The 55,866-nt window shown below is 70.4% G+C and carries 52 protein-coding genes and 1 pseudogene (2 of these 53 only partly in view); 34 read left to right on the forward strand and 19 right to left on the reverse strand.

Annotated features, from left to right (window positions below):
* The 3 genes from ACFY0U_RS35510 to ACFY0U_RS35520 form a co-directional block, all read left to right on the forward strand.
* Positions 1-1,397, forward strand: the 3' portion of a protein-coding gene (locus ACFY0U_RS35510; RefSeq protein ID WP_388642814.1) for a nitrate- and nitrite sensing domain-containing protein. The gene continues 802 nt to the left of window position 1, outside the view; only the last 1,397 of its 2,199 coding nucleotides appear in the window; its start codon lies off the left edge, out of view; its stop codon occupies positions 1,395-1,397.
* Between the two features lie 265 nt (positions 1,398-1,662).
* On the forward strand, positions 1,663-6,873 hold the full coding sequence (locus tag ACFY0U_RS35515; RefSeq protein WP_388642816.1) for a family 43 glycosylhydrolase: 5,211 nt from the start codon (positions 1,663-1,665) through the stop codon (positions 6,871-6,873).
* A 69-nt stretch (positions 6,874-6,942) separates the two neighbouring features.
* Positions 6,943-7,581: a hypothetical protein gene (locus ACFY0U_RS35520; protein ID WP_388642819.1), complete on the forward strand. Its 639-nt coding sequence runs from the start codon at positions 6,943-6,945 to the stop codon at positions 7,579-7,581.
* 48 nt (positions 7,582-7,629) lie between these two features.
* Here the strand turns inward: ACFY0U_RS35520 and ACFY0U_RS35525 are convergent, their stop codons facing one another.
* The 3 genes from ACFY0U_RS35525 to ACFY0U_RS35535 all read right to left on the reverse strand — a co-directional run bounded on the left by ACFY0U_RS35525 (position 7,630) and on the right by ACFY0U_RS35535 (position 9,673).
* Positions 7,630-8,319: a haloacid dehalogenase type II gene (locus tag ACFY0U_RS35525; protein WP_388642822.1), complete on the reverse strand. Its 690-nt coding sequence runs from the start codon at positions 8,317-8,319 to the stop codon at positions 7,630-7,632.
* Between the two features lie 84 nt (positions 8,320-8,403).
* Positions 8,404-9,168 (reverse strand): 2-phosphosulfolactate phosphatase, encoded by a 765-nt coding sequence (locus tag ACFY0U_RS35530; RefSeq protein ID WP_388642825.1) that lies wholly within the window; start codon positions 9,166-9,168, stop codon positions 8,404-8,406.
* Between the two features lie 28 nt (positions 9,169-9,196).
* A complete protein-coding gene (locus ACFY0U_RS35535) occupies positions 9,197-9,673 on the reverse strand; it encodes an iron chaperone (protein ID WP_388642827.1) in 477 nt (158 codons plus the stop codon).
* A gap of 239 nt (positions 9,674-9,912) precedes the next feature.
* On the opposite strand from ACFY0U_RS35535, the gene ACFY0U_RS35540 reads away from it, so the two are divergent.
* The 9 genes from ACFY0U_RS35540 (at position 9,913) to ACFY0U_RS35580 (ending at position 16,382) form a co-directional block, all read left to right on the forward strand.
* The gene (locus tag ACFY0U_RS35540; RefSeq protein ID WP_388642829.1) at positions 9,913-10,656 is read left to right on the forward strand and encodes an SDR family NAD(P)-dependent oxidoreductase; all 744 of its coding nucleotides are present in this window, start codon (positions 9,913-9,915) and stop codon (positions 10,654-10,656) included.
* A 53-nt stretch (positions 10,657-10,709) separates the two neighbouring features.
* Positions 10,710-11,135 carry a VOC family protein gene (locus ACFY0U_RS35545; protein WP_388642831.1) on the forward strand — a complete coding sequence of 142 codons (426 nt, stop codon included), beginning with the start codon at positions 10,710-10,712 and terminating at the stop codon, positions 11,133-11,135.
* Positions 11,136-11,393: 258 nt separating this feature from the next.
* Positions 11,394-12,872, forward strand: a complete 1,479-nt coding sequence (locus ACFY0U_RS35550) for an oxidoreductase (RefSeq protein WP_388642834.1) — start codon at positions 11,394-11,396, stop codon at positions 12,870-12,872.
* Between the two features lie 94 nt (positions 12,873-12,966).
* A complete protein-coding gene (locus ACFY0U_RS35555; protein WP_388642837.1) occupies positions 12,967-13,425 on the forward strand; it encodes an SRPBCC domain-containing protein in 459 nt (152 codons plus the stop codon).
* Positions 13,422-13,772 carry an ArsR/SmtB family transcription factor gene (locus ACFY0U_RS35560; RefSeq protein WP_388642838.1) on the forward strand — a complete coding sequence of 117 codons (351 nt, stop codon included), beginning with the start codon at positions 13,422-13,424 and terminating at the stop codon, positions 13,770-13,772. The genes ACFY0U_RS35555 and ACFY0U_RS35560 overlap by 4 nt, the downstream gene beginning before the upstream one ends.
* Entirely contained in the window at positions 13,769-14,218 is a 450-nt protein-coding gene (locus ACFY0U_RS35565; RefSeq protein ID WP_388642841.1) for an SRPBCC domain-containing protein, read from the forward strand. The genes ACFY0U_RS35560 and ACFY0U_RS35565 overlap by 4 nt, the downstream gene beginning before the upstream one ends.
* A 133-nt stretch (positions 14,219-14,351) precedes the next feature.
* Positions 14,352-15,155 (forward strand): maleylpyruvate isomerase family mycothiol-dependent enzyme, encoded by an 804-nt coding sequence (locus tag ACFY0U_RS35570; protein WP_388642843.1) that lies wholly within the window; start codon positions 14,352-14,354, stop codon positions 15,153-15,155.
* A gap of 67 nt (positions 15,156-15,222) precedes the next feature.
* Positions 15,223-15,912, forward strand: coding sequence for a DUF6882 domain-containing protein (locus ACFY0U_RS35575; protein ID WP_388642845.1), 690 nt, complete (start codon positions 15,223-15,225; stop codon positions 15,910-15,912).
* 104 nt (positions 15,913-16,016) lie between these two features.
* The gene (locus tag ACFY0U_RS35580; RefSeq protein WP_388642846.1) at positions 16,017-16,382 is read left to right on the forward strand and encodes a hypothetical protein; all 366 of its coding nucleotides are present in this window, start codon (positions 16,017-16,019) and stop codon (positions 16,380-16,382) included.
* 133 nt (positions 16,383-16,515) lie between these two features.
* Here ACFY0U_RS35580 and ACFY0U_RS35585 read toward each other — a convergent pair whose 3' ends face one another.
* The 3 genes from ACFY0U_RS35585 to ACFY0U_RS35595 form a co-directional block, all read right to left on the reverse strand.
* Positions 16,516-16,713 (reverse strand): hypothetical protein, encoded by a 198-nt coding sequence (locus ACFY0U_RS35585; RefSeq protein ID WP_388642847.1) that lies wholly within the window; start codon positions 16,711-16,713, stop codon positions 16,516-16,518.
* A 43-nt stretch (positions 16,714-16,756) separates the two neighbouring features.
* A complete protein-coding gene (locus tag ACFY0U_RS35590; protein ID WP_388642850.1) occupies positions 16,757-17,554 on the reverse strand; it encodes an SAM-dependent methyltransferase in 798 nt (265 codons plus the stop codon).
* 103 nt (positions 17,555-17,657) lie between these two features.
* Complete coding sequence (locus tag ACFY0U_RS35595) at positions 17,658-18,689, reverse strand: saccharopine dehydrogenase family protein (protein ID WP_388642851.1); 1,032 nt, start codon at positions 18,687-18,689, stop codon at positions 17,658-17,660.
* A 102-nt stretch (positions 18,690-18,791) separates the two neighbouring features.
* On the opposite strand from ACFY0U_RS35595, the gene ACFY0U_RS35600 reads away from it, so the two are divergent.
* The gene (locus ACFY0U_RS35600) at positions 18,792-19,787 is read left to right on the forward strand and encodes a helix-turn-helix domain-containing protein (protein WP_388642852.1); all 996 of its coding nucleotides are present in this window, start codon (positions 18,792-18,794) and stop codon (positions 19,785-19,787) included.
* Here ACFY0U_RS35600 and ACFY0U_RS35605 read toward each other — a convergent pair.
* Positions 19,779-21,494, reverse strand: a complete 1,716-nt coding sequence (locus tag ACFY0U_RS35605) for an IlvD/Edd family dehydratase (RefSeq protein WP_388642854.1) — start codon at positions 21,492-21,494, stop codon at positions 19,779-19,781. The two genes, ACFY0U_RS35600 and ACFY0U_RS35605, sit on opposite strands and share 9 nt — an antisense overlap.
* Positions 21,495-21,541: 47 nt before the next feature.
* On the opposite strand from ACFY0U_RS35605, the gene ACFY0U_RS35610 reads away from it, so the two are divergent.
* The 3 genes from ACFY0U_RS35610 to ACFY0U_RS35620 are packed head-to-tail and all read left to right on the forward strand — an operon-like array spanning position 21,542 to position 24,276.
* Entirely contained in the window at positions 21,542-22,357 is an 816-nt protein-coding gene (locus ACFY0U_RS35610) for an IclR family transcriptional regulator (protein ID WP_388642855.1), read from the forward strand.
* Positions 22,358-22,385: 28 nt separating this feature from the next.
* Positions 22,386-23,246: a fumarylacetoacetate hydrolase family protein gene (locus ACFY0U_RS35615; protein ID WP_388642858.1), complete on the forward strand. Its 861-nt coding sequence runs from the start codon at positions 22,386-22,388 to the stop codon at positions 23,244-23,246.
* Between the two features lie 10 nt (positions 23,247-23,256).
* Positions 23,257-24,276 (forward strand): zinc-binding dehydrogenase, encoded by a 1,020-nt coding sequence (locus ACFY0U_RS35620; protein WP_388642861.1) that lies wholly within the window; start codon positions 23,257-23,259, stop codon positions 24,274-24,276.
* A 187-nt stretch (positions 24,277-24,463) separates the two neighbouring features.
* On the opposite strand, the gene ACFY0U_RS35625 is transcribed toward ACFY0U_RS35620, so the two are convergent.
* Entirely contained in the window at positions 24,464-24,727 is a 264-nt protein-coding gene (locus tag ACFY0U_RS35625) for a GlsB/YeaQ/YmgE family stress response membrane protein (protein ID WP_388642863.1), read from the reverse strand.
* Between the two features lie 236 nt (positions 24,728-24,963).
* Here ACFY0U_RS35625 and ACFY0U_RS35630 point away from each other — a divergent pair, with 236 nt between their 5' ends.
* Positions 24,964-25,695, forward strand: coding sequence for a hypothetical protein (locus ACFY0U_RS35630; protein ID WP_388642865.1), 732 nt, complete (start codon positions 24,964-24,966; stop codon positions 25,693-25,695).
* Positions 25,696-25,829: 134 nt separating this feature from the next.
* Positions 25,830-26,192: pseudogene (locus tag ACFY0U_RS35635) on the forward strand (cytochrome P450); the annotation flags it as partial.
* Here the strand turns inward: ACFY0U_RS35635 and ACFY0U_RS35640 are convergent.
* Both ACFY0U_RS35640 and ACFY0U_RS35645 read right to left on the reverse strand, forming a co-directional pair.
* Positions 26,158-27,000 carry a methyltransferase domain-containing protein gene (locus ACFY0U_RS35640; protein ID WP_388642867.1) on the reverse strand — a complete coding sequence of 281 codons (843 nt, stop codon included), beginning with the start codon at positions 26,998-27,000 and terminating at the stop codon, positions 26,158-26,160. The pseudogene ACFY0U_RS35635 and the gene ACFY0U_RS35640 overlap by 35 nt on opposite strands.
* Positions 27,001-27,029: 29 nt before the next feature.
* Positions 27,030-28,061, reverse strand: coding sequence for a LacI family DNA-binding transcriptional regulator (locus ACFY0U_RS35645; RefSeq protein WP_388642869.1), 1,032 nt, complete (start codon positions 28,059-28,061; stop codon positions 27,030-27,032).
* 268 nt (positions 28,062-28,329) lie between these two features.
* On the opposite strand from ACFY0U_RS35645, the gene ACFY0U_RS35650 reads away from it, so the two are divergent.
* The 11 genes from ACFY0U_RS35650 (at position 28,330) to ACFY0U_RS35700 (ending at position 40,588) form a co-directional block, all read left to right on the forward strand.
* Positions 28,330-29,349: a sugar ABC transporter substrate-binding protein gene (locus ACFY0U_RS35650; protein WP_388642871.1), complete on the forward strand. Its 1,020-nt coding sequence runs from the start codon at positions 28,330-28,332 to the stop codon at positions 29,347-29,349.
* Positions 29,349-30,425, forward strand: a complete 1,077-nt coding sequence (locus ACFY0U_RS35655) for an ABC transporter permease (protein ID WP_388642873.1) — start codon at positions 29,349-29,351, stop codon at positions 30,423-30,425. Before ACFY0U_RS35650 ends, ACFY0U_RS35655 begins: the two co-directional genes overlap by 1 nt.
* An 8-nt stretch (positions 30,426-30,433) precedes the next feature.
* Positions 30,434-31,309: an ATP-binding cassette domain-containing protein gene (locus tag ACFY0U_RS35660; RefSeq protein ID WP_388642874.1), complete on the forward strand. Its 876-nt coding sequence runs from the start codon at positions 30,434-30,436 to the stop codon at positions 31,307-31,309.
* A complete protein-coding gene (locus ACFY0U_RS35665; protein WP_388642876.1) occupies positions 31,306-32,163 on the forward strand; it encodes a sugar phosphate isomerase/epimerase family protein in 858 nt (285 codons plus the stop codon). The genes ACFY0U_RS35660 and ACFY0U_RS35665 overlap by 4 nt, the downstream gene beginning before the upstream one ends.
* An 80-nt stretch (positions 32,164-32,243) precedes the next feature.
* Positions 32,244-33,203, forward strand: a complete 960-nt coding sequence (iolC, locus tag ACFY0U_RS35670) for a 5-dehydro-2-deoxygluconokinase (RefSeq protein WP_388643210.1) — start codon at positions 32,244-32,246, stop codon at positions 33,201-33,203.
* A gap of 4 nt (positions 33,204-33,207) precedes the next feature.
* Positions 33,208-34,080: an aldolase gene (locus tag ACFY0U_RS35675; protein ID WP_388642878.1), complete on the forward strand. Its 873-nt coding sequence runs from the start codon at positions 33,208-33,210 to the stop codon at positions 34,078-34,080.
* The gene (iolB, locus tag ACFY0U_RS35680; protein ID WP_388642880.1) at positions 34,077-34,949 is read left to right on the forward strand and encodes a 5-deoxy-glucuronate isomerase; all 873 of its coding nucleotides are present in this window, start codon (positions 34,077-34,079) and stop codon (positions 34,947-34,949) included. Before ACFY0U_RS35675 ends, iolB begins: the two co-directional genes overlap by 4 nt.
* Positions 34,946-36,829, forward strand: coding sequence for a 3D-(3,5/4)-trihydroxycyclohexane-1,2-dione acylhydrolase (decyclizing) (gene iolD / locus ACFY0U_RS35685; protein ID WP_388642882.1), 1,884 nt, complete (start codon positions 34,946-34,948; stop codon positions 36,827-36,829). Before iolB ends, iolD begins: the two co-directional genes overlap by 4 nt.
* Positions 36,830-36,842: 13 nt before the next feature.
* Positions 36,843-38,339 (forward strand): CoA-acylating methylmalonate-semialdehyde dehydrogenase, encoded by a 1,497-nt coding sequence (locus ACFY0U_RS35690; RefSeq protein WP_388642883.1) that lies wholly within the window; start codon positions 36,843-36,845, stop codon positions 38,337-38,339.
* 22 nt (positions 38,340-38,361) lie between these two features.
* On the forward strand, positions 38,362-39,558 hold the full coding sequence (locus tag ACFY0U_RS35695; protein WP_388642884.1) for a Gfo/Idh/MocA family protein: 1,197 nt from the start codon (positions 38,362-38,364) through the stop codon (positions 39,556-39,558).
* Between the two features lie 31 nt (positions 39,559-39,589).
* Positions 39,590-40,588, forward strand: a complete 999-nt coding sequence (locus tag ACFY0U_RS35700; protein ID WP_388642886.1) for a sugar phosphate isomerase/epimerase family protein — start codon at positions 39,590-39,592, stop codon at positions 40,586-40,588.
* A gap of 54 nt (positions 40,589-40,642) precedes the next feature.
* On the opposite strand, the gene ACFY0U_RS35705 is transcribed toward ACFY0U_RS35700, so the two are convergent.
* Positions 40,643-41,233, reverse strand: a complete 591-nt coding sequence (locus tag ACFY0U_RS35705; RefSeq protein ID WP_388642889.1) for a TetR/AcrR family transcriptional regulator — start codon at positions 41,231-41,233, stop codon at positions 40,643-40,645.
* A 138-nt stretch (positions 41,234-41,371) separates the two neighbouring features.
* Between ACFY0U_RS35705 and ACFY0U_RS35710 the strand changes: the two genes are divergently transcribed.
* A complete protein-coding gene (locus tag ACFY0U_RS35710; RefSeq protein WP_388642891.1) occupies positions 41,372-42,283 on the forward strand; it encodes an NAD(P)-dependent oxidoreductase in 912 nt (303 codons plus the stop codon).
* A 55-nt stretch (positions 42,284-42,338) separates the two neighbouring features.
* Positions 42,339-42,593 (forward strand): EF-hand domain-containing protein, encoded by a 255-nt coding sequence (locus ACFY0U_RS35715; protein ID WP_388642893.1) that lies wholly within the window; start codon positions 42,339-42,341, stop codon positions 42,591-42,593.
* Positions 42,594-42,600: 7 nt separating this feature from the next.
* Here the strand turns inward: ACFY0U_RS35715 and ACFY0U_RS35720 are convergent, their stop codons facing one another.
* From ACFY0U_RS35720 to ACFY0U_RS35740, 5 genes are all read right to left on the reverse strand, one after another.
* Positions 42,601-43,278 carry a response regulator gene (locus tag ACFY0U_RS35720; protein WP_388642896.1) on the reverse strand — a complete coding sequence of 226 codons (678 nt, stop codon included), beginning with the start codon at positions 43,276-43,278 and terminating at the stop codon, positions 42,601-42,603.
* A complete protein-coding gene (locus ACFY0U_RS35725; protein ID WP_388642898.1) occupies positions 43,275-44,513 on the reverse strand; it encodes a sensor histidine kinase in 1,239 nt (412 codons plus the stop codon). The genes ACFY0U_RS35720 and ACFY0U_RS35725 overlap by 4 nt, the downstream gene beginning before the upstream one ends.
* Positions 44,514-44,607: 94 nt before the next feature.
* The gene (locus tag ACFY0U_RS35730) at positions 44,608-46,812 is read right to left on the reverse strand and encodes an MMPL family transporter (RefSeq protein ID WP_388642901.1); all 2,205 of its coding nucleotides are present in this window, start codon (positions 46,810-46,812) and stop codon (positions 44,608-44,610) included.
* 266 nt (positions 46,813-47,078) lie between these two features.
* Positions 47,079-47,273, reverse strand: coding sequence for a TetR family transcriptional regulator (locus ACFY0U_RS35735; protein WP_388643212.1), 195 nt, complete (start codon positions 47,271-47,273; stop codon positions 47,079-47,081).
* 256 nt (positions 47,274-47,529) lie between these two features.
* Complete coding sequence (locus tag ACFY0U_RS35740; RefSeq protein WP_388642904.1) at positions 47,530-48,444, reverse strand: LysR family transcriptional regulator; 915 nt, start codon at positions 48,442-48,444, stop codon at positions 47,530-47,532.
* Positions 48,445-48,598: 154 nt separating this feature from the next.
* On the opposite strand from ACFY0U_RS35740, the gene ACFY0U_RS35745 reads away from it, so the two are divergent.
* On the forward strand, positions 48,599-50,899 hold the full coding sequence (locus ACFY0U_RS35745; RefSeq protein ID WP_388642906.1) for an FdhF/YdeP family oxidoreductase: 2,301 nt from the start codon (positions 48,599-48,601) through the stop codon (positions 50,897-50,899).
* A 49-nt stretch (positions 50,900-50,948) separates the two neighbouring features.
* A complete protein-coding gene (locus tag ACFY0U_RS35750; RefSeq protein WP_388642909.1) occupies positions 50,949-51,929 on the forward strand; it encodes an NADPH:quinone reductase in 981 nt (326 codons plus the stop codon).
* A 12-nt stretch (positions 51,930-51,941) separates the two neighbouring features.
* On the opposite strand, the gene ACFY0U_RS35755 is transcribed toward ACFY0U_RS35750, so the two are convergent.
* The 3 genes from ACFY0U_RS35755 to ACFY0U_RS35765 form a co-directional block, all read right to left on the reverse strand.
* Positions 51,942-52,601: a YceI family protein gene (locus tag ACFY0U_RS35755; RefSeq protein ID WP_388642911.1), complete on the reverse strand. Its 660-nt coding sequence runs from the start codon at positions 52,599-52,601 to the stop codon at positions 51,942-51,944.
* 91 nt (positions 52,602-52,692) lie between these two features.
* The gene (locus ACFY0U_RS35760) at positions 52,693-54,291 is read right to left on the reverse strand and encodes a cation acetate symporter (protein ID WP_388642912.1); all 1,599 of its coding nucleotides are present in this window, start codon (positions 54,289-54,291) and stop codon (positions 52,693-52,695) included.
* Positions 54,285-54,629 carry a DUF485 domain-containing protein gene (locus ACFY0U_RS35765; protein WP_388642914.1) on the reverse strand — a complete coding sequence of 115 codons (345 nt, stop codon included), beginning with the start codon at positions 54,627-54,629 and terminating at the stop codon, positions 54,285-54,287. Before ACFY0U_RS35765 ends, ACFY0U_RS35760 begins: the two co-directional genes overlap by 7 nt.
* Before the next feature lie 523 nt (positions 54,630-55,152).
* Here ACFY0U_RS35765 and ACFY0U_RS35770 point away from each other — a divergent pair.
* Positions 55,153-55,866 carry the 5' portion of a carbonic anhydrase gene (locus tag ACFY0U_RS35770; RefSeq protein ID WP_388642917.1) on the forward strand. The gene runs 12 nt beyond the window's last position, so 714 of the gene's 726 nt are visible here — the first part of the coding sequence; the start codon lies at positions 55,153-55,155; its stop codon lies off the right edge, out of view.

Consider the following 55,866-nt stretch of genomic DNA (forward strand, 5'->3'; position numbering starts at 1 on the left):
ACGTCGCCCCGCCGGCCATGACCACGATGATCAGTGAGATCGCGTCGGGGAAGTCGGCCGAGGAGCTCGCGGAGCAGGGCATCACCACCGACTCCTTCTTCGCCGCCTCCACGCTCTCCTTCGACGCGTACCGCCAGGTCGAGGTCTATCTCAGCGACACCGCGCTGGCCAACGCGAAGGACATCGCCGACAGTGCGCGCCGGGACGCCATCGTCCTGTCGGCCGTGGTCCTCGGCGCCGTGCTCGCCGCTTTCCTGATCGCCTCCGGGGTGGCCCGCTCGATGAGCCGCCGGATGAGCGTCCTGCGCGGCTCGGCGCTCCAGATCGCCGAGCAGCGGCTGCCGGCCCTGCTCTCCCAGCTCAACCGCTCCACTCCCGGCCGCGTCGACACCAAGGTGGCGCCGATCCCGATCACGTCGACCGACGAGATCGGCGAGGTCGCCCGCGCCTTCGACCAGGTGCACCGTGAGGCGGTCCGGCTGGCCGCCGAGCAGGCGGCGCTGCGCGGCAACATCAACGCGATCTTCACCAACCTGTCGCGCCGCAGCCAGTCGCTCGTCGAGGGTCAACTGGCCCTGATCACCGATCTGGAGAACAACGAGGCCGACCCGGACCAGCTGGAGAACCTCTTCCGCCTGGACCACCTGGCCACCCGGATGCGCCGCAACGGCGAGAACCTCCTGGTGCTCGCGGGCGAGGAGTCCCACCACCACGGTATGCCCCAGCTCGCGCTGATCGACGTGGTGCGCGCCGCCGCCTCGGAGGTGGAGCAGTACGAGCGCGTCGAGCTCACCGGGATCCCCGAGGCCGAGATCCACGGCCGTGCCGTCAGCGACCTCGTGCATCTGCTGGCCGAACTCCTGGAGAACGCCACCGCGTTCTCCTCACCGCAGACGAAGGTGTACGTCACCGCGGGCCGGCTTCCCGACGGGCGGGTCATGGTGGAGATCCATGACAGCGGCATCGGTCTGACGGCCGAGGACTTCGCCGCCATCAATCACAAGCTCGCCCATCCGCCGACGGTCGACGCCAACATCTCCCGGCAGATGGGCCTGTTCGTGGTGGGCCGGCTCGCCGACCGGCACGGTATCCGCGTTCAGCTGCGACCTTTCCGCCAGCAGACGGGCACGACGTCGCTGATCATGCTGCCGCACACGATCACCTGCACGACGGCGCCCGAGGTACCCGTCGAGGCGACCACCGGCTTCCCCCATCCCCTGGAAAGCGCACCGCACTTCGCGGCCCCCACCGGGGGCATCGTGGAGTCCTTCTCCCAGAGCGGCCAGGGGGCCCACGCGGTTCGGGACCAGTCGGGGACGGATGCGATGAGCCGCTACCTCCACCGCGAGGAGCGGCGCCGTCTGATGGGACACGGCGAGCACGAGGACGCCCTGTAGGGAGTCGGCGGGCCGGGAGTGCGACGCCGCCTGTCCAACAGGGCGCCGCGCTCCGGCCGATGGAGACACCACAGCACTGTTCGACCTGTCGGACATTGTTCGAAACCTCTTGACGCTGCACCACACCCCGTTTGACACTCTCGCAACACGACGTCACACAGCCGAAACGCCAGGGTGTCCACGGCCGGGACCACTCCCGTCAACGGCTCGCTCCGCCATGCCTTTTCCCTCCCCCGTCAGCCATGCCTCAGCAGGGAAACCCCACATGACGCACTTCGCACGTCCGCGCACCCGCGCGAGACGCCGGGCGGGCCGCCTCGCCGGCCTGACCGTCGCCTCGCTGTTCCTGGGCCTCACCGCACCCCTCGTCCCCGCGCAGGCCGCGGACACCGCGGACGTCACCGACGGGCTCGCCCTCTGGTACAAGCTCGACGCCTCCTCCGGCACCACCGTCACCGACGCCTCCGGCAACGGCCGCGACGGCACGGTCAACGGCACCGCCGGCTGGACGGGCACCGGCCAGGGCCTCGCCTTCAACGGTTCGGACACCTACATCAAGGTCCCGAACGACGTCATGAAGGGCATGGACTCCATCAGCGTCTCCATGGACGTGCTGATGGACGAGTCGCAGGTGGGCCCGTACTTCATCTACGGCTTCGGCAACACCACCAGCGGCGCCGGCAACGGCTACCTCTTCGCCACCGGCAACTCGCTGCGCACCGCCATCGCGTCCGGCAACTGGTCGACCGAGCAGAACACCCGGCCCACCGACTCGCACAACCTGACCCGCTCGGTGTGGAAGCAGCTCACCTACACCCAGACCGGCAACACGGCCGTGCTGTACGAGGACGGCATCGAGGTCGGCCGCAACACCTCGGTCTCCATCACCCCGGGGTCGATCGGCTCGGGCACCACGACCGCCAACTACATAGGCAAGTCGGTCTACACGAGCGACAAGCTCTTCAAGGGCAAGATCCGTGACTTCCGGGTCTACGTCCGGGCGCTGGCCGGCTCCGAGGTCGAGCAGCTCTCGCTCCCCGTCGCCGAGGAGGGCGTGGCTGCCGACAAGGCCGCCCTCAGCCTGGGCGACACCAGCGCGGTGACCGCCGATCTGACCCTGCCGAAGACCGGCACGGCCGGCGGCTCCTCCATCACCTGGGCGAGCGACAACACCGACGTGGTCTCCGACTCCGGCGCGGTGACCCGCCCCGCCGCCGGTGAGCCGGACGGCCACGCCACGCTGACGGCGACCCTGAAGAAGGGCACCGTCAGCGCCACCAAGACCTTCGAGGTCACGGTCCTGCCCGACTTCGACGACACGACCGCCGTCAAGCAGGCCGCCGAAGCGCTGACCGTGCACAACCTCGACGACGTGCGCGGCAACCTCACACTCCCGGCCGACGGCGACTTCGGCACCAAGGTCTCCTGGTCCTCCGCGAACGCCGACGTCGTCTCCGCCGAGGGCGTGGTCCACCGCCCCGCGCACGGCGACGGCGCCACGACCGCCGAGCTGACCGCCACCGTCACCAAGGGCGAAGCGAAGACGACCCGCACCTTCACCGCGAAGGTCCCGGAGCTGCCGAGGCAGGAAGCCCTCAAGGGCTACATGTTCAGCTACTTCACCGGCGAGGGCACCTCGGACGGCGAGCAGCTCTACGCCGCGCTCAGCAAGGGCAACGACCCGCTGAAGTGGCGGGAGTTGAACGACGGCAAGCCCGTACTGACCTCCACGCTCGGCGAGAAGGGCCTGCGCGACCCGTTCATCATCCGCTCCCCCGAGGGCGACAAGTTCTACCAGATCGCCACCGACCTCAGGATCTACGGCAACGGCGACTGGGACGCCTCCCAGCGCACCGGCAGCAAGTCCATCATGGTCTGGGAGTCCACCGACCTGGTGAACTGGACCGACCAGCGCCTGGTGAAGGTCTCCCCGGACTCCGCCGGCAACACCTGGGCCCCCGAGGCGTACTACGACGAGAAGCTCGGCGAGTACGTCGTCTTCTGGGCCTCCAAGCTGTACGACAACGAGGCGCACTCCGGCGACACGTACAACCGCATGATGTACGCGACGACCCGTGACTTCTACACCTTCAGCGAGCCCAAGGTCTGGGTCGACCGCGGCTACTCGGTCATCGACTCGACCGTCATCCAGCACGACGGCGAGTACTACCGCCTCTCCAAGGACGAGCGGAACAACACCTCCTCCACGCCCAACAGCAAGTTCATCTTCGAGGAGAAGAGCGACACGCTCCGCAACCTCTCCTGGACCGCCGTCGCCGAGGGCATCGGCAAGGGCGAGATGAGCGCGGCCGAGGGCCCGTTGGTGTTCAAGTCGAACACCGAGGAGAAGTGGTACGCGTTCCTCGACGAGTTCGGCGGACGCGGCTACATCCCCTTCGAGACGACCGACCTGGCCTCCGGTGTCTGGACCCCGTCCACCGGCTACGACCTGCCGTCCAGGCCCCGGCACGGCACGGTGCTGCCGGTCACCCAGGCCGAGTACGACCGGCTGCTGAAGACCTACCAGCCGGACCAGATCATCACGAGCGCCGAGGACGTCAAGGTCGAGACACGCATCGGACAGGCCCCGGTCCTGCCCGCCACCGTCATCGCCGAGTCCGCGGACGGTGTGAAGCGGCCCGTCGCCGTCACCTGGGAGGACGTGGCCGCATCGCAGTACGCGCAGGCCGGCGTCTTCACCGTGAAGGGCGACCTGGCGGGCGACTCCGCGATCGACGTCAGCGCCGAGGTCACGGTCTCCACCGAGGGTACGGACGTCCCTGCCGACCTTCTCCTGCACTACGACTTCGACGAGACCGGCGGCAGCATCGCCCGTGACTCCAGCGGCCACGGCTACCACGGCACCTACGTCCGTACGCCCGACTTCGGGACCGGCGTCGAGGGCGGCTCGTTCAAGATGTCCGGCGGCAGCAGCAGTTCCAGCTCGCCGTACGTCAAGATCCCGGGCGGCGTCCTGAAGGACACCAGCAGCGTCACCGTCTCCACATACGTGAAGTGGAAGGGCGGCGACAACTTCCAGTGGCTGTTCGGACTCGGTCCGGACAGCAACAAGTACCTGTTCGCCACCCCGTCCAACGGCGGCGGCAAGCTGTTCTCCGCCATCACCAAGGCCACCTGGTCCGGTGAGAAGCAGATGATCGGCGGTTCCCGGCTCACCGCCGGCGAATGGCAGCACCTCACGGTCACCCTGGACGGTGCGACCGAGACGGCGATCCTCTACGTGGACGGCGCCGAGACGGCCCGGGTCAACGGGGTCACCATCAAGCCGTCCGACCTGTACGACTCGGCGAAGGACTACTCCGGCTACATCGGCAAGTCCCTCTACTCCCCCGACCCGTACTTCGGCGGCGAGGTCGACGACTTCCGGATCTACAACCGGGCCCTGACGCCCGCCGAGGTCCTGGAGCTCAGCGGCAACACCACCGGGATCGCGGGGGCGACCCACCCGGCTCTGAAGACCGACGCGATCATCACCGACAAGGACAGCAAGATCGTCCTCCCGCTCACCCCGGGCAGTGATGTCACCGCCCTGGCACCGGAGTTCACCCTCGCCCACGGCGCGAGCATCAGCCCCGCCTCCGGCACCCTGCGCGACTTCACCAAGCCGGTGACCTACGAGGTCACGGGCTCGGACGGAAAGAAGCGCACCTGGACGGTGTCGGCCGTGGAGATGAAGAGCCCGGTGCTGCCGGGCCTGAACGCGGACCCGAACGTCGTCAGGTTCGGCGACACCTTCTACATCTACCCGACCACGGACGGCTTCGAGGGCTGGAGCGGTACCCAGTTCAAGGCGTACTCCTCCAAGGACCTGGTCCACTGGACCGACCACGGCGTCATCCTGGACCTCGGTCCGGACGTCTCCTGGGCGGACAGCAGGGCCTGGGCGCCGGCGATGGAGGAGCGGAACGGCAAGTACTACTTCTACTTCTGCGCCGACGCGAACATCGGCGTCGCGGTGTCGGACTCGCCGACCGGCCCCTTCAAGGACGCCCTGGGCAAGCCGCTGCTGAAGGCCGGTGACTACACGGGCCAGATGATCGACCCGGCGGTCTTCACCGACGACGACGGCACGTCGTACCTGTACTGGGGCAACGGCCGCGCCTATGTGGTCCCGCTCAACGACGACATGGTCTCCTTCGACGCCTCGAAGGTCACCAACATCACGCCGAGCAACTACAACGAGGGCTCCTTCGTCATCAAGCGCAAGGGCACCTACTACTTCATGTGGTCGGAGAACGACACACGTGACGAGAACTACCAGGTCGCCTACGCCACCGGCGCCTCGCCCACCGGTCCCTGGACCAAGCGGGGCGTGATCCTGGAGAAGGACCTCTCGCTCGGCATCAAGGGCCCCGGCCACCACTCGGTGGTCCACGTCCCGAACTCCGACGACTGGTACATCGTCTACCACCGCTTCGCCGTCCCCGGCGGCGACGGCACGCACCGCGAAACCACCATCGACAAGCTGGAGTTCGACGCCGACGGTCTGATCAAGAAGGTCGTCCCCACCCTGGAGAGCATCGACCCGGTCACCATCGCCCGGGCCGGCGCGGACGCCTCCGGCAAGGAAGGCGCCACGATCCAGCTCAACGGCACGGTCTCCGGCGCGGGCACCGCGAACTGGACGGCCGAGGCGGGGGCGCCCTGCACCTTCGCCGACCCCGGGGCCGCGAGCACCACGCTCACCTGCACCGACGACGGCACGTTCACGGTGACGCTGACCGGTGGCCGCAGCAGCGACACGGCGACCGTCGAGGTCGCCAACGCGGCACCGGCCCTCACCTCCGCCACGGGACCCAAGTCCCCGGTGTCGGTGGGCAAGCGGGCGGTCGTCACGGCCGAGTTCACCGACCCGGGCACCCGTGACACCCACACCTGCACGGTCGACTGGAAGGACGGCACCGAGCCGACGGCCGGCACGGTCACCGCGTCCGGCTGCCGGGCGGAACACACCTACCGCAAGGCCGGTATCCGCAAGCCGGTGGTCACCGTCACCGACGACGAAGGCGCCTCGGACAGCCGGACGCTCCCCGAGCTGATCGTCTACGACCGTGACGCCGGACCCGCGTTCGGCACCGGCGTCTTCACCTCGCCGGCCGGGGCCTACCCCGCCAAGCCGACGCTGACCGGCAAGGCCGCCTTCTTCTTCACCGCCTTCTACACGAACCCGCTCTCCGTCCCTCTCGGCCAGCTGTCCCTGGACTTCGGCCCGGCCAAGCTCAAGTTCCGTTCCACCGGCTCCGACTGGCTCGTGGTCACCGGCACCCAGGCCGTCTACCAGGGCTCCGGAACGGTCAACGGCGTCGGCGGATACGCCTTCCGGGTCACCGCCACCGATACCCCGGACAGCTTCCACGTCAGGATCTGGAAGACGTCCGGTGGTGATGTCGTCTACGACAACGTCACCGGCTCGAAGATCACCGGTTTGGTCACCATCGGCGACCGTCGGGAGTGAGCCCCGGCCGGGCATGCCGGCCATGCCGTCCCCCCACTCGACGGCCAACCCCCCACAGGAGGACCCCATATGAGCCCACGTCAGAACAAGGAGTACAGCCCTCGACCGTCCATAGCCCGGCGCACCACCCTGGCCGTCACCGCGCTCGCCGCGGCCCTGCTCGCGGGGCCCGGCGTCGCGCAGGCCACGCCGAAGGCGGCGCCCGTTCCCCAGGAGCAGGTGGCGGCGGCCACCATCACCTGGACCCTGGAACGGGCGAGCAGTCCCACGGCGGACCAGCAGACGGCGTACAACCTCATCACGGCGGCCATGAACGCGGCCGTGGCGCGCTACAACAACCTCAGCAACCTGGGGAAAAGCATCACCGTGCGCTACGACCCGAGCGTGCCCACCGCCGACGGCAACATCAACGGCACCATCCGCTTCGGCAACCGCAGCTACATGACCGAGAGGACCGCCCTGCACGAGATCGCCCACACCATCGGGGTGGGGACGAGCTCGGGCTGGTCCGCTCTCGGCGGCAGCGGCACCTGGACCGGTGCGCAAGCCACGGCGCTGGTCAGGCAGTTCGACGGCTCGAGCGCCAAACTGTCCACGGGTGGCGGCCACTTCTGGCCCTACGGCCTGAACTACGAGAACGAGATGTCCGGTACGGCGGCCGACCGCCACGTACAGATCGTCGCCGCCATGGTGCGTGACGGACTGTAATCCCACGACCGGGAATGCCTGGGGTGTTGAACTCCCCCAGGCATTCCCCTACATACGGCCGATGTGGTCGGCGAGATCGCTCAAGTCGACGGCGTGCAAGTCGAATCGGTCCGAGGGTTTGGGCGCGTCACCGACCGGGCGGGCCACATAGGCGGTGCGCAGGCCGAGGCTCTGTGCTCCGCGCAGGTCCCAGGCGTGGGCGGCCACCATCAGGAGTCGCTCCGGCGGCCGGCCCGAGACGGTGACAGCGAGTCGGTAGACGGCCGGGTCCGGCTTGTAGGTCCGGGCGTCCTCGGCGGACAGGGCCTGATGCCAGCGCAGTCCGGCGTGGGCGTTGATCTCCAGGAGCGCCGTCCGGCTCGCGTTGGAGAGTCCGATCAGCGGGAACCGTTCGGCGAGCCGGGCGAGCCCCGCCACGGTGTCGGGCCACGGCGGGAGCCGGCGACCTGACCGGGACAGCGCCGTCACCGCCGCCTGGTCGTCGACTCCGGCGGCGTCGGCGACCAGGCGGGCGGCTTCCAGGTCCAGTACGTCGGTGGGGACGTAGGGCCGGACGCCGTCGAGGACGCGGCGCTGTTCGCTCTCGATGTGCCGCTGCCACAGCGACAGAAGCTCCTCGATCCCGGAATCGTCGAACTTCGGGGCGAGTTCACGGATACCGGCACGCAGACCGGCGGGCTCGTCGACGAGGGTGCCGAGCACGTCGAACACGACGGCGTCGATCTCCGGCTCTGCCATACGGGAGGTCTCCTGGACGCAGCTGGGACGGGAGAGCAGCTGTGGGGGCAACGCGACGAGCGACCGCCCTGATTCCCGATCCGGCTAGGCGCGCTTCCCGGGCGCGCTGAAGGCTCCGTCGGTCAGGACGGGCACGATCGTGGTGGCGTCCAGTTCGACGGCGATGGTCACGTCGTCGGAGAAGCCGCCGCGGGACAGTTCCAGGCCTGAGGAGCAGGCCGTCACGGCGGCGGCCACGTCGGGAGTCCCCGTGAAGCAGGACCTCGCGGCAGCCGCCTCTGGCGAGAGCGCATCGGCGCCCTGCGCTGCCAGGGCGGTGATGACGGCGCCGGCTCCCAGCAGGTCCTCCAGCGCGGGCCGCAGGGATCCGTCCGGCCACCGCTCCCCCGCGCCGATCACCGCGACCGGGCGTTCCCTCGTGCCGTAGCCGTGCCGAGCCAGCCATCGTCCGACGGCTGACGCGTTGCGAAGAGAGCCGGCGACGACCGTCGCACCGTCCGCCGCCGCCGCGATGGCCGATCCGTTGGGTGACGGCAGCACGAGACGGGGAGTGAACGGGGCTTTCCGAAGTGCCGCCGGGGACAGTGACCACGGTGACTCCGCAGTGGCGGCTCGCCGGCCCACGGCCGGCGCGGCCGCCTTCTCACGGGCGAAGGCGGCCGCAGTCTCATCACGCCAGGCGTAGGGAAAGACCTCGGTCCCCGCCTCGACGGCCACGCTCACCGATGTCGTGAACGACAGCACGTCCACCACCACGAGACAGGCGGCCTCTCGCCCCAACCGCCGGGCACCGGACGGACCCCACTCGAATCGCACGCCGTACGCCTGCTGGAGGAACCAGTCGCTCATACCGGCCGAGTCTGGCAGGGTCAGCGCCTCAGCTCACGGCCTTCTCTATGAGGGCGGCGATCCGCTCCTCGGTGTCGCCGGTCAGGTCCGTCAGCGCGTAGGCGGTCGGGAACAGGGGGCCGTCGTCGAGGTTCGCCAGGTCGCTGAAGCCGAGCGTGGCGTAGCGCGTCTTGAACTTCTGCGCGCTCTGGAAGAAGCAGACGACCTTGCCGCCCCTTGCGTAGGCCGGCATGCCGTACCAGAGCTTCGGCGCGAGTTCCGGCGCGCTCTGCTTGACGACGGCGTGGAGCCGCTCGGCCAGGACGCGGTCCGCCTCCGGCATCTCGGCGATCTTCGCCAGTACGTCGGTCTCCGGGTCCGCCTTGGCCGACCCACGGCCCCGCCGCGCGGACGCCTTCAGCTCCTGGGCGCGCTCCTTCATCGCGCCCCGCTCCTCCTCCGTGAAGCCGTCGTACTTCTCGCCTGCCGTGCCGCCGCTCTTGTCCGACGTCTGCGAGCTCTTCATGGCAGATTCCTCTCGTACGAGCCTTGGTGGGATGACACCAGGTTAGGAATCCTCCGGCGCAGCGGCTTCTCCGAAACTGATCGGATGGAGCCCAGGGGACCAACTCCGAAGTGACAGGAAAGCAGCGTCGGCGGCTGTTGTCAGCCTCGTGGCCGAAGTTGCTACGGGTGGGGGTACAGAGGTCGCTGCGGCACGCTCGTCGGCGCCGGGCCCGGGGAGGCATGGCAAGATCCGCAGGCATGAGCAGCATCGAACAAGCGGATCGCCCCGTCGCCCTGGTCACCGGGTCCACCTCGGGCATCGGGGAGGCCGTCGCGCGCAGGCTGGCGGCGGACGGGATGCGTGTCGTCGTGCACTCGCGGCGCAGCGCGGAAGCGGGCAAGGCGCTGGCGGCGGAGCTCGGCGGCGCGTACGTGCAGGCCGACCTGGAGGTCGAGGACGAGGCGCGCGCCCTGGTGGAGGAGGCGCTGGGCCACTACGGCCGGCTGGACGTCCTGGTCAACAACGCGGGCATCAGCCGGCCCATCCCCCACCACGACCTCGCGGCGGCGACACCGGCGGACTGGCGGCAGCTGCTGGAGGTCAACCTGATCGCGCCCTGGGTGCTCTGCACGGCCGCCCTTCCCGCGCTGCGCCGGTCCCCTGTCGGCGGTTGCGTCGTCAACATCACGAGCCATGCCGGGGTGCGCCCCAAGGGCTCGTCGGTGCCGTACGCGGCGAGCAAGGCCGCGCTCAACCACGTCACCCGGCTCCTCGCGGCCGCCCTCGCACCCGACGTACGGGTCAACGCCATCGCCCCGGGCCTGGTCGACACCCCCATGACCAAGGACTGGACGCACGCCCACGAGGTGTGGCGCGACCGCGCCCCCATGGGCCGCCCCGCCCAGCCCTCCGACGTCGCCGGCCTCGTGGCCTCGGTCCTCGCCAGCACCTATCTCACCGGTGAGGTCATCGTCCTGGACGGCGGGCTCAACCTGACCTGAGAGGTGGCCGCGCGTCCCCTGCGCCCGGCCGAGGCCGGCGGCACAGTGGACGTATGGACACAGACGACAGGAACACGCTGGCCCGGGGCCGGGTGGCGGCCCGGCTGCCCGCCCGGGACCTGGAGCGGGCCCGACGTTTCTACGCCGAGAAGCTCGGACTGGAGCCCGTCGACGAACGGCCCGGTGGGCTGCTGTACCGGTGCTCGGGCACGGACTTCGCCCTCTTCATCTCCACGGGAGCCTCGGCCGGGACCTTCACTCAGATGGGCTGGGAGGTCGACGACATCGACGCCGTGGTGGCGGAGCTCAAGCGGCGCGGTGTGGTCTTCGAGGACGTCGACCTGCCCGGGCTCCGCACCAAGGACTCCATCGCGGACATCGACGGCAACTATCCCAGCAAGGGCGCCCGGGGCGAGCGCGCCGCCTGGTTCCGGGACAGCGAGGGGAACCTCCTGGGCGTCGGGGAGCCTGTCGTCTGAGGAACGGCAAGGCCGACGGCACGGCGCGGGTCCAGCTTCTCCAGGGCGGGCAACTCCACCACCCAGTGGGGCAGTTGGACCAGGTTGCGGGAGTTCGGCCAACTCGTTGTCGTGCAGATAGAGGCTGCCGTCGTCTCGGTTCGGCACCTGGAGCTCGGTCCGGTCCCACACCGACTCGGGTACTTCGCCCAACTGTTGACGACGACGGTTCGGGGTCAGTGTCGATCAGCGGCGGTTCCTGCCCGTTAGTCTTCCGGCGTGTATGCGTACGAGGAACTCACGTCGGCGGAGCGGCAGTTGTGGGACGCGTATCCCACGGGTCGTTCGGTGGACTTCCGTACGGGTGAGGCGGAGGACGAACCCGGCGGCGGGGGCGACTGGGGTGACGAGCGGATCGTGCGGGCCGGTGTCGTGGCGGCGCTGCTCCTCGGCGCGAATCCGGCCCGGCCGGGGGCCGTGCCGGCGCTGCGGATCGCGGGCGCGCGGATCAGCGGTGCGCTGGAGCTCGGCGGGGCCGAGATCGGGCATGTCATGCGGTTCGAGGGGTGCTGGTTCGAGCAGGGCGCCGGACTGTACGGCGCCACCACCCGGACGATCGAGATCAAGGGCAGCAGACTGCCGGGGCTCGACCTCAGCATGGCCAGGGTGGAGGGCAGGGTCGCCCTGCGCCACACGGTCGTCAGCGGTGCCGTGAAGCTGTTGAACGCGCGCCTGACCGGTGAGCTGGCGCTCAGCCACGCGGTGCTCTCGCAACCCGGCGGCTGGGCCCTGTTCGCCGGCGGGCTCGTCATGGAGGGCGGGCTGTTCTGCCGTGCCACCACCGTGCACGGCGGCGTCCGGCTCGTGGGCGCCCAGCTGCTCGGTGGCCTGCACATGGAGCGGGCGCGGCTGCACAACCCCGGGGGCGTGGCGCTCCTCGCCGACCACGCGGTGGTGAGCAGCATGGCGCTGTCCGAGGGGTTCACCGCCGAGGGGACGGTCAGTCTGCGGGGCACGCAGATCACCGACCAGGTGACCTTCGACGCCGCCGTGCTGCGGGCCGACGGCACGGCGCTCGACTGCGCCCGGATGCAGGCGGGCGTCGTCGTCTTCACCCCGGCCGGGCCGCCGTCCGGGGTGGTGGATCTGGAGGACGCCCGGGCCGTCGCCTTCCACGACCGGGAGGACGTCTGGCCGAAGAGCGTGCGGCTCCAGGGCTTCACCTACGGCTCCCTGCACGAGAGCAGCGAACTCCAGGGATCGTCCGTGGAGCGCCGTGTGGCATGGGTGCGACGGCATCCGGGGTACGCCGCCCAGCCGTACGAGCAGCTGGCGGCCTGGTACCGGCAGATCGGCCATGACGACGACGCCCGGCGCGTCCTGCTGGCCAAGCAGCGCGATCGCAGGAAGACCCTGTCCCCGCCCGCCCGGCTGTGGGGTCACCTCCTGGAGGCCACCGTCGGCTACGGCTACCGTCCGTGGCGTGCGGGAGTGTGGCTCGCGGCGCTCGTCCTGCTCGGCACCACGGTCTTCGCCACCCACACGCCCACGGCGACCGACCCCGGCCAGGTGCCCCCGTTCAACCCCTTCGTCTACACACTCGACCTGCTGATCCCCATCGGCGGTCTCGGCCAGCGCACGTCCTGGTACTGGGACGGCGGAACGGCCGCCTGGCTGTCGTACGCCCTCATCGCGGCGGGCTGGATCCTCACGACGGCGGTCCTCGCCGGCATCACCCGGACCCTGAACCGGAGCTGACCACTCCCTTCCCCGATCGGCAACCGATGGTTGCACAATGGCTCCTTTGGTCGTACGGTGATACGCAACCGATGGTTGCAAAAGGGAGCCGGGGATGGAGTACGGAAGCATCGAGCGCGATCTCCACGTCGACGCGTCACCCGAAGTGGTCTTCGAGGTCGTCAGCCGACCGGAACACATGCGGGAGTGGTGGCCGGACGACGCGCGTTTCGAGACCGCGGAAGGGGCGCCCGGAGAGCTCTTCTGGCGTGACAAGGCGACGGGCGAGACCAAGACCGTCGCGTTCACCGTGGTCGAGGTCGACCCTCCCAAACGGTTCGCGTTCCGGTGGTGCTACACCGACGCCGAACGCGGTGGGGACTCGCTGCTGGTCACCTTCGATCTCGTCCCGACGCGGACGGGGACCCTGGTGCGGATGACGGAGACCGGGTTCCGCGAGATGGGCTGGGAGATCGCCGTACTGGAGGAGCAGTACCGCGATCACGTCAACGGCTGGGAGCACTACCTCCCACGGCTGGGCGCGTACGCCGCGCGGCTGGCGTCGGCCCGATGAGCACGCCGGTCGACGACGACCTGTGGTCGGCGATCGGCGACCCGACCCGGCGCACCATGATCGACCTGCTCCTCGCGTCCGGACCGGGGACCGCCACCTCGCTCAGCACGAGCCTCCCCGTCACCCGACAGGCCGTGTCGAAGCACCTCGCCGTCCTCGACCGGGTCGGGCTGGTCCACGCCGAGCCGGCCGGACGGGAACGGCGCTACCGCGTCGACGAGGCCCAACTCGCCCGCGCGGTCGCGCAACTGGCCGCGGTCGGCGCCACCTGGGACGCCCGACTCCGCCGTATCAAACACATCGCGGAAGCGATCGAACGCAACCGCACCACCACGGAAGGAGCATGACCATGGTCGACATCCTGCATCGAATCGGCGCCGTCGCGCCGCTGGACGACGTCTACCGGGCGATCGCGACACCCGAGGGCCTCGCCGGCTGGTGGACCACCGACACCACCGGCAAGAGCGAGGTCGGCGGCCGACTGGCGTTCCGCTTCGGCGACGTCGGCGGCTTCGACATGGAGATCCTGGAACTCGACCCCGCCGGCCATGTGCGGTGGCGCGTCACGGACGGCCCCGCGGAATGGATCGGCACCGAGATCGACTGGGCCCTCAGCCGGAACGACGGGTACACGATCGTCCTGTTCAAGCACGAGGGCTGGCGCGAGCCGGTCGAGTTCATGCACCACTGCAGTACGAAGTGGGCGCTGTTCCTGATGAGCCTCAAGGAGTACGTGGAGACGGGCCACGGCAGGCCCGCACCTGACGATGTCCGCATCAGCGACTGGCATTAGAAGGCGCTAGGCGCCGTAGAAGCGTCCTTGGTCGCACAGGGCGTCCGGCGATCCGACTGCACGGGCGGTGCGGGGAGCCGGCCGGTCGCGAATCCGCGTTGAGGCGGGGCCCGGTCCGGCTTACCGTGGCTCGGTGAGTGATGTGAAGCATGACGTCTACTGCACCGAAATCGGCTCCCGTGCCGACGAGTTGCGCGCGGCCGTGCGGTCCGCCGAGGCGGGGCCGGCCGCGACGCCCGTTCCCAGCTGTCCCGGGTGGAACCTCACCCAGCTCGCCCGGCATGTCGGGGGAACCCATCGGTGGGCGGCGCAGATCGTCCGGAGCCGGGCCACCGGTCCCGTCGCCCACGACCTGGTGGACGACGTCTTCTCGCCCGGTCCCGAGTCCGCCGCCGACCTGGACGCCTGGCTCGCCGAGGGGGCCGCGGAACTGACCGGTGCGCTGCGCGAGGCCGGTCCCGACGCCCCGGTGTGGACGGTCGCGCCGAGCGGTGTCGCCGGTTTCTGGGCCCGGCGGATGACCCATGAGACGACGCTGCACGCCGCCGACGCCGCCTTCGTCACGGGCGCCGCCTTCGCCGTACGAGAGGAACTGGCGCGGGACGCCCTGGACGAGTGGATGGGGTTCGGCGCACTGCCCCGGGTACTGGAGGCCGCGGGGCCCGACGCCCCGCCGCTCACCGGACCCGGCCGCACACTGCACCTGCACGCCACCGACGCGCCCGACGCCGAGTGGCTGGTGGACCTCACGGGCGTACCGGTCACCTGGCGCCACGCCCACGAGAAGGCCGCGGTCGCGGTACGTGCCCCGCTCACCGACCTCGTGCTGCTGCTCTACGGCCGTCGCACCCCGGCCGACGCGTCGGTCGAGGTGTTCGGGGACGCGGACCTGTTGTCGCTGTGGCTGGAGCGGTCCGGGTTCTGGCTCCGTAAGTAGGCCGGGAAGCCAGGCGCCATGACGCCCCTGTTCGAGGTGTGATCCGGCGGCCTCATAGGGTCGGGGCATGGTGAGCGAATTCAGCGAGGCGTTCCTGATCGAGGCCGAACGGCATGCCGCGTGGGGCGCGGCCCAGCTCGACGCGCTGGGCACGTTTCTGCCCGAGGGGCCGTGGACCGCCGATCTGCCGTCCTGCGTGTACCAGCAGGGGGATCTGGAGCTGCGGGTGGCGGTGCTGGGGACGTATGACATGGACCAGCAGTCCTGGATGTGGGGCTGGGCCAATCCGGGGCTGCGGGGCACCGAGGTGGTGGCGCTGACCGGTGCGGTCCGACGGTACGGGCGGGTGCACGGGATCGCCGAACTGGCGGAGGAGATCGTGCCGTTGGCCGGGTTCGCCGATCCGCGGCGGGCCGCCGAGATGCTCGCCTTCACGGGCATGGGGGTGGCCGAGTCGCCCGGGTACATCGGCGTGCCGGCGGGCCCGGCCACGCAGGTCTACTTCCTGCCGGACGACGCCCGGGTCCCCCGCGCCCGCCTGGACCCGGTCACGCTGCCTCGGATCCTCCTCACCGGGGCGGGGGTGATCGGATACTCGGCCCGCCATGTCGTCGGCGGCTACTTCGATCACCACGACGTGCCCTACAGCTCCGAGGACGACCGGATCGTCGCGGACCTGGGCGGGGGCAACGCGGTCGAGGTGGGCTTCGACACGGCGGGGCGGATCTCGGGGGTGCAGGTGAAGGCTCTGCCTTGAGCGATCGGGACCGCTGTGGTCCTGGGGCGGCGGTCACCGCCCATGGCCGTCCTCGTGGCACCCATCGGATGCGAACCCGCGGTGGCGGCGGGCAGGATGGCCTCATGACGAAACCATCCGGAACGTCGACCCACCCCGCCGGCTCGAACTCCGTGTTGTCCCTGTGGTCGCAGGACTCTGTGCTGTCGATCGGCTCCGTGGGATCGGTGTTGTCCATCGGGTCGGTCGGCTCGGCCCTGTCCGTCGGATCGATCGGGAGCGCGCTGTCCGTGGGCTCGATCGGGTCGGCGCTGTCACTGGTCTCGTTCGGATCATGGCTGAGCACGGGCTCGTGCCTGTCCGCGCAGTCGAAGTGGTCGGTACTGTCCTGGCGTTCCTCACGCGCCTTCCAGTCCGCCGGCGTGCTGGGGGTGGTGGGCGTGGCCGCTCTGTTGGCCGCTCAGCGGTCGCGGCCAGGGGAACGGGCGTGACGTAGGAGTCCACCGCCGGGGACCGGTCAGTCGGCGGGCTGCCAGGCGCGGGGCCAGTTGCCGGAGGGTGGTGGCGGACCGGCCACCCCCAGTTCGCTCCGGGCGCGGGTGTAGAACTCGTCGCGTCGGCGGCTCACCCGCTGGGAGTCCCGGGTCCATCCCTGTGCGTCCTGCCGCTGCTCGCGCACATGCAGCGGGTGATCCAGATCTGTTCCTTGAGCGCGTTGCTGTACCGCGCGTACACGTCGAACTTCTTCTCCTGCCAGCGCTCGGTCTGCGCACGACGCCACCGGGCCCGTTCGGTCAGGGCCGTGACCGCGTATGAAGCCACGGCGCTCCCCCTCTGTCGGCTGACGCGGAACCCGGTGCGGCGATCAGTCGCGCTTGCGCGCCACGCCGCCGTAGAAGCCGATCAGTTCGGACCCGGGCGGCGGCGGAGCGTCCGGGCGCCAGAACGGAGCCTGGGCGAGGCCGGGTTCGATGAGGTCGAAGCCGTCGAAGTAGCGCTCGACCTCGGCGCGGGAGCGGAGGTTCAGGCTGGCGGTGGCCTTGTTGTAGACGGCCTGGGCCGCGGTGCGGTCGGCGAAGTCGCCGGTGGCGTGGGAGAGGACGAGGTAGCTGCCGGAGGGAAGGGCGTCGCGCAGGGTGGCGACGATCTCCTCGGGCCGGTCCGCGTCGGTCAGGAAGTGGACGATCGCGACGAGGAGCAGGGCGACCGGCTCGTCGAAGTCGATGACCTTGCGGATGTCGGGGTGGTCCACGACGGCACGCGGGTCCCGGAGGTCGCCGAGCACGATGCTGGTGGTGCCGCCGCTGCTGAGCAGGGCGTCGCCGTGTGTCTTGACGATCGGGTCGTTGTCGACGTACGCGACCCGTACGTCCGGTGCCACCTCATGGGCGATCTCATGGACGTTCGGCGAGGTGGGCAGACCGGTGCCGATGTCGAGGATCTGGCGCACGCCGCCCTCGGCAACGACATGGCGGACCGCGCGCCGCAGGAATCCGCGGTTGGCGCGCAGACCGATCCGTACCTCGGGTGCGGCGGCGGCGAGTTGGTCGCCGGCTCGCTGGTCGACCTCGTAGTTGTCCTTGCCGCCCAGCAGATAGTCGTAGATCCGGGCAGGGTGCGGTCTGCTGGTGTCGATCTCCTCGCCACGCACGCCGTCGCCCATCACCTGCGCTCCTCTCGACGCCCGCCACGGCCCGCTCGCCGCCCGCGGCGGGGACAGCTTCGCACATCAACTTCCGTGCCTGTGGCCCTGGTTCCGGTCGCCGCTACGCGTGCAGCTCGACGGAGATGTGCGGCGCGAGCGCGCGGAGGAAGTCGGGCGCGTCGAAGATCTCGCCGGCGGAGGCGACCCCGACCGTCCTGGTCCGCCCGGTGAGGATGCGGTGGACCGCCTCGACCGCGAGCGGCGCGGTGACGGCGTAGATGTCCCGGCCCCTGGCCACGGCGCGCCGTTCGGTGCCGCCGGAGCGGACGACGGCGTCGACGAGGAAGGTCTGGTCGGAGCGTCCGTCGTCGTCGGTCGCGGTGGGTGCCGGTGTGTCGGAGGCGGCGAGGTCCTTGGCCGCCTCGCTCGCCATGTGGGTGCTCACCTCGGGGATGGCCAGATGGCTGGGGATGGTGACGACGTCGGCCATGGTGAACTCCCCCATGACGTCCCGGATGCCCATCGGCTCGGGGAAGTGCCACTTCAGAACTGTCGGCTGGTCGTCGTGGTACTCCAGCCGCCCCTTCGTGTAGCGCACGCGCTGCCCGCCCCGCCGGCCGTGGGAGACGGCGCCCGCGGCCCGGGTCCCGGCGGTGGGGTGCCAGCTGCTCAGCCCGTAGGCGATGTGGGCCTCGTCGGCGGTCGTCCAGTCGCCCATCGCGGCGGTGGCCAGGAGGTCGCCGAGCCCGCCGTAGAAGGCCATCGCGGGGACGATCACCGCTTTCGCCGCCCGGGCGCGGTCCGCGAAGTGGGTGAAGGTGTCGGCGTTGGCCTCGATCTCGGCGGCCACGTCCACGTAGGGGATCCCGGCGCGCAGGGCCGCCTCGATCACAGGGGCGGCGGTGGTCGCGAAGGGGCCCGCGCTGTTGATCACGGCGTCCGCGCCGGCCAGGGCACGGTCGAGGGCGGCCGTGTCGTCGACGGCCGCGGGCCGGACGTCGAGGCCCGGGAAGGCGGCGGCCAGCTCCCGCAGCTTGCCGGCGTCACGGCCGGAGAGCACGGGGACGAACCCGCGATCCAGCAGATGCGCCACCACGAAACGTCCGGTGTGCCCGTACGCGCCGTACACCGTCACCGTCTGAGCCGATCCCATGGGTTCTCTCCCCGTTGTCGTTCGGTCCGTCGAGAACATCCTGGCGAGAACGGGTGCCGCGGTGTGAGTGTCTGGAACGACCTGCCCCGTACACTTTCGGACATGACCTCTGTCGCTCTGGCCGTCACCGACGGGATGCTGCACTTCGAACTGTCCCTGGCCTACGAGGTGTTCGGCTCCGCCCCGGACCAGGTGACCGTCCCCTGGTACGACGTGGTCGTCTGCGGGTCGCGGGCCGTCAGGGTCGGCCGCTTCCTGCTGGAGCCCGACCACGGGCTCGGGCAGCTGGCCCGGGCCGACACCGTGATCGTCCCCGGCTGGGCGGACATCGACGTGGATCCGCCCGCCGCACTGGTCGACGCGGTGCGGGCGGCCCACGAGGCCGGAGCGCGCGTGGCCTCCCTGTGCACCGGAGCCTTCGTGCTGGCCGCCGCCGGCCTGCTGGACGGGAAGCGGGCGACGACGCACTGGGCGCACACCGAGGCGCTGTCCGCCTGCTATCCGAAGGTGGAGGTCGACCCGGACGTGCTCTACGTCGACAACGGCAGCGTGCTCACCTCCGCCGGCAAGGCCGCCGCGATGGACCTGTGCCTGCATCTGGTCCGGCTGGACCACGGCTCGGCCGTCGCCAACACCGTCGCCCGCCGCCTGGTGGTGCCACCGCACCGGGCGGGCGGCCAGGCGCAGTTCGTCGCCGCGCCGGTGCCGACCCGCGACGGCCATCCGCTCGGCGCGCTGCTCCCCTGGGTCGTCGAGCGGCTCGACCGACCGCTGACCGTGGAGGACCTGGCCCGTCAGGCACGGATGAGCTCACGTCACCTCGGCCGCCGCTTCAGGGAGACGACCGGCACCACCCCGCTCCAGTGGCTGCTGACCCAACGCATCCGCCGCGCCCAGGAGTTGCTGGAGGCCACCGACGACAGCGTCGACGCCATCGCGACAGCCACCGGCATGGGCACCGCCACGACCCTGCGCCGGCACTTCAACCGCACGGTCGGCGTGCCCCCGGACACCTATCGCCGCACCTTCCGCGCACGGTCCGGGACGGGCGGAACGGAGGAACGCTCCCTCACCTCTGGGGGCACACGCTCAATGTGACTCACGGCTGACCTCGGACCCGCTGGAGCCGACGAGGAAGTCGAGGTCGGCCCCGGTGTCCGCCTGGAGGACGTGGTCGACGTAGAGCCGCTCCCAGCCGCGGCGGGGCGCGGCGAAACCGTCGATGGTGGCCCGGTCCGGCTTGCGGTGGGCGAGTTCGTCGTCCGGTACGTCGATGTCGATCCGGCGGGCCTCGACGTCGAGCGTGATGAAATCGCCCGTGCGCACCAGCCCCAGCGGTCCGCCGGCCGCGGCTTCGGGGGCCACGTGCAGGACGACCGTGCCGTACGCCGTGCCGCTCATCCGGCCGTCGCAGACGCGGACCATGTCGCGGACGCCCTGTTCGAGGAGCTTCTTCGGCAGCGGCATGTTGGAGACCTCGGGCATGCCCGGGTAGCCCTTGGGGCCGCAGCCGCGCAGGACGAGGACGGAGTCGGCGTCGACGTCCAGGTCGGGGTCGTCGACGCGGGCGTGGAAGTCCTCGACGGAGTCGAAGACGACGGCGCGGCCGCGATGGCGCAGCAGGTGCGGGGAGGCGGCGGCGGGTTTGACGAGGGCCCCGTCGGGGGCGAGGTTGCCGCGCAGGACGGCGATGCCGCCCTCGGAGACAAGGGGTTCGGCCCGGGGGCGGATGACTTCGGCGTCCCAGACGGCGGCGTCGTCGAGGAAGCCGACCAGGGGTTCGCCGGTGACGGTCAGCGCGTCGGGGTCGAGCAGGTCGCGGACCTCGCGCAGGACGGCGAGGAGTCCCCCGGCGCGGTGGAGGTCCTCCATGAGGAAGCGGCCGGCCGGCTGGAGGTCCACCAGGACGGGGACGCGCGAGCCGATGCGGTCGAAGTCGTCGAGGGTCAGGTCGATGCCCAACCGGCCCGCGATCGCCAGGAGATGGACGACCGCGTTGGTCGAGCCGCCCACTGCGGCCAGCGCCACGATCGCGTTGTGGAAGGAGCCCTTGGTCAGGAAGGTGCCAGGGCGCCGGTCGGCGGCGACCATGTCCACCGCCAGCCGTCCGGTGTGGTGCGCGGCCTCCAGGAGCCGGCTGTCGGGGGCGGGGGTGCCGGCCACACCGGGCAGTACCGTGCCCAGCGCCTCCGCCACCAGTGCCATCGTCGAGGCGGTGCCCATGGTGTTGCAGTGTCCGCGGCTGCGGATCATCGAGGACTCGGAGCGGGTGAACTGCTCCTGGGAGAGCGTGCCCGCCCGCACCTCCTCCGACAGCTGCCACACCCCGGTGCCACAGCCCAGCAGGCCGCCGCGGAAAGTGCCGTTGAGCATCGGGCCGCCGGGGACCACGACCGCGGGCAGATCCACCGAGGCGGCCGCCATGAGCAGCGACGGGATCGTCTTGTCGCAGCCGCCCAACAGCACGACGCCGTCCAGGGGGTTGGCCCGCAGCATCTCCTCCGTGGCCATCGCGGCCATGTTGCGCCAGAGCATCGCGGTGGGCCGTACGTTCGTCTCGCCGAGCGACACGACGGGCAGGTCCAGCGGGATGCCGCCCGCCTCGTAGACACCGTTGCGCACCGAGGCCGCGACCTCGTCGAGGTGTGCGTTGCAGGGGGTCAGGTCGGATGCGGTGTTGGCGATGGCGATCTGGGGCCGCCCGGTGAAGGCGTCGGCGGGCACGCCCCGGCGCATCCACGCCCGGTGGATGTATCCGTTGCGGTCCTGACCCGCGTACCACTGCGCGCTGCGGAGCCTCACCATGGGGTCCCTTCCAATAGTCGGTACGGCGGTCTACTGTTCGGAACGCGATGAAGCCTACGCAGACGTACGACGGACCGACAGACCCCGGCACGGACGGCGCGACCGGCGTCGACGGCAGCCGACTCGTGGGGTCGGACCGGGTGCTCGCGGTCCTCAAGGAGCTCGCCCGGTATCCCGAGGGCGTGGGCCTTGAGGAGCTGACCCGGGTGATCGGGAGTCCCAAGCCGACCGTGCACCGGGCGCTGGGGGCGCTGCGCCGGGCGGGGCTGGCCGACCAGGACGCGCGCGGCCGTTATGTACTCGGGGACGAGTTCCTGCGCATGGCGTTCGCCCACCACGAGGTGCGGCCCGATCATGTCCGGGTCCGTCCCCTGCTCGACGCGCTGGCCGGCCGGTTCGGTGAGACGGCGCACTACGCGGTGCTCGACGGCCATGAGGTCGTCTACCGCGCCAAGGTCGATCCGCCCTCCGGTGCCGTCCGGCTGACGTCGACGATCGGCGGGCGCAACCCCGCCCACACCACGGCCGTCGGAAAGCTGCTGCTGGCCCGGGAGTTGACGTCACTGGAGGCAGTCGACGCGTGGGTCGGAGACTCGGGCCTGGAACGCCGTACGCCACGGAGTCTGTGCACGGCGGCCGAGCTGCACCGTGAGCTCGTGGCCACGCGGGAGCGCGGGTACGGCGTCGACGACCAGGAGAACGAGACCGGGGTCAACTGCCTTGCCCTGCCGGTCTATCTCACCTCCCCGACGGCCCCCTCCGGAGCCGTGAGCATCAGCGCGCTGGCCTACCGGACACCGCTCGCCTCCCTGGTCGACGCGCTCGACGAGATCCGTGCCCTGCTGGACGACCCGGGCGACTGAAGCCCCCACCACCCCTGGAGACAGCCCCGTGTACCTCATGCGCATCGGTGCCCCCGGCGCCGAGAAGCCCGTCGCCCGCGTCGACGACGAGACGTACGTCGACCTCTCCGACGTCGTCACCGACTTCGACGAGGCGTTCTTCGGTTCGGACGGCCTGGACCGCGTACGCCCGCTGGTGGCCGAGCGGACGGCGGCGGGTCGGGTGTCCCGCTTCGCCGGCGAGCGTGTCGGCGCCCCCATCGCCCGTCCGCACCAGATCCTGTGCATCGGGCTCAACTACCGTGACCACGCCGCCGAGAGCGGCATGGCCGTGCCCGACGAGCCGATCCTGTTCACCAAGTCGCCGAACACGCTGATCGGCCCGGACGACGACGTGCGCATCCCGCGGGGTTCCACCAAGACCGACTGGGAGGTGGAGCTCGGCATAGTGATCGGGAGGCGCACGAGCTATCTGGACTCGGTGGCGGAGGCGCGCGACGCCATCGCCGGGTATGTGGTCGTCAACGACGTCAGCGAGCGCGGCTTCCAGCTGGAGCGCGGCGGGCAGTGGGCCAAGGGCAAGTCCGCGGAGACCTTCAACCCGGCGGGACCGTGGCTGGCCACGGCGGACGAGATCGACGACGTCCTCGCGCTGGACATGTGGCTGGACGTCAACGGCGTGCGGCGCCAGACCGGCAGCACCAAGACGATGGTCTTCGACCCGTATTTCATCGTGCACTACCTGAGCCAGTTCATGGTCCTGGAGCCCGGCGACCTCATCAACACCGGTACCCCGCCCGGCGTCGGCATGGGTCTCACCCCGCCGGTGTATCTCCAGCCGGGTGACGTGATGGAGCTGGGCATCACACGGCTCGGCGCGCAGCGCCAGCATGTCCTCGGGCCCCGGTGAGCGGCTCTCGATGCGTGCTTTCGTACTGACCGGCCCGGGCACGTACGAGGTCCAGGACCTCCCGGCGCCGGTGGCCGGTCCCGGTGAGGTGGTCGTCGACGTCGAGCGGGTCGGTGTGTGCGGCACCGACGTGGAGTTCTTCACCGGCGAGATGGCCTATCTCCATCAGGGGCACTCCGCGTATCCCGTGCGGCTGGGGCACGAGTGGTCCGGGCGCGTCGCCGTGGTCGGTGACGGGGTGGATCCCGGCTGGCTCGGGCGCCGGGTGATGGGCGACACGATGCTCGGCTGCGGCACGTGCCGTCGCTGTCTGCGGGGCAATCAGCATGTGTGCGAGAAGCGGCAGGAGGTCGGTATCCGCGGTGCCCGGGCAGGGGCGCTCGCGGAACAACTCGCCGTACCGGCCTCCTCGTTGCACGCCCTGCCCGACTCCGTCGACGCCGAGCTCGGCGCGCTGGTGGAGCCGGGCGGAAACGCTCTGCGCGCCGCGCAGGCCGCTGCGCCGCGTCCCGGTGACCGGGCCCTGGTGCTGGGCCCGGGGACGATCGGGCTGCTGGTCGCGATGTTCCTGCGGGCGGCCGGTGCGGAGGTGCATCTGATGGGTGCCACGGACGCCTCCCTCGCGTTCGCCCGCGCGCTGGGCTTCGCGCACGTGTGGACGGAACGGTCCTTGCCGGACCTGCCGTTCGACTCGGTCGTGGACGCCTCGACCGCGCCCCATCTCCCCAACCGCGCCCTGGAGTTGGTCGAACCGGCCGGCCGCGTGGTGTACATCGGGCTGGCCGGCGAACCCGCCCGGCTCGACCATCGCACGCTCCTCCTCAAGGACGTGACGGCGGTGGGCGTCCTGTCCGCCTCCCCCGGCCTCGACGCGACGATCAAGGCCTACGCCGACGGATCGGTGGACCCCAGACCGCTGGTCGCCGCCACCGTGGGGCTCGACGAGGTCGGCCCGGTGCTCGCCGGTTCGCGTCCGGCGGGTGCGGGGCCAGGTCCGAAGGTGCATGTCGACCCTCGACTCGGGCGGTGAGGGGGCGGGACGAGGTCCCGAGCTCTCTGCGGAGGTGGGGCGCGTCATGGCGGCGAGCGGTGGGGCCCGCACACCAGTGACGCGGACGGCGTGAGCATCCCGTCATCGTGAAGGGCCGCACCCGTCGCGGGGTGCGGCCCTTCACCGTGCGCGCCCGGTGGTCGGCGATGCGCTGCGGCGCCTTCCGTCAACGGCGCAGTTTCACCTTGCTGATCGCGACGACGCCGAGGGCGGCGAGGGCGATCTGGATGAGCCACTCGGCCCAGTCGACGCCGTCGGTGTCGGCGACTCCCAGGCCTGAGGCGATGCCGGTTCCGATGAACGCGGCGACGATACCGATCACGATCGTCCACAGGATGCCGATGCGCTGACGGCCGGGGATGACGAGCCGGCCGAGCACACCGATCACGATGCCGATCACGATCGCGCTGATGACGCCTGAAATCTCCATGGGCGGTATGCCACCCCTCACTCGTTGGTGGCATACGAGTGCCCGTTCGAGTCGATGCCACGCAGATCCGTTTTCCCGGCCCCGAAATCGGCTGCGGACGGGGCCGGTCGAGGCATACCGTCCGGCTGTGCGTTGATCTCCCGGGCGGCGGCCGAGCGCCGCCGCGGACGGTACGGGCGCCCCGGCCGCGGGGCCGCCCCCACAGCCATGCCGCCGGACTCCCTGGAGATCACCCCATGACCGCTCGCCCCCTCACCTACGACGCCTTCGTGCGGCTGGCCCTCGCCGACACCGCCGTCGTCGGCCTGGTCCTCAAGGGCTCCCGCGCCCACGAGGGCATGGTCACCCTGCATTCCGACCACGACCTGTACGTCGTTCTCGCCGACACCGCGACGACGGACACCCGGTTCCAGGGCCATCGCAGCGGCGGGCTCGATCTTGTCGTCCTCTCGCTCACCGAGTTCCGCGCGGCCGGCATGCCCGGCTTCGAGCGCTACGCCCTGGCCCGCGCCCAGGTCGTGCTCGACCGGCTGGACGGCGGCATCGCCCGGATCCTGGCCGACAAGGCACGCCTGGCCGCCGACGAGGCGCACCGGGACGCGGGCGGCTGGCTCGACGCCTACGCCAACTCCCTCTACCGGTCCGTCAAGAACGCGCGCGACGGCCACGGCCTCGCTGCCCGGCTCGACGCCGCCGACAGCGTGCGGTTCCTGCTGGAACTGCTCTTCGCGCTCGACCGCCGCCCCCGTCCCTACAACAAGTACCTGGAGTGGGAACTCTCCCGCCATCCGCTGCCCGGCTGGGACACCGGCCTCCTCCTCGACGCCGTGGACCGCGTCGCACGGACGGGAGACGTGGCCCTGCAACGCCGCCTCTTCACCCGCGTCGAGTCAGCGGCCCGGAAGGCCGGACACGGGGCGGTGCTGGACGCCTGGGGAGCGGACCTCGACCTGATGCGCCCGAGGTGAGCGGCCGGTCGCCGTCTCACTCGTTGTGCGGCACCATCGACGTCACGGTCATCACAGTGACTTGGCGCGGTGGCATGTCGATGGACTTCAGCATGCCCAAGTCACGGCGACGGTCGCGGGTGTTGAGGACGGCACACTCCATGCTGGCCCTGCTCCAACTCCCCGAGCAGCTCGCGAAGTTGAAGGACGACCCGTCCCTGATCCCCACGGCGGTCGAGGAGTTCCTGCGCTGGGCCTCCGGCAACCGTGGCGAGGCGGACTTCACCGACCCCTACGACCTGGACGTCAACCGGCAGCACAACGACCACGTCACCTTCAGCAAGGGCAGCCCCCATCTGTGCCTGGGCAACCTGCTCACCCGCACCGAGATCCGCATCATGTTCGAGGAGCTCATCCCGAGGATCGCCGACATCAGACTGACCGGCGCCGTCCCCCACGTCCTCTCCAACTTCGTCAACGGCATCAAGAAGCTGCCGGTCGAGGTGACCCTGGCCTGACCCACCCGGTCGGCACGGTGCCTGCCGTCAAGAAGAACGTGACGGCGTAGGTGAAACGCCCCAGGCGCACGGCCTCGTCGAACCGGCCCACGAAGCGGTCCGCGTCCGCCGGATCGAGGTGGCCGCGGGCCGCGGCCGTGTGCGCCCAGGTGCGCAGGCCCATGACGTGGTCGACCGCCGACGGATCGCGGACGACCAGCGTGCGAGCCTCCACCGTGATGTCGTCGAGGCCGCGCGCCGCGAGGAGGCCGCCGTGCCGGTGGGCCAGTGTGCCGTTGCGCAGCAGCACGTCGGCACGGAAGCGCAGCACCCGGCGGGCGAGGTCCTGGTCGTCGATGTCGAGGACCTGGGTGTCGTAGTCGGGGTCCGCGAGCGCGACCCGGCCACCGGGACGGACCACCCGCAGCAGTTCGTCCAGCACCCGGTCGGGATCGGCGACATGCTGGAGGACACGATCGGCCCAGACACCGTCGAACCGGCCCGCGCCGAACGGCAGTCGGTGGCCGTCCGCGACGAAGGTATGCGCCAGCCCTCGCGCCCGCGCCTGCGCGGCCATCGTCAAGGAGGTGTCGACCGCGACGACTTCGGTCCCCCAACGCGAGCGCAGCGCCTGCGCCGCGTCGCCGGTACCCGCTCCGACCTCCAGGAACAGTCCGCCCGCCACGGGGTGCAGCAACTCCTGCAACCGCTGCTTGTACGCGGCGTAGAACGGCTCCGCGGCCACCCGGTCCAGAACCCGCACCCAGTCGCCGGGCCGGGGCTGCGAGTCCACCGACGTGAAGCCATGGGCAACACCGGGATCGTTCATACGAGCACGCTAATGCCCTGCGCGGTGCGTCAGGCGGGTTCCGCCGTGGTCCCGCGCAGGACGAGCCGTGGGTTGAGGACGACCTCGCGGGGTTCGGTGCGGTCCTGGTCGAGGCGTTCGACGGCCGCGGTCACGGCGTGCCGGGCCTGCTCGCGGGCGCCCTGGCTGACGGTGGTCAGGTTGAAGCAGCTCAGCCGGGAGAGCGTGTCGTCGTCGTAGCCGACCACGGAGACCCGGCCGGGGACGGAGACGCCGGCGCGGGCGAGGGCGGCGAGGACGCCGATAGCGCACTGGTCGTTGAACGCCACGACCGCGGTGGGGAGTTGAGGGCCGTCGAGGAGGTGGCGGGCGGCGCGTTCGCCGGCCGCCTCGGTGTGGTCGCCGGTGAGGACGCGGATGTGCTCGTCCAGACCGTGGCGGCGCATCGCGGTGCGGTAGCCGCGGCGGCGGTCGGTGGCGATGACGCCCTTGCCGCCGTCGACGTAGGTGATCTCTCGGTGGCCGAGCCCGACCAGGTGGTCGACGATCTGGCCGACACCGTCGTCGTCCGCGGTGCGTACGACGTCCAGGGCGGCGTCGGCGATCCGGCGGCCGACCGCGATGACGGGGGCCTTGTTGTCGAGGGTCGCGAGCACGTCCGCGGGCGAGGTCGGGCCGAGGAGGATCAGCGCCTCGCTGCGGAAGGCCAGCAGTGTCTCCACGGCGGTCTGCTCGTCACGGGTGCGGGTCAGAGTGGACAGGACGAGGTCGTAGCCGACGTCCTCGGCCGCGGTGTGCAGGTGCTCGACGAGTTCGGCGTGGAAGGGGCTGTGGATGTCGACCATGACGCCGAGCAGTCGACTGCGCCGGCTGGCCAGGGTGCTGGCGGTGCGGTCCACCTGGTAGCCGAGGTCGGCCGCCGCTTTCAGGACACGCTGCCGGGTCCGCTCGCTCGGTCCCGGCACGCCGCGCAGCACCAGGGAGACGGATGCCGTGGAGACGCCCACCCGGGCGGCCACGTCCTCCAGCCTGGGGCGTTTGTGCGTGCCGTTCCGGTGACGCGCGGATTCGCCGTCGTCCACCTGTGCCTCCCCGCGGTAAATCTCCTCGTGCAACACCCTTGACACCCTCGCGAAACAAGGCTGATAGTACCAGGACTTAAAGCGCTTTAAATTGTCCTGATGTTCCAACGAAGTCATCCGGAGAGCGCGGCAGCCATCCCTACTGCCCGCGCCGTCCCGACTCCGCCTCCAGGCGCCACCACGCCCCTGGAAACGGCCATGTCCGGCCCGTCCGGCGGACGGTGATCCACCCTCCCCTCCCAGTTCTGCACAGTGAGGTGCACGCAGCATGAGCCGCACGTCTCTCCCCCGTTCCCGCAGAATCGCCCCCGCCGTGGCCGTGGCCGCCGCGGCCGCCCTGACCCTCGCCGGCTGCTCCAGCAGCTCCGGGGGCAAAAAGGCCGAGGAGAGCGCCGCGGGTGTCTCCGCCGGCAAGGCCGACACCCCCCGTCTGACCATCGCGCTGGTCACCCACGCGCCCTCCGGTGACACCTTCTGGGACACCATCCGCAAGGGCGCCGAGGCCGCCGCCGCGAAGGACAACATCAAGCTCATCTACTCCAACGACGAGACCGCCTCCGACCAGGCCGCCCTGGTCCAGAACGCCATCGACCAGAAGGTCGACGGCATCGCCGTCACCCTCGCCAAGCCCGACGCGCTCAAGGACGTCGTCGCCAAGGCGGAGAAGGCCGGCATCCCGGTGGTCGGCCTCAACGCGGGGCTGGACGTCTGGAAGGAGCAGGGCCTGCTGTCGTTCTTCGGCCAGGACGAGGCGATCTCCGGCGAGGCGCTCGGCAAGAAGATCGACGGCACCGGCGTCAAGCACGCCCTGTGCGTCATCCAGGCCCAGGGAGCCGTCAACCTCGAACAGCGCTGCGCCGGCGTGAAGAAGGCCTTCAGCGGCAAGACCGACATCCTCTACGTCAACGGCACCGACATGCCGTCCGTGAAGTCGACCATCACGGCGAAGCTGAAGCAGGACAGCTCCATCGACGAGGTCGTCACGCTGGGCGCGCCGATCGCGCTGACCGCCGTGCAGGCGGTGGACGAGACCGGCAGCAAGGCGAAGATCGCCACCTTCGACCTCAACAAGGACCTGGTCAAGGCGATCGAGGCCGGCGACATCCAGTTCGCCGTCGACCAGCAGCCCTACCTCCAGGGTTACCTGGCCGTCGACTCCCTCTGGCTCTACAAGAACAACGGCAACTTCAGCGGCGGCGGTGAGCAGCCGGTGCTGACCGGTCCGGCCTTCGTCGACAAGTCCAACGTCAAGTCCGTCGCCGGGTTCGCCGCGAAGGGCACCCGGTGATGAGCATGACCCAGCATGCCGAGCCGGCGGTCACCACACCGCCGGCCCCCGGCCCCAAGGAGACCGACGGGCGCACCGCACAGCGCCCGACGGCGCTCAGGCTGCTCGCCCGACCCGAGGTGGGCGTTTTCCTCGGCGCCCTCGCGGTGCTGGTCTTCTTCCTGGTCACGGCGCCGCCGGTGCGCGACGCCGGCTCCATGGCCAACATCCTGTACCAGTCCTCCACCATCGGGATCATGGCCCTCCCGGTCGCGCTGCTGATGATCGGCGGCGAGTTCGACCTCTCCTCCGGCGTCGCGGTCATCGCCTCGGCGCTCACCGCGGCCATGATCAGTTACCAGCTGTCGATGAACGTGTGGGTGGGCGTGATCCTCGCCCTGGCGATGTCCCTCGCGGTCGGCTTCCTCAATGGCTGGCTGCTCGTCAGGACCGGGCTGCCGAGCTTCCTGATCACTCTCGGCACGTTCCTGATCCTCCAGGGTGTCAACCTCGCGGTGACCAAGCTGATCACCGGCAACGTGGCCACGGACGACATCAGCGACATGGACGGCTTCAGCCAGGCCAAGGCGCTGTTCGCCTCGTCCTTCGAGGTCGGCGGCGTGCAGGTGAAGATCACCGTGGTGTGGTGGCTGGTCTTCGCGGCCCTGGCGACCTGGGTGCTGCTGCGTACCCGCTACGGCAACTGGATCTTCGCCGTCGGCGGCAACAAGGACTCCGCACGAGCCGTCGGCGTGCCCGTGACCTTCACGAAGATCTCCCTGTTCATGCTGGTCGGCTTCGGAGCCTGGTTCGTCGGCATGCACCAGCTGTTCGCCTTCAACACCGTGCAGTCCGGCGAGGGCGTCGGCCAGGAGCTCATCTACATCGCCGCGGCCGTCATCGGAGGCTGTCTCCTCACCGGCGGCGCCGGCAGCGCCATCGGGCCCGTCTTCGGTGCGTTCATGTTCGGCATGGTGCAGCAGGGCATCGTCTACGCCGGCTGGAACCCGGACTGGTTCAAAGCCTTCCTCGGCGTGATGCTCCTCGGCGCCACACTCATCAATCTGTGGGTCAGCCGCGCGGCGACCCGGAGGTGACCCACCCCATGACAACCACCCACGACAACACGGTCGAAGACGCCCCCGTCGTCGAACTCAAGGCCACGGGCAAGTCGTACGGCAACATCCACGCCCTGCACGGCGTGAGCCTGTCCGTCCACCCCGGCAAGGTCACCTGTGTCCTCGGCGACAACGGCGCCGGCAAGTCCACCCTGATCAAAATCATTTCCGGGCTGCACCAGCACACCGCCGGCGAGTTCCTCGTCGACGGCGACCCCGTCCGCTTCACCACCCCGCGCGACGCGCTCGACAAGGGCATCGCCACCGTCTACCAGGACCTCGCGACCGTCCCCCTCATGCCGGTGTGGCGCAACTTCTTCCTCGGCTCCGAGATGACCAAGGGCCCCTGGCCGCTGCGTCGCCTCGACATCGAGCAGATGAAGAAGACCGCCGACGAAGAGCTGCGCAACATGGGCATCGTCCTGGACAACCTGGACCAGCCCATCGGCACCCTCTCCGGCGGCCAGCGCCAGTGCGTGGCCATCGCCCGCGCCGTCTACTTCGGCGCCCGCGTCCTCATCCTGGACGAACCCACCGCCGCCCTCGGCGTCAAGCAGTCCGGTGTCGTCCTGAAGTACATCGCCGCCGCCCGCGACCGCGGCCTGGGCGTCATCTTCATCACCCACAACCCCCACCACGCCTACATGGTCGGCGACCACTTCAGCGTCCTGCGCCTCGGCACCCTCGAACTCTCCGCCGAACGCGCCCGCATCACGCTCGAGGAACTCACCAACCACATGGCTGGCGGCGCCGAACTGGCCGCGCTCAAGCACGAGTTGTCCCAGGTCCGCGGCGTCGACACCGAGGAGCTCCCCGAAGAGGAAGACCTCACCGCCATCACCCCGGAAGGCACCCTGTCGTGAAGATCGCCCTCGACCCCTACATGATCCGCAACGTCCCGCTGCTCGAACTGCCCGCCGTGGTAGCCGAGTTGGGCTACGAGTGGATCGAGCTGTCCCCCCGCGAGGACTTCATCCCCTTCTTCCGCCACCCCCGCGTGGACGACGGAACGGTCCGCAAGTTCCGCAAGGCGCTGGACTCGGCGGGCGTCGGCATCTCCTCCCTGCTGCCGCTGTTCCGCTGGTCAGGACCGGACGAGGACGCCCGCCAGGCCGCCGTACGGTACTGGAAGCGCTCCATCCAGATCGCCGCCGACCTCGGAGTGGACAGCATGATCTCGGAGTTCAACGGCCGGCCCGAGGACTCCGACCGCAGCGAGGCGCAGTTCTGGAAGTCCCTGGACGAGCTGCTGCCGGCCTTCGAGCGTGAGGGCATCAAGCTCACCCTGGAGCCGCACCCGGACGACTTCATCGAGAACGGCTTCGACGCGATCAATCTGATCCGGGGCACCAACCACCCCAACGTCACCTTCCTCTACTGCGCCCCGCACACCTTCCACATCGGCAACGACGCCCCCGGCATCATCGAGTACGCGGGCGACCTGCTCACCCACGTCCACCTGGCCGACGCCTTCGACCACACCGCCTCTTCGGGAAACCGCTACATCCTCAACCCGCCCGGCACGACGGCCCGTATCCACCAGCACCTGGACATGGGCGAGGGCGAGGTCGACTTCGGCGAGCTCTTCCACGAGCTGCGCACCCATGGGTTCGACGGCACGCTGACCGCCTGCGTCTTCGCGTGGGAGGAACGGGCCAAGGAGTCGTCGGTGTTCATGCGCGAAAAGATCGCGGAGTACCTGGGTGCCTCGCAGTAGCCGCTCTTTCACATCCATTTTTTAAAGCGCTTTAAAGCAGAGAAGGGATACCCAGCGTGAGGCCGTTCGAAGTCCTGACCATGGGCCGCGTCGGAGTGGATGTGTATCCGCTCCAGATCGGCGTGGGACTGGCGGAGGTCACCTCGTTCGGCAAGTACCTGGGCGGCAGCCCGACGAACGTGGCGGTGGCCGCCGCGCGGTACGGCCGGACCTCCGCGGTGATCACGAAGACGGGCCGAGACCCGTTGGGAGCCTTCGTGCGGTCGGCTCTGGACGGGTACGGGGTGGACGCTCGGTTCGTGGGGACGTCGGACGTCGCGCCGACGCCGGTGACGTTCTGCGAGATCTTCCCGCCGGATGACTTTCCGCTGTATTTCTACCGGCTGCCGAAGGCTCCCGACCTGGACATCGAGCCGGGTGAGCTGGATCTGGACGCGGTGCGCGATGCGCGGGTCTTCTGGATGACCGGTACCGGTCTGAGCGAGGAGCCGAGCCGGTCGGCCACGCTGGCGGCGCTCGCGCACCGGGCGAAGGCGGGGACGACGGTCTTCGACCTCGACTGGCGGCCCACGTTCTGGACCGACCCCGCCGAGGCCCGTGTCTACTACGCCGAGGCCCTGCGCCACACCACCGTCGCCGTCGGCAACCTCGACGAGTGCGAGGTCGCCACCGGGGAGCGTGAGCCGTACGCGGCCGCGAAGGCGCTGCTCGCCGCGGGTGTGGAACTGGCCGTGGTGAAGCAGGGCCCGAAGGGCGTCCTGGCGATGGACCGGGACAGCTCGACGGCCGAGATCCCGCCGGTGCCGGTGGACGTGGTCAACGGGCTGGGCGCCGGTGACGCCTTCGGCGGAGCGCTGTGCCACGGGCTGCTGTCCGGCTGGGACACCGCTCGCACGGTGTCCTTCGCCAACGCCGCCGGCGCGATCGTCGCGGGCCGGCTGTCCTGCTCCGACGCGATGCCGACCGAGGCCGAGGTCGACGCCAAACTCCGTGAGGCATCCCTCGCGTCCCCCAATGCCTCCCCCGAACGAAAGGCATGACGACGTGCTGTCCGAGAACGTGAGCCGGATCGTGTTCGCCCGGGTGGGCGACCCCGGCGCCATCGCGGCCGCCGCCGCACGCCGGGTGAGAGCGACCTCGCTGCTCGGCGAGCACGGCAAGGCGATGATCATCGCGGCCGACCATCCGGCGCGCGGCGCCAACGGAGTCGGCGGTGACCCGAACGCCATGGCCGACCGGTTCGAGCTGCTGGACCGGCTGTGCATCGCGCTGGAACGCCCGGGTGTGACCGGTGTCCTGGCCACCGCCGACATCCTCGAAGACCTGCTGCTGCTCGGTGTCCTGGACGGCAAGAGCGTGTTCGGTTCCATGAACCGGGCAGGGCTCGCGGGTTCGGTGTTCGAGATCGACGACCGGTTCACCGGTTATGACGCCGTGACGCTCGCCGCGATGGGCTTCGACGGCGGCAAGATGCTCACCCGTATCGCCCTCGACGACCCGGCGACACCGTCCGTCCTGGAGAACACCGCGCAGGCCGTCAATGAGCTGAACGACCGTCAACTCATCGCGATGGTCGAGCCGTTCATGTCGGCATGGCAGGACGGGAAGATCCGCAACGACCTATCCGCCGACGCCGTCGTCAAGTCGATCACGATCGCTGCGGGGCTGGGCCGCCGTACCGCGTACACCTGGCTGAAGTTGCCGGTTGTCGATGGCATGGAGCGCGTTCTGGCTTCGTCGACGCTCCCCGCCCTGTTGCTGGGCGGCGAGGTCAAGGACGCCGAGGCGGCCTTCGCCTCCTGGGGCAAGGCGCTCAAGCAGCCCACCGCGCAAGGCCTGGTCGTCGGCCGCTCCCTGCTCTACCCCGCAGGCGGCGACGTCGCCGGCGCCGTCGACAAGGCGGTGAGTCTGCTGTGACCTCGTCGAGCAAGTACCACCTGCCCAAGGGGACTTCCACCGACGGCCCCTACGACCTCCTGGTCACGCCCGAGTCGGCGAGCTGGGGATACTCCGGCCTCAGGATCCTGACCCTGAAGCCGGGTGAGGCACACGCCCTGTCCACCGGGGATTCCGAGTTCCTGGTCCTGCCGATGACGGGCTCGTGCACCGTCACCACGGACGGCAGGGCCTTCGAACTCGCCGGTCGGACAGGCGTGTTCGCCTCGGTCACCGACTTCGCGTATCTCCCCCGCGAGTCGGAGACCCTCATCAGCAGCGCGACCGGCGGACGGTTCGCGCTGCCGTCCGCCCGTACCGAGCGCGGTGGCCTCTCCGCTCGGTACGGGCGGGCCGAGGACGTGCCTGTGGAGCTGCGCGGGGCGGGCGCCTGCTCCCGGCAGGTCAACAACTACTGCCTGCCGGGGACGTTCGAGGCCGACCAGCTGTTGGTGTGCGAGGTGCTCACACCCGGCGGCAACTGGTCGTCGTATCCCCCGCACAAGCACGACGAGGCACGGCCCGGCGTCGAGTCACAGCTGGAGGAGATCTACTACTTCGAGGTCTCCGGCGAGAACGGCTTCGGCTATCAGCGGGTCTACGGCACTGCCGAGCGGCCCATCGACGTGCTCGCCGAGGTGCGCTCCGGCGACACCGTCCTGATCCCGCACGGCTGGCACGGTCCATCCATCGCCGCGCCGGGCTACGACCTCTACTACCTCAACGTCATGGCCGGTCCGGGACAGGACCGTGCCTGGCTGATCTGCGACGACCCCGCCCACGGCTGGGTGCGTGGGACATGGGAGTCCCAGGACGTCGACGACCGCTTGCCCTTCGGAGAGAACCGATGAACACCGTCCGACTCACCACCGCGCAGGCCTTGGTGCGGTTCCTGGCCCAGCAATACAGCGAGCGCGACGGCCAGGAGCAGCGGCTGATCCCCGGAGTGTGGGGGATCTTCGGGCACGGCAATGTGGCCGGGATCGGGCAGGCGCTGCTCCAAGCCGCGGTGACCAAGGAAGCCGATCTGCCGTACTACCTGGCCCGCAACGAGCAGGGCATGGTCCACGCGTCAGTGGCCTACGCGAAGATGCGGGACCGGTTGGCGTCCTTCGCCTGCACCGCGTCCACCGGCCCGGGTTCCACCAACATGATCACCGGCGCGGCGCTGGCGACCACCAACCGGCTGCCGGTGCTGTTGCTGCCGTCCGACATGTTCGCCACTCGCGCCGCCGACCCGGTCCTCCAGCAGCTGGAGGACACCCGGGGCGGGGACGTCACCGTCAACGACGCCTTCCGCGCCGTATCCAAGTACTTCGACCGCATCCAGCGGCCCGAGCAGCTAATCCCGGCCGCCCTCGCGGCGATGCGGGTGCTGACCGACCCGGTCGAGACAGGTGCCGTCACCCTCGCCCTGCCGCAGGACGTGCAGGCCGAGGCCTACGACTGGCCGGTCGACTTCTTCCGGCGCCGGGTCTGGCACGTGGGCCGGCCGGTGCCCGAGCCCGCCGCCGTCGAGCGGGCCGCGCGTCTGCTCCGCAACGCGAGGAAGCCGTTGATCGTGGCCGGCGGCGGGACCGTGTACTCCGGCGCCGAGACTGCCCTGCGGGCCTTCGCCGAGGCCACCGGGATTCCGGTCGCCGACACCCACGCCGGCAAGGGCGCGGTGCCGTGGGACCATCCCTACGCGGTCGGCGGCATCGGGTCGACGGGATCGCACGCCGCCAACGAGCTGGCGAAGGACGCCGACGTGGTGCTCGGCATCGGTACCCGGTACTCCGACTTCACCACCGCCAGCCACACCGTCTTCGGCAACCCGGACGTCACCTTCATCAACCTCAACGTCGCCCGCCTCGACGCCGTCAAGCACTCCGCCGAACCCCTGGTCGCGGATGCGCGGCTCGGCATCGAAGCGCTGGCGGGGACGCTCACGGACTGGGAAGTGGACCAGGAATACCGCGACCGCACCCGCCAACTGATCGCCCGTACACGGGAGATCGAGGAGGAATGCTTCGCGCCTGACCGCAATACCGGCCCGCTGCCGGCGCAGACCCAGGTCCTCGGTGCCCTCAATGACGTCGTCGACGACCGGGCCGTGGTCATCAACGCCGCCGGCTCCATGCCCGGCGACCTGCAACAGCTCTGGCGGGCCCGCGACCCGAAGGCCTACCACGTCGAGTACGCCTACTCCTGCATGGGCTACGAGGTCGCCGCCGGCGTCGGTGCCAAGATGGCCGACCCGTCGCGCGAGGTCGTCGTCCTGGTCGGTGACGGCTCGTATCTGATGATGGCTCAGGAGATCGTCACGATGGTCTCCGAGGGCCTCAAGGTCATCATCGTGCTCGTCCAGAACCACGGGTTCGCCTCCATCGGCGCCCTGTCCGAATCACTCGGCTCCCAGCGCTTCGGCACCAAATACCGCTACCGCGACGGCGATTCAGGCCAGCTCGACGGCGACGTCCTACCCGTCGACCTCGCCGCCAACGCCTCCTCGCTGGGCGCCGACGTCCTGCACGCCACCACCGTCGACGAATTCCGCACCGCGATGGAGAAGGCCAAGGCCGCCTCGCGCACCACCGTCGTCCACGTCGAGACCGACCTCTATGGGCCCAACCCGCCCGGCCACGGCTGGTGGGACGTCCCCGTCAGCGCAGTCTCCGCCCTCGACACCACCCGCACCGCCTATGACACCTACGCCTCCCACAAGCAGAACCAGCGCCACTACCTGTAAGGAACCCGCTCCCGTGAACACCATTCCCCACTGGATCAACGGCTCCCCCACACCGGGCTCCGCCACCACGAGTCAGCCGGTCTTCAACCCGGCCACCGGGCAGGCGCAGGCGCAGGTCGTCCTCGGCGGTGCCGCCGACGTGGACACCGCCGTCGCCGCGGCCGCCAAGGCCTTCGAGGCCTGGTCCGACTCGTCGCTCACGCAGCGCACCCAGGTGATGTTCGCCTTCCGGCAGTTGCTCGTCGAGCACGAGGAGGAGCTGGGCCGGATCATCTCCGCCGAGCACGGCAAGACCGTCGACGACGCCCGCGGCGAGATCACCCGAGGACGCGAGGTCGTCGAGTTCGCCTGCGGCCTCGGCGACGTCCTCAAGGGCTCCTTCTCCGACCAGGTCTCCCGCGGCATCGACGTCCACAACTTCCGCCAGCCCCTCGGCGTCGTCGCCGGCATCACCCCGTTCAACTTCCCCGCCATGGTGCCGCTGTGGATGCACCCCATCGCCATCGCCACCGGCAACACGTTCATTCTGAAGCCCAGCGAGCGGGACCCATCGGCGGCGAACTTCGTCGCTGACCTCTACAGGAAGGCGGGTCTGCCGGACGGCGTCTTCAACGTCGTCCACGGCGGCAAGGACGCGGTCGACGCGATCCTCACCCACCCCGGCATCGAGGCCGTCTCCTTCGTCGGATCGACTCCCATCGCCAAGTACGTCCACGAGACGGCCACTTCGCACGGCAAGCGCGTCCAGGCCCTCGGCGGCGCCAAGAACCACGCCGTCGTCCTGCCCGACGCCGACCTCGAATTCGCCGCCAACCACATCACCGCCGGCGCCTACGGCTCCGCCGGCGAACGCTGCATGGCCGTCTCCGTCGCCGTAGCCGTCGGAGACGCCGCCGACGGACTCGTCGAGATCCTGGAACGCAAGGCCCGCGAAGTGAAGATCGGCCCCGGCGACCAGCCCGGCACCGACATGGGCCCCCTCGTCACCAAGGCCGCCCAGGAACGCGTCGAGAACGCCGTCGCCACCGCCGCCGCCCAGGGCGCCACCCTCGTCGTCGACGGCCGCGGCCTCAAGGTCGACGGCCACGAGAACGGCTTCTTCACCGGCCCCTCGCTCCTCGACCACGTCACCACCGACATGGACGCCTACCAGGAAGAACTCTTCGGCCCCGTCCTCGCGATCCTCCGGGTCGACACCCTGGACGAGGCGATCAACGTCATCAACGCCAACCCCTACGGCAACGGCACCGCCCTGTTCACCGCCTCCGGCGAAGCCGCCCGCCGCTTCCAGCGCACCATCCACGTCGGCATGATCGGCATCAACGTCCCCGTGCCCGTGCCGATGTCGTACTACTCCTTCGGCGGCTGGAAGGACTCCCTCATCGGCGACAACCCGATCCACGGCCCCGAAGGCATCCGCTTCTACACCCGCCCCAAGGTCGTCACCACCCGCTGGCCCCAGCAGGCCCAGTCCATCACCGCCGGCTTCGACTTCCCCACCTCCAGCTGATCTCTCCCCCTAAGGACACGTCATGACCTCGTCCAGCAAGCCGATCTCCGTCGCCGTGATCGGTGCGGGTATGGCCGGTCGCAGTCACGCCGCCGGTTATCGCAATGTCAACACGGTCTTCGGGGCCGGGCTGCCGCCGGTGCGGCTGGCCGCGATAGCCGATGCCAATGGGGCGCTCGGCGAGGACGCCGCCCGGCGTTACGGCTTCGAAAAGGCGCTGCCGAGTTGGGAGGCGGTCGCCGAGGACCCGTCGATCGACGCGGTCAGCATCGTCGTAGGAAATGCTCTGCACCGTCCGATCGCGGAGGCGCTGGTCGCCGCCGGCAAGCATGTGCTGTGCGAGAAGCCGCTGGCCGGGTCGCTCGAAGACGCCCGTGCGATGGCCGAGTTGGAGCGTTCCGCCGGGGTCGTGACCGCGGTCGGGTACACCTTCCGTCGTTCGCCCGGCATCGCCGCGATTCGTGAGCATGTGCAGCGGGGCGAGTTGGGGGATCTGACGCTCTTCAGCGGTCGCTACTGGTGTGACTACGCGACCGACCCGAACGGGCCGTTGAGCTGGCGGTTCAAGGGTGGTGCCGGTTCGGGTGCGCTCGGGGACGTCGGCTCGCACGTGATCGATGCCGCGGAGTATGTCGCCGGGCCCATCGTGTCGGTGTCCGGTGCCGCGCTGTCGACGCAGATCACCAAGCGGCCACTACCGCTGGGGGCGGTCGTCGGGCACAACGCGGCTCCTGTGTCTGATGAGTTCGGCGAGGTCGAGAACGAGGACACCGCGTCCTTCACGGCTCGTTTCGAGTCGGGGCTCGTCGGCACGTTCTCGGTGACGCGCACCGGGTTCGGGCTGCCCAACGGGCTGTTCTTCGACGTGCTGGGCGTCGGCGGCCGGGCCGCGTTCGATCAGCACCGGCCCGCCGAGTACCTCTTCGACGACGCGCAGCCCGAGGCGCGGACGCGCGGTGCCCGGCAGATCATCGCCGGTCCGCAGATGCCGTACTTCGCGGGCGGTGTGCCGATGGAGGCTCCGGGTGTGGGCGCCAGTAACGGCGACAACTTCACGTACCAGGCGCGGGCCTTCCTCGACCAGGTCGCGGGCGTCACCGAGCCGCTGCCGGCCTGCGCCACCTTCGCCGACGCGCTGCGGACGATGGAGATCATCCGGGCTGTCGTCGAGTCCTCCGAGAACGGTGGCGCCGCCGTCACGGTTCCAGCCGTCGCCTGACCCCCCCCACACTTATCCAAGGAGTACTCGCATGGCTCTCAAGCTCGGTGCCTACACCGCCTGTCTGCACGACCGCCCGCTGGCCGAGGCCCTCGACATCCTCAAGGAGAACGGGCTGACCTCCGTGGAGGTCAACACCGGTGGCTTCATCCCCTCCCCGCACTGCCCGGTCGACCTGCTGCTGTCCTCGGCCGCCGCGCGCGAGGAGTACCTGGCGAGCTTCGCCGACCGCGGGATGGAGCTGACCGGCCTCAACTGCAACGGCAACCCGCTCAACCCTCTTCCCGGGGTGGGTCCCAAGCACGCCGACGACCTGCGCCGCACCATCCGCCTCGCGGGCCTGCTCGGCATCAGGCATGTCGTCACCATGTCCGGTACGCCCGGCTCCGACCCTGACGCCAAGTACCCCTCCTGGGTGGTGAACCCGTGGGACGGCGTCTACATGGACGTCCTCGACTACCAGTGGGGGGTGGCCGTGGAGTTCTGGAAGGAGATCGACGCGCTGGCCCGGGAGAACGACGTCCGGGTCGCGATCGAGATGCACCCGCACAACCTCGTCTTCTCGCCGGTCACGCTGAAGCGGCTGGTCGACGCGGGTCAACTGACCAACGTGGGCGCCGAGATGGACCCGTCCCACCTGATGTGGCAGGGCATGGACGTCATCGCCTCCATCAAGTGGCTGGGGCCGCTGGTGTTCCACGCGGCCGCGAAGGACGCGACGCTCTGCCCGGGCGCCGACATCCGCGGTGTCCTGGACACGTCGTTCACACGCGTGCCGGCCGATGCCGACGGCAAGGTGCCGACCGGTTACGGCTTCTGGTGCAACGCGTGGCCCGAGAACCCGGCGTGGAAGTTCGTCGCCGTCGGCCTCGGCAACGACGTTCCCTTCTGGACGGAGTTCCTGGCCGCCCTCGCCGAGATCGACCCGGACATGGCGGTGAACATCGAGCACGAGGACGCCGCCTACTCGCAGACCGAGGGGCTGGCTCTGGCGGCGAAGAACCTGCACAGCGCCGCGTCGGCTCTCTGACCGACTCGCGGTCCCGCATGAGCCCCCGCGTGGGGGCTCATGCGGGACCGCCGTTCAGTCGCCCTTCGTCACCGCCGCGTCGAGGAGGGGGCCCAGTTCCCGCGCGACGGTCGTCAGGGCGCGGACGTCCCGTTCGGCCCGGGCGATGAGGAGGGCCCCTTCCAGACTGCTGATCATGAGCGTCGCGAGAGCTCCGGTCCGTTGCTCGGGTACGCCCATGCCGGCCAGCGCCTGCGCCACGGGTCCGGTCCAGGTGGCGAAGGCGGCGGACGCGGCCTCCCGCGTGGACTCGGTGGACTCCGCGCAGTCGATCGTGGCGGCGGCGACGGGGCAGCCGCCCGCGAAGCCGTCGGTCTCGTACTCGTCGGTCCACTGCCGCACCATCTCGGCGAACAGCCCGCTGGGCGTCGGCTCGTCCAGCGCCGCGAGGAAACGGGCGACGCGTTTGCCCGCGTACCGGCCCGCCCAGCCGACCGCCTCATTGACCAGCTGTTCCTTGCCGCCCGGGAAGTAGTGCTGGAGCGAGCCGCGCGGCGCGCCGGCGTGGGCGGCGACCTCGCGCATGCCGGTGGCGGCGACCCCGTCGCGCCGGATGAGCTGGGCCGCGCTGAAAACCATCCGCTCGCGCGGTCCTCGTTCGGACATCGTCGTCGGTCTCCCCGTACGTCGTGGGCTGCGCCGCTCACTCTATGACCGCTGTCATAACGACGGCTACTATGACCGCTGTCATAGCAGGAAGCAGCATGGCTCGGCTTCGGGGTGAGCCGGGAAAGGCGGCGCCTCGTGTACGTCGGTTTCGTCGGCCTCGGGCTCATGGGGCAGCCCATGGCGCTCAACCTGGTCCGCGCCGGGACTCCCCTCGTCGTCTGGAACCGCACACCCGGGCGTTGCGCACCCCTGCGCGCCGCGGGAGCGGAGGTCGCGGCGAGCGCGGCCGAGGTCTTCGACCGTGCGGGGACCGTGATCCTGATGCTGGCCGACGAGGCCGCCATGGACACGGTCCTGGGACGCGGCACCCCGGACTTCGCAGCCCGCGTCGCCGGGCACACTGTGGTCCACATGGGCACGACGTCGGCCGAGTACTCCAGCGGCCTGGAGGACGACGTCCGGGCGGCGGGCGGCCGCTATGTGGAGGCGCCCGTGTCCGGTTCCCGCGCCCCGGCCGAGCGGGGCGAGCTGGTGGGGATGCTGGCCGGTGACGACGACGCCGTGGCGGCCGTACGACCCCTGCTGACGCCCGTGTGCCGGGAGACGTTCGTGTGCGGTGCGGTGCCCGGCGCGCTGCTGATGAAGTTCTCGGTGAACCTGTTCCTGATCACCCTGGTCACCGGGCTGACCGAGGCGTTCCACTTCGCCGACCGGCACGGACTCGACCAGCGTCTGCTCCGGGACGTCCTGGACGCGGGGCCGATGGCCAGCGCCGTCTCGCGCATGAAGGCGCCCAAGCTGCTGGACCGCGACTTCACCGCCCAGGCGGCCGCCGCGGACGTACTGAAGAACAACCTGCTGATCGCGGAGGCGGCGCGCAAGGCCGACATCGCCTCCCCGCTCCTCGACGTCTGTCACGCCCTCTTCGGCGAGACGGTCGACCAGGGCCACGGCGGTGCGGACATGGTGGCCGTGCTGCACGCGCTCGAGTCCCGCACCGCGCAAGGTGTCCGGGGGGAACCGGAGGCCGGGCCGGAAGCGTTGTGATGAGGGAGTGGAGGGCTGGCCCTGACTCTCCGCCGGAGCGAATGAGGATGACCACATGAGTGACAAGGCCCGGATCCTGTTCGAAGCGCTCGACCTCGATCGGAACGGGACTCTGACCCGGCAGGAGGTCATCATCGCCCTGCGGACGAAGGGGCCGACGCTCGCCGCGTCCGGGACCCTGCCGTCCTGGGCCGTGGGGGACGCCGACGCCTCCTCCGCCCTGTTCGACGCCGCCGACCAGAACGGGGACGCCGTTCTGACGCTGGAGGAGTTCGCCGCCGTGGTGGACCGCCGCTTCGGCTGGCGCTGACGCCGGTCTACGAGGCCGTGTGCGGCTTCACCAGGCCGCTCTGGTAGGCGATGACGACGAGTTGCGCGCGGTCGCGGGCGTCGAGTTTGGTCATGGCTCGTTGGATGTGGCTGCGTACGGTCAGCGGGCTCAGGACGAGCCGTTCGGCGATCTCGGCGTTGGACTTGCCGTAGGCGGCCAGGGCCGTGACCTCGCGTTCGCGGTCGGTCAGGGCTTTGACGGCGTCGGGGAGCGCGAGGAAGCCGTCGGTGTCGGGAGTGGCCAGGAAGCGGGTGACCAGGGCCCGGGTGGCGGTGGGCGAGAGCAGGGAGTCGCCGGCCGCCACGGTGCGGATGCTCGACAGCAGTTCCTCGGGGCGAACCCCCTTGCCGAGGAAGCCGCTCGCGCCGGCGCGCAAGGCCTTGGCCACGTTCTCGTCGTTCTCGAACGTGGTGAGGACGAGGACGTGGGTGTCCGACAGCTCGGGCCGGGAGCAGATGGCGGCGGTGGCCGAGACCCCGTCGAGGTTCGGCATCCGGATGTCCATGATGACCACGTCGGGCCGGTGCTCGGCGGTGAGGTCGACGGCTTCCTGACCGTCGGCGGCCTCCGCGACCACGGTCAGGTCCTCGGCCGAGTCGATGAGGATGCGGAAGGTGGCCCGGAGCAGGGCCTGGTCGTCGGCGAGCAGGACACGGATGGTCATGTGGCGGGGCTCTCGTCGTGGGAGTGCGGCGGCGGAGTGTCGTGGGTGTCCGGCGGCAGGGCACCGTGGTGGTGGAGCGGCAGGGTGCAGGCCACCTCGAAGCCGCCGTGCGGACGCCGGCCGGCGTGGAAGGTGCCGCCCGCCGCCGCGGCGCGCTCGCGCATGCCGAGCAGGCCGAAGCCGCCCCCGGACGTGGCGGGGGCCGCTGGTCTGTCCAAGGGAGTGGCGTTGGTGACGGTCAGCGTCAAGTAGTGGGGTGTGTAGGCGAGTCGGACCTGAGCGGTGCGGGTGGCGGCGTGCTTGGTGACGTTGGTGAGCGCTTCCTGGACGATCCGGTAGGCCGTCAGGTCGAGCACGGGCGGCAGCGGTCGCCGCTCTCCCTCGACGGAGACCGTCACCTCCAGTCCGACCATCGCGCAGGCCTCGACCAGGTCGGGCAGTCGGTCCAGGCCCGGCGCGGGGGTGAGGTCGGAGGTGTCGTTGTCCTGGCGCAACATCCCTACGGCGGCCTTGAGTTCGCGCAGCGCCTGCGCGGTGGTCTCCGGCAGCTTGGCGATGATGCCGAGGGCCTGGTCCGGGTGGGTGTGCGCGAGGTGCGCCGCGGTGCCGGCCTGCGCGTCGGCCAGGGTCAGGTGGTGGGCGACCACGTCGTGCAACTCCCGTGCGATGCGCATGCGTTCCTGGATCACCCGGTGCCGTGTCTCCTCCTCCCGCTCGCGGACGGTGTGTTCGGCGCGGGCCACCGCGTACTGACGGCGCACCCGGACATAGGCGCCGAGCGCCGCCGCCAGCATCACCATGGCCACCGGGTTGACGGTCCCGAGGATCGGTGAGTCGCGGAACGACGGGACGAGCAGACCGGTGACGACCATGCCCGCGGCAGCCGCTAGCGCGCTGTTCCAGCTGGTGCGGCGCGGAGTCCGCACGCTGGTGGAGTACTGCGCGACCAGGAGCGGGACCATCACTCCGACGGTCAGGAGATAGCCCAGGGCACCCGTGACCATGGTGCACAGCGTCGTCGCGGCGAGGACGGACAGCGGGCGCTCACGGCGCCAGTGCAGTGCGGCGCAGGCCACGGCGGCGAGCGCGATACCGGGCCACAGGGGCGGGGCCCCGGACAGCACCGCCCGGGTGACGAGGACACTCGCGGCGGTGAGGGCGAACAGCAGGACCAGTGTGGTGGCCTCGACGGCTTGAGGACGGGTCGCCGCCCGCCGCTGCCAGCTGTTGCTCATCGCGCTCCGAGAAAGTGTCGAGGACCGTCATGCTCACACACGACGGACCGCGGCGCCGTCTCGCACGAGGGCGCCGCGGTCCGTCGTACGGGCATCAGATCCGGGCCGGTTCCCGCGGCACCGGCTCGCCGGCCTCGTGGGGCTTCGGCGCGCCGAGTCCGGCGCCCTCCACGTCGACGCGGGGCATCAGCCGGTCGAGCCCGGCGGGCAGCCACCACGCCTTGTCGCCGAGCAGGGCGAGCACCGCGGGCACGAGCGCCATGCGGACGACGAAAGCGTCGAAGAGCACCGCGACGGCGAGCCCGAAGCCCATGGTCTTGATCATCGACTCGTGGGCGCCGATGAATCCGGAGAACACCGCGATCATGATGACCGCCGCGGCGGCGACCACCCGCGCGCTGTGCCGGAAGCCCGTCACGACCGCCTGGGCGGGCCGGTCCCCGTGGACGTACGCCTCCCGCATCCGGGAGACGAGGAAGACCTCGTAGTCCATGGCCAGGCCGAACACGATGCCCACCAGGAAGATCGGCATCAGGCTCATGATCGGACCGGACTGCTCCACCCCGAGCAGTTCCGCGCCCCAGCCCCACTGGAAGACCGCCACGACGGCGCCGAGCGCGGCCAGCACCGACAGCAGGAACCCGAGCGCGGCCTTGAGGGGCACGAGCACGGAACGGAAGACCACCAGCAGCAGGATCAGGGCCAGCACGATGATGACGGCCAGGTAGGGCACGAGCGCGTCCTGGAGGGCCTGGGCGACATCGATGTTCATCGCGGTGTTGCCGGTGACCTCGAACGTCGCCCCCGTCTCCCGCTCCAGTCCCGGGCGCTCGGAACGGATCGACTGGACGAGGTCCTTGGTCCTCTCGTCGTTCGGACCGGTGGCCGGCACCGCGGAGAGCAGGGCGGCGTCACCGGCCTGGTTGAACCGCGCGGGAGAGACGGACACGACCCCGCCGGTCGCGCCGATCTCCTCGGCGATCTCGCTCACGGCCGCCTTGGGTTCGGCGGCGTCCTTGACGTCGACCACGATCGTCAGCGGCCCGTTGAAGCCCGCGCCGAAACCGTCCGCGAGCGCGTCGTAGGCACGCCGTTCCGTCGAGGAGACGGGCTTGGACTCGTCCCCAGGCATGCCCAGTTCCAGCTGTGCGGCGGGCAGCGCCAGCACCCCCAGACCGGCGACGCACGTCACCAGCACGGCCACGGGGCGGCGCAGCACGAACCGCGCCCACCGGGATCCCCCGTTGTCCGCCGGCGCGGCCGCGGGGCCCTTCTTGCGGATACGGCGGGACAGTACGGCGTCGGGCCACATGCCCAGCAGCGCGGGGACCAGGGTGAGCGCGATCAGCACGGCGACGACCACCGCGCCCGCGGCGCACAGCCCCATCTTGGCCAGCATCGGAACGCCGATGACGGTCAGGCCGGCCAGGGCGATGACGACCGTGAGACCGGCGAACACCACGGCGGAGCCTGCCGTGCCGACGGCGAGGCCCGCCGCCTCCCGCGGTTCGTGTCCGTTGGCGCGCTCCTCCCGGTAGCGGGAGACCACGAAGAGGGCGTAGTCGATACCGACCGCCAGGCCGAGCATCGTGGCGAGCGTGCCGGTGGTCATGGAGAGGCCGAAGGTGCTGCCCAGGGCCATGATGGCGGCCATGCTGACGCCCACGCCGATGATCGCGGTGAGCAGCGGAAGGCCGGCCGCCGCGAGGGAGCCGAAGGTGATCAGCAGGACGACCGCGGCGAGGGCGATGCCGATGGCCTCGGAGGCGCCGCCCGCCGCGGGCTGCGTGGCCAGTGCGGTGCCTCCGACCTCGACCGTGAGTCCGGAGTCGCGGGCCTCGTCGACGGCCTTCTCCAGCGCGGCCTTGTCGGCTTCGCTGAGGTCGGCGGCCTTCACTTCGTAGTCCACCGTGGCGTAGGCGGTGGAGCCGTCCTTGCTCACCGCACCCGCCGTGAACGGGCTTGTGGCGCCCGCGACCTGGGGCTCGTCGGCGGCCTCGGCGACGAGCGACTCGATGGCGGCGCGGTGCTCGGCCGCCGTCACCTTCTGCCCGTCGGGTGCGACGAAGACGATCCGCGCGTTGGCCCCGTTGGCTTCCCCGCCGGGGAAGCGCTCGCCGATCAGGTCGAAGGCCTTCTGCGCCTCGATGCCCGGCATGAAGGACGTGCTGTCGTCGGAGGCGGCGGGCGCCTTGGCGGCGCCCAGGCCGACGGCGCCGAGGACCACGGCCCACAACAGCGCCACGAGCCAGCGCCGCCGGAAGGCGGTCCGGCCCATCCGATACAGGAAGGTAGCCACGAGAAACGGATCTCCAGGTCTGGATTCGGGTAGATCACCAGCCTGGCCGGACAGCAGCACCGAGACATCGTGCCGGTGCTGGCACTCTCCGTTGGTGACGCTGCATGAGCCGGCGCGCTCGAGTCCTCCTCAAGGATGAGCACGGAATGCTGCGTACGTAGGACGCCGGTGAATGGCACGGGCCGTGTCGGAGGAATGGCGGCGTTCCAAGAGGAGTTGGCGCCCCAGCACGGCACCCGGATCCGCGTCGTCGGCGATGCGCTCGATCAGCGTGCGGCCGAACGCGGTAGCCGGTCCACCGCCGGTGCGCCCGGGCCGAGTGGCGGAGGGCCCGAGGTGTGCGCCTCCTGGAATTCCGCCTCCGCCTCGTCGACAAGGACGAGCATGAGACCGGCTCGGTCGCCGAACCGACAAAAGAAGGTCCCCTTCCCTACACCGGCCTCCTTGGCCACGGCCTCCATCGTCACGCACTCGATGCCCTGCTCGACGACCAGACGACGGCCGCGTCCAGGAGACGTTCGCGATTGCGGACGGCGTCGGACCGTTCCATCGCGCCCGTCTCACCCGGCGTTTCCCTCACTGCTCACCGCTCATCCGCGCATACGCGTTCCCGGCACGGAAGTGCCGGAAGCGAGTCGCGCCACCGGTCATCTGCCACAAGGTCCACCGCACGACGACACGGGCATCCGCCCAACCGCTGCCGCCCCGCCCCACCGCCTATTCAGGCAACCGCTCCAGCGCCGCCGAGATCCCCGACCGCCCCACCACATCCATCAGGGCCTGTCCGATCACGGAGACGGGCTCGCGGGCCGGGAGGACCAGGCCGATCTGTTCGGAGCGGACGGGGCGGACCAGCGGGACGGCGTGCATGCCCGCGGGGACGCCGAAGACATGGAGCCAGGCGTAGGGGACGATGCTGGCCCACTGACCGGCCCTGACCTGGGCGAACAGGGAGGCGATCGAGTCGGTCTCCACGCGTGGGGTGACGGAGACGCCGACGGTCGCGAACACCGCGTCGAGGACCTGGCGCCCCTGCATCATCGGGTCCAGCAGGCACAGGGGGTACTGGGCGGCTTCCTCCCACGAGATGTCCACGGGCCCGGTGTCGGGGGCGGAGCGCTGGGTCAGCAGGACGTGGCGTTCCCGGTACAGCGGGACGAACTTGAAGTCGTGGTCCGCGACGGAGCTCTGGTAGGTCACGGCTGCGTCGAGTTCGTAGGCGCGAAGCCGGTTCACGATGTCCTCGGCCCGCAGGTCGGCGAAGACCTGGACGGTCGCCAGCGGGTTGGCGGCGCAGAACGGCTGGGTGAGCAGCCCCACCGCCGTGGAGGCCGTGGGCACGGTCCCGATCCGCAGCCTGCCGCTGAGGCCGGCCCGCAGTGCCTGGATCTCGCTCTGCATGGCGTCCCGGTCAGCGAGGATCCGCTGGGCCCACAGAACGACCCGCTCGCCCTCCGGGGTGAGCCCGTCGAACCGGCGCCCCCGCTGGACCAGGGGGATGCCGAGCTCCTCCTCCAGCTTCCGGATGCCCTCGGACAGGGCGGGCTGGGAGACGTAGCAGGCCTGCGCCGCCTTCGCGAAGTGGCGGACCCTGGCGAGGGCGACGAGGTACTCGAGTTGGCGCAGCAGCACCCCTCAATGATCCACCGGTCTCCCGCGAATGGGGCGACGACTGCCGCGTGTGATCGGTGCGGCCTATCACGCGATAACAACTACCGCTTTGACCTGGACCGATGTGCCGGCGAAGAGTGAGGGGCGAACGGCTGGGGAGAGGGCGTGGTGCTCGATGCGGGACATCGGCGAACCGGACGAGAGCGAGCTGTCGGTGACGGCTCCCAAGACATGGGCCGCGGGCGCTCCGGGGGTCGTGCACGCCCTGCAGTACGCGCTGGGCCAGACCTCGCCGAAACGCACCGCGCTCACCCTGCTGAACATCAACCAGGCCAAGGGCATCGACTGCCCGGGCTGCGCCTGGCCGGAGCCCGCGCCGGGCAAGCGGCACCTCAACGAGTACTGCGAGAACGGCGCCAAGCACATCAGTGACGAGGCCACGTCCCGGCGGGTGACTGCCGAGTTCTTCCAGCGGTACTCCGTCGACGAGCTGAGCCGTAAGTCGGACTACTGGCTCAACCAGCAGGGCCGGCTGACCGAGCCCATGGTGCTGCGCGAGGGCGCGGACCACTACGAGCCCATCGGCTGGGACGAGGCACTGGACCTGCTCGCCCACGAGCTGCGCGCCCTGGACCACCCGGACGAGGCGCTGTTCTACACCTCCGGGCGGCTGGCCAACGAGCCGGCGTTCCTGCTCCAGCTGTTCGCGCGGGCCTTCGGCACCAACAACCTGCCGGACTGCTCCAACATGTGCCACGAGTCCAGCGGTTCCGCGCTCAACGAGACCCTGGGCATCGGCAAGGGCAGTGTCACGCTCGACGACCTGTACAACGCCGACCTCGTCTTCGTCGTGGGCCAGAACCCCGGCACCAACCATCCGCGGATGCTGTCCGCGCTGGAGGAGACCAAGCGCCGCGGTGGCAGTGTCGTCGCCGTCAACCCGCTGCCCGAGGCCGGGCTCATGCGCTTCAAGAACCCGCAGAAGGCGCGTGGCGTCGTCGGCCGGGGCACGGCCATCGCCGACCAGTTCCTCCAGATCCGGCCCGGCGGTGACCTGGCCCTGTTCCAGGCGCTGAACCTGATGCTGATCGAGGCCGAGGACAAGGAGCCGGGCACCGTCCTGGACCGGGAGTTCATCGAGGCGCACACCACCGGCTACGACGCCTTCGCCGAGCGGCTGCGCGCCACGACGTCCTGGGACGAGGTCCTGGAGGCCACGGGGCTGAACCAGGACGACATCGAGCGGGTGCACGCGCGGGTCCTGGAGAGCCGTAGCGTCATCGTCTGCTGGGCCATGGGTCTGACGCAGCACAAGCACGGGGTGCCCACCATCAGGGAGGTCGTCAACTTCCTTCTGCTGCGCGGCAACATCGGCCGCCCGGGTGCGGGGGTGTGCCCGGTGCGCGGGCACAGCAACGTGCAGGGCGACCGCACGATGGGCATCTGGGAGCGCATGCCGCAGGCGTTCCTGGACCGGCTGGGCGCCGAGTTCGGCTTCACCGCGCCGACGGCGCACGGTCTGGACTCCGTCGACTCCATCCGGGCCATGCTCGACGGACGGGCCAAGGTCTTCCTCGGCGTCGCGGGCAACTTCGTGCGGGCCACGCCCGACAGCGACGTCACCGAGCGCGCCATGCGCAACTGCCGTCTGACCGCCCACATCTCGACGAAGCTCAACCGCTCCCACGCGGTGTGCGGACGCACGGCGCTGATCCTGCCCACGCTCGGCCGCAGCGACCGGGACGTCCAGGCGGGCGGGGAGCAGTTCATGACGGTCGAGGACTCCATGAGCGAGGTCCACGCCACCCGCGGCCGGCTCGCCCCCGCCTCCGCGCGGCTGCTGAGCGAGGTCTCCATCATCAGCCGTCTGGCCCGCGAGGTCCTGGGCTCCGCACCGGAGATCCCCTGGGAGGACTTCGAGGCCGACTACGGTCTCGTCCGCGACCGCATCTCACGGGTCGTCGAAGGCTTCGAGGACTTCGACGAGCGGGTCCGGCGCCCCGGCGGTTTCCGGCTGCCCAACCCGGTCAACGACAAGGTGTTCCGCACACCCAGCGGGAAGGCCGTCTTCAGCGTCAACGACTTCACGATGCTCCGGGCCCCGAAGGGCCACCTGATCCTCCAGACCCTGCGTTCGCACGACCAGTGGAACACCATTCCCTACGCGATGGACGACCGCTACCGGGGCATCAAGGGCGGCCGCCGCGTCGTCCTCGTGAACTCCGCCGACCTCATCGACCTCGGCATCCCGGACGGCAGCCTCGTCGATCTGGTCAGCGTCTGGTCCGACGGCTCGGAGCGCCGCGCGGACGCCTTCCGTGTCGTCGCCTACTCCACTCCCCCGGGCTCGGCCGCCGCGTACTACCCGGAGACCAATGTGCTGGTGCCGCTCGACAGCGTCGCGGACATCAGCAACACCCCGACATCGAAGAGCGTGATCGTCCGGCTGGAGCGGAGGGCGGCCACGACGTCGTAGCCTCGGGTCGAGGTGCTTCTACGACGGTGACCGGCCCCGGAGGTCCGCCATGCTCGCTTCCTGGTACGACGCGCAGGGCCCCGCCGCCGAGGTGCTGCGCGTCGGCGAGCTCCCCGATCCGGAGCCCGGTCCCGGCGAGGTCCGGGTGCGTGTCACGGTGTCGGGCGTCAATCCCGGCGACACCAAGAAGCGGCGGGGCTGGCTCGGCTCGTCGATGCCGTTCCCCCGGGTGATCCCGCACAGCGATGCCGCGGGCGTCGTCGACGCGGTCGGCGCCGGGGTGAGCGCGCGTCGCGTCGGGCAGCGGGTGTGGGTGCACGGGGCGCAGTCCTACCGGGCGTTCGGCACGGCCGCGCAGTACACGGTCGTACCCGAGGAATTGGCGGTACCGCTGCCCGACCACCTGGGCGACGAGCTCGGCGCGAGTCTGGGCATTCCGGGGATCACGGCGCACCGCGCTGTGTTCGCGGACGGCCCGGTCGACGGCCGGATCGTGCTGGTGCACGGGGTCCTGGGCGGGGTCGGCTCGCTGGCCGCGCAGCTTGCCCGCTGGGGCGGGGCGACCGTCGTCGCCACCGTACGGCGCCGCGCGGACCTCGAACGTGTCGACCCGGACGTCGTGGCGCACGCCGTGGCCCTGGACTCGCCGGACCCCGCCGCGACGATCCGCGCGTACGCCCCCGGTGGTGTGCACCGGATCGTGGAGGTGTCCCTGTCGGACAACGCCGACCTGGACAACGCGGTGGCCGCGAACGAGGCGGTCGTCGCCGCCTACGCCACCGGCGCCGACCGGACCGGCATCCCGTTCTGGCCGTTGCTGTTCAACAACGTCACCCTCCGTCTGATCGGCAGCGACGACTTTCCCGCCGAGGCCAAGCGGCAGGCGGCGCGCGACCTCACCGCCGCTGCCGCCGTCGGTGCCCTGCGCGTCGCCGTCGCCGAGCTCGTTCCGCTGGAGGAGATCGCCAAGGCCCACGACCGTGTCGACGCCGGGAGCCGCGGCCGCGTGCTGGTCACGATCCCCGGTTGAACCGAGGCGGGTTCAGCCGACCGGCGCGGTACGGATGGCCGCGATGTCGAACTGGAGGCGGACCTTCTCACTCACCATGGCCCCGCCCTCGGCCAGTTTGGAGTCGTAGTTCAGGCCCCAGTCCGTGCGGTTGATGGTGGTGGTGCCGTCGAAGCCGGCCCGCTGGTATCCGAAGGGGTCGGTGACATGGCCGATGTAGGTGAGTTCCAGGACCACGGGGCGGGTGGTGGCCTTGATGGTGAGGTCGCCGGTCATGCGGTAGACATCGTTGCCGACCATCTCCACGGCGGTGCTCGCGAAGCGCATGCGGGGGTAGTTCCGCGCGTCGAGGAAGTCACGGCCCACGAGGTGGGCGTCGCGCTGTTCCACACCGGTGTCGACGCTGCCGGTCGACAGCACGATCTCGGCCTGTGAGCGGGACGGATCGCGGCCGTCGAAGTACAGGCGGCTTTGGTACTCCGCGAAGGCTCCGCGGACCGTGGTCACCATCGCGTGCCGTACGGAGAAGCCGATCCTGCTGTGGGCCGGGTCGATGACCCATTCGCCGGTCAGGGGCGCCAGCGCCGGGTCCGGGAGGAGTGCGGTGCCGGCGGTCGGCGGCACGGTGGGGGGCTGGGGCGTGACGGTGCGCTCCGTGCGGCGGAACGCAGTGTCACGGCTGAACAATTTCATGATTCACCTAGTTACTGTACGGAAGTTGTTGCCGCAAGCCCTGACCATCGATGAACAAAAACTCCACAAATTCCCCATGCCATCGTCGAGTTCACTCCTGGTCTGCTCCGACAAGGGTGCGCACCTCGAAGTCCTCATAGCTTTCGGGCGATTGCGGACTGCTCAACACCGAGCCCAGCCAACCGAGGAGGAATCCGGCCGGAATGGAGACAATGCCGGGATTCTGGAGGGGAAACAGGGCGAAATCGGCGGACGGGTAGAGCGAGGCGGAAGTCGAGGAAACCACCGGCGAGAAGACCACGAGCAGGACGGAGCTCAGCAGACCGCCGCAGAGGCTGAGCAGGGCGCCCTGTGCCGTGAACCGGCGCCAGAACAGGGTGTAGACGAGGGTCGGCAGGAGGGCGGAGGCGGCGATCGCGAAGGCGAGGAACGCGAGGGTCGCCGTGTTCGCGCCCCAGGAGATCAGCGCGAGCAGCATGCCGAGGACGCCGATGACGGCCGCCGCGAGGCGGGCCACGGCCAGTTCCTCGGTCTCCTTTGCCCGGCCCTTGCGGATCACCTCGCCGTAGAGGTCGTGGGCGAGGGAGGAGGCCGCGGCCAGGGTGAGGCCCGCGGCGACGGCGAGGAGGGTGACGAAGGCCAGACAGGACAGCAGGGCGGTCAGCAGGCCGCCGCCGAGGTCCTGGGCCAGCAGCAGGACGGCGGCGTCGCCCTTGCGGTCGGTCCGCGCGATGGTGTCCCGCCCCACGACGGCGGTGGCCCCCAGGCCGAGGATGCCCGCGGCCAGGCAGACGAGGCTGACCAGGCCCATGGCCCACACCACCGAGGAGCGCAGGACACTGACCTGCTTGGGGGCGAGGAGCCGCATCATCACGTGCGGAAGCGCGGCGAGGCCGAGCACGATGGCCAACTGGAGGCTGAAGAAGTCCAGTTTGCTCGTGGTGCTGCCGCCGTAGCGCAGGCCGGGTTCCAGGAACCGCTGCCCCTGCCCGCTGTTGTCCGCGGCGGCGGCCAGCAGCGCGTCGACGTTCCAGTCGAAGCGGTGCAGCACCATCACGGCGGTCACGGTGACCCCGCAGATCAGCATCACGGCCTTGACGACCTGGATGAAGGTGGCGCCGGGCATGCCGCCGATGGCGGCGTACACGATGACGATGGTGCCGATGACGACCACGCACAGGGTGCGGGTGGTGGCGCTGGGCTCGCCGGTGAACTGGGTCAGCAGGGCGACGCTGCCCACGAGTTGGGCGACCAGGTAGAGAGTGGCGATGGCGAGGGTGCACACGGCCAGGGCGAGGCGCACCGGTCGCTGCATACGGGGCAGGCGGTAGGCGAGGGTGTCGCCCAGGGTGAACCTGCCGGCGTTGCGCAGGGGTTCGGCGATGATCAGCAGGACCATCATCCAGGCGACGGCGGTGCCGCACAGGTACAGCAGTCCGTCGTAGCCGGTCAGGGCGACCAGACCGGTGCTGCCCAGCAGGGTCGCGGCGGACAGGTAGTCGCCGCACATGGCCAGCCCGTTGCGCAGCGGGGACATCAGTCGGTTGCCGAGGTAGAACTCGCTGATCTCGTCGCCCTGCGGTGCGGTCAGCAACGCGGTGAACAGGGTGACGACGACCACGGACAGGAAGAGCACGAGCGTCAGTTGCAGGCTGAAGCGGTCCACGACCGCGGCGCCGGTGGTCACCATCGGCGCGGGCCCCCCTCACGGGGATCCGCGCTCGATCGCGCCCGCCTCGCGGCCTCCTGCTGGCGGGCGAGCCCGCGCAGCCCTCGGACGACGGGGGTGATGTGGGTGCGGTGGTGCACGAGATAGCGCCACACGATGACGCCCATCAGCACGAGCTGCCCGAGTCCCAGGGCCAGTCCCACGGTGAGGTGGCCGCTGAGGGAGCTGTTCATCAGAGCGGGGACGAAGCTGGACAGCAGGACGTACGTCAGGAATCCGCCGACGGCGACGGCCGTGGCCCGAACTCCGAACTGCCGGTGGGCGCGGCGGAGTGTCCGGTAGGCGGGATCGTGCGCCACCGATGAGCGCTCCGTGGATTCATGGGGGGTTTCGGAGTACGGCGGCGGCGCGCCGAACGGCATGGAGTGCCGTGACACAATGCACCTTCTTCGCTGCTTTGCGCGGAGGCAGGCCAGAGCCACGCTCTGTGCGGACTTCGTGGGGGAATGGTGAATCAGAAATTCGCGTGATGCGAAATGCCACAACGGGGTCGGGACGGGGATTCTCGCAGCGCGCACGTTGAACTATCAACGGGATGAACAAGGCCGATTCCCGCCCTGACTCATTCACACGCTCCGGCGTCCGCGACGCCCCCCTGTACAGCCTGGGAAAAGGACTCTCCGCGGATCAGGTCTGAACCTTCTCCCCAGCCAGGTTGTCTCAAATGCAGTGCACAGCAAGGCGGTTGTCGAGACCGTCACACCAAGAACGGCACCGGGTAAGACCAAGAGCCGACCAAGATCGCGTCACGCTTTCCCCGCGCTTCGCCATGGTTTGGCAACGCCACGGACCGGCGCCGGACTCGGTCATACGTTCGTCCCCGTGAACTCTCAAGACACTCCCCACAGAGCCGGGCGCCGCGCACTCCTGCGCGCCGGGCTCACCGGCGCCGCAGCCGTCGGCGCGGGCCTGACCCTCGGCACGACCCCCGCCTCCGCGACCCCCACCACCACGCGTCCTCGACCGGGCACCCCCGACGAGGCGCTGCGGGAACTGGCGGCGGGCAACCTGCGCTGGCGCACCTACCGCGAGCGGCACCCCGACGAATCACCCTCGGTCCGTCAGGCCCTGGCGACGGGGCAGCATCCCTTCGCCCTCGTCCTCGGGTGCATCGACTCCCGGGTGCCCCCGGAGCTCGTCTTCGACCAGGGCCTCGGGGACCTGATGACGGTGCGCAGCGGTGGCGAGGTGCTGGACGAGGCCGTGCTCGGCAGTGTCGCGTACGGAGTGCTCGAACTCGACATCCCGCTGGTGGTGGTCCTGGGGCACCAGTCCTGCGGCGCCGTGAAGGCCGCCGTCGAGTCCGACATCTCCGGTGCGCAGCTGCCCGCCCACATCCAGTACCTGGCCGACCAGATACGCCCGAACATCGACCGCACCAAGGACGGTGCCGCCCGGGTCGATGCGACCATCGACGCCAACGTCCGCGCCATCCGCTCCCGCATCGCCACCGAGCCCGACCTCGCGGCGAAGGTGGCCGCCGGTGAACTGGCCGTCGTAGGGGCCCGTTACGAGCTGACCACCCAGCTCGTGCAC

This window comes from Streptomyces sp. NPDC001536 (assembly GCF_042894505.1).
Taxonomy (GTDB): domain Bacteria; phylum Actinomycetota; class Actinomycetes; order Streptomycetales; family Streptomycetaceae; genus Streptomyces.

What these genes read in the sequence shown, in the direction of transcription:
- ACFY0U_RS35515 (WP_388642816.1), top strand. Translation starts at nt 1,663, where the DNA reads ATGACGCACTTCGCACGTCCGCGCACCCGCGCGAGACGCCGGGCGGGC.
- ACFY0U_RS35520 (WP_388642819.1), top strand. Translation starts at nt 6,943, where the DNA reads ATGAGCCCACGTCAGAACAAGGAGTACAGCCCTCGACCGTCCATAGCC.
- ACFY0U_RS35525 (WP_388642822.1), bottom strand. Translation starts at nt 8,319, where the DNA reads ATGGCAGAGCCGGAGATCGACGCCGTCGTGTTCGACGTGCTCGGCACC.
- ACFY0U_RS35530 (WP_388642825.1), bottom strand. Translation starts at nt 9,168, where the DNA reads ATGAGCGACTGGTTCCTCCAGCAGGCGTACGGCGTGCGATTCGAGTGG.
- ACFY0U_RS35535 (WP_388642827.1), bottom strand. Translation starts at nt 9,673, where the DNA reads ATGAAGAGCTCGCAGACGTCGGACAAGAGCGGCGGCACGGCAGGCGAG.
- ACFY0U_RS35540 (WP_388642829.1), top strand. Translation starts at nt 9,913, where the DNA reads ATGAGCAGCATCGAACAAGCGGATCGCCCCGTCGCCCTGGTCACCGGG.
- ACFY0U_RS35545 (WP_388642831.1), top strand. Translation starts at nt 10,710, where the DNA reads ATGGACACAGACGACAGGAACACGCTGGCCCGGGGCCGGGTGGCGGCC.
- ACFY0U_RS35555 (WP_388642837.1), top strand. Translation starts at nt 12,967, where the DNA reads ATGGAGTACGGAAGCATCGAGCGCGATCTCCACGTCGACGCGTCACCC.
- ACFY0U_RS35560 (WP_388642838.1), top strand. Translation starts at nt 13,422, where the DNA reads ATGAGCACGCCGGTCGACGACGACCTGTGGTCGGCGATCGGCGACCCG.
- ACFY0U_RS35565 (WP_388642841.1), top strand. Translation starts at nt 13,769, where the DNA reads ATGACCATGGTCGACATCCTGCATCGAATCGGCGCCGTCGCGCCGCTG.
- ACFY0U_RS35575 (WP_388642845.1), top strand. Translation starts at nt 15,223, where the DNA reads ATGGTGAGCGAATTCAGCGAGGCGTTCCTGATCGAGGCCGAACGGCAT.
- ACFY0U_RS35580 (WP_388642846.1), top strand. Translation starts at nt 16,017, where the DNA reads ATGACGAAACCATCCGGAACGTCGACCCACCCCGCCGGCTCGAACTCC.
- ACFY0U_RS35590 (WP_388642850.1), bottom strand. Translation starts at nt 17,554, where the DNA reads ATGGGCGACGGCGTGCGTGGCGAGGAGATCGACACCAGCAGACCGCAC.
- ACFY0U_RS35595 (WP_388642851.1), bottom strand. Translation starts at nt 18,689, where the DNA reads ATGGGATCGGCTCAGACGGTGACGGTGTACGGCGCGTACGGGCACACC.
- ACFY0U_RS35600 (WP_388642852.1), top strand. Translation starts at nt 18,792, where the DNA reads ATGACCTCTGTCGCTCTGGCCGTCACCGACGGGATGCTGCACTTCGAA.
- ACFY0U_RS35605 (WP_388642854.1), bottom strand. Translation starts at nt 21,494, where the DNA reads ATGGTGAGGCTCCGCAGCGCGCAGTGGTACGCGGGTCAGGACCGCAAC.
- ACFY0U_RS35610 (WP_388642855.1), top strand. Translation starts at nt 21,542, where the DNA reads ATGAAGCCTACGCAGACGTACGACGGACCGACAGACCCCGGCACGGAC.
- ACFY0U_RS35620 (WP_388642861.1), top strand. Translation starts at nt 23,257, where the DNA reads ATGCGTGCTTTCGTACTGACCGGCCCGGGCACGTACGAGGTCCAGGAC.
- ACFY0U_RS35625 (WP_388642863.1), bottom strand. Translation starts at nt 24,727, where the DNA reads ATGGAGATTTCAGGCGTCATCAGCGCGATCGTGATCGGCATCGTGATC.
- ACFY0U_RS35630 (WP_388642865.1), top strand. Translation starts at nt 24,964, where the DNA reads ATGACCGCTCGCCCCCTCACCTACGACGCCTTCGTGCGGCTGGCCCTC.
- ACFY0U_RS35640 (WP_388642867.1), bottom strand. Translation starts at nt 27,000, where the DNA reads ATGAACGATCCCGGTGTTGCCCATGGCTTCACGTCGGTGGACTCGCAG.
- ACFY0U_RS35650 (WP_388642871.1), top strand. Translation starts at nt 28,330, where the DNA reads ATGAGCCGCACGTCTCTCCCCCGTTCCCGCAGAATCGCCCCCGCCGTG.
- ACFY0U_RS35655 (WP_388642873.1), top strand. Translation starts at nt 29,349, where the DNA reads ATGAGCATGACCCAGCATGCCGAGCCGGCGGTCACCACACCGCCGGCC.
- ACFY0U_RS35660 (WP_388642874.1), top strand. Translation starts at nt 30,434, where the DNA reads ATGACAACCACCCACGACAACACGGTCGAAGACGCCCCCGTCGTCGAA.
- iolC (WP_388643210.1), top strand. Translation starts at nt 32,244, where the DNA reads ATGGGCCGCGTCGGAGTGGATGTGTATCCGCTCCAGATCGGCGTGGGA.
- iolD (WP_388642882.1), top strand. Translation starts at nt 34,946, where the DNA reads ATGAACACCGTCCGACTCACCACCGCGCAGGCCTTGGTGCGGTTCCTG.
- ACFY0U_RS35695 (WP_388642884.1), top strand. Translation starts at nt 38,362, where the DNA reads ATGACCTCGTCCAGCAAGCCGATCTCCGTCGCCGTGATCGGTGCGGGT.
- ACFY0U_RS35700 (WP_388642886.1), top strand. Translation starts at nt 39,590, where the DNA reads ATGGCTCTCAAGCTCGGTGCCTACACCGCCTGTCTGCACGACCGCCCG.
- ACFY0U_RS35705 (WP_388642889.1), bottom strand. Translation starts at nt 41,233, where the DNA reads ATGTCCGAACGAGGACCGCGCGAGCGGATGGTTTTCAGCGCGGCCCAG.
- ACFY0U_RS35715 (WP_388642893.1), top strand. Translation starts at nt 42,339, where the DNA reads ATGAGTGACAAGGCCCGGATCCTGTTCGAAGCGCTCGACCTCGATCGG.
- ACFY0U_RS35720 (WP_388642896.1), bottom strand. Translation starts at nt 43,278, where the DNA reads ATGACCATCCGTGTCCTGCTCGCCGACGACCAGGCCCTGCTCCGGGCC.
- ACFY0U_RS35725 (WP_388642898.1), bottom strand. Translation starts at nt 44,513, where the DNA reads ATGAGCAACAGCTGGCAGCGGCGGGCGGCGACCCGTCCTCAAGCCGTC.
- ACFY0U_RS35735 (WP_388643212.1), bottom strand. Translation starts at nt 47,273, where the DNA reads ATGGAGGCCGTGGCCAAGGAGGCCGGTGTAGGGAAGGGGACCTTCTTT.
- ACFY0U_RS35745 (WP_388642906.1), top strand. Translation starts at nt 48,599, where the DNA reads ATGCGGGACATCGGCGAACCGGACGAGAGCGAGCTGTCGGTGACGGCT.
- ACFY0U_RS35750 (WP_388642909.1), top strand. Translation starts at nt 50,949, where the DNA reads ATGCTCGCTTCCTGGTACGACGCGCAGGGCCCCGCCGCCGAGGTGCTG.
- ACFY0U_RS35755 (WP_388642911.1), bottom strand. Translation starts at nt 52,601, where the DNA reads ATGAAATTGTTCAGCCGTGACACTGCGTTCCGCCGCACGGAGCGCACC.
- ACFY0U_RS35760 (WP_388642912.1), bottom strand. Translation starts at nt 54,291, where the DNA reads ATGGTGACCACCGGCGCCGCGGTCGTGGACCGCTTCAGCCTGCAACTG.